Below are 55235 nucleotides of genomic sequence, written 5' to 3'. Positions count from 1 at the left end.
ATCATCTTTACTTTCTCGGCATTGATGTCTACACAGATAACCTGGTTACCCGTCTCGGCTAAACATGTTCCTGTTACCAAGCCTACATAGCCCGTGCCTACTACTGCTATTTTCATTGTATATTTTGTGTTGATGAGCTTAATGCAATTCGACAAACCGCCTAAAGCATCAAATATTTTTATAATCTGTATCTTCGACGACGAAGGTAATAATTTCCAACTTTATTATGTTATTATTCTATAACTGTTTTATCCGAATTTATCGCATTTTAATATTTATCGCCGCTTTTTTTAACGAAAAGGCAAAATTATGGCAAGATGGACGGAAAAATAGTAATATTACAAAGCTCGATCAATCCATCTGGTTTCATTTTGCATCGCTTGGCGAGTTTGAACAAGGTAGACCGGTGCTCGAAAAAATGCGGGAGTTGAAACCTTCCCAGCCTATAGTGATAACCTTTTTTTCACCATCGGGATATGAAGTTCGCAAGAATACTCCACTGGCCGACTATGTGTATTATTTGCCTCTTGATACAAACCGTAATGCCAGTAAGTTTATTGAGGCTATTAACCCCACTGTTGCCATTTTTACTAAATACGAATACTGGTACCACTATTTTAATCAGCTAAACCAAAGACAAATCCCACTTTACATGATCTCGGCGATATTCAGACCCAATCAAGCGTTTTTTAAGTGGTACGGACTTTTATACCGTAAAATGCTCACGTTTGTTACACGTTTGTTTGTTCAGGACGAGCAATCATCACAACTATTACAAAACGTTGGTATAAGTAATGTTACCATAAGCGGAGATACCCGTTTTGACAGGGTTTGGGCAAACGCTCAAGCACCAAAACAACTGCCAATTATTGAACAGTTTAAAAGTAATAGCCGCGTATTTATAGGAGGCAGCACCTGGCCCGAAGACGAACAGTTGATTGCCCGGATAGTTCCCTTATATCCCGATTGGAAATTTATCATCGCACCGCACGAAATTACAGAAGATAAAATAGCGAAGTTATTAAGCCTGTTACCGGCTGATCAAACTATCCGCTTGTCGCAAGTTAAAGATATTAGCAATCCCATTAGTGATTTCAGAGTTTTAATCATCGATAATATTGGCATGCTATCATCACTGTATCAATATGGCGAGGTGGCTTTTATTGGTGGCGGTTTTGGTGCGGGGATACATAATACTTTAGAAGCGGCAGCGTTTGGTTTGCCGGTTATTATTGGGCCAAAGTATCAAAAATTCCGTGAGGCAAGGGATATCATTAGCATGCAATTAGGCTTCTCTATTAATAATTTTGAAGAGCTAAAGCCGATAGTGCACAAACTGATAACCGACAATGCCTATCGCATAGAAACAGGCAAAAATATTAAGGCTTATGTAGAAAAGAATACCGGCGCTACTGATACAATTATAAAAGCGATAGCTTAAGCCACCACCATTTCTTTTAAAGCTTGTATCCATTTTGGCGAGTCGTTCAGGCTTTCTACCAATTGGACGTGCTCGCCGCCAAGGGCTTTAAACTCATCGCCATATTCTACGGTAACTTCATAAACAGTTTCTAAACAGTCAGAAACAAAGGCGGGGCAGAATACCAATAGTCGCTTTTTACCTTCAGCGGCCAGTTGTTTAATTACTTCGCTGGTGTAAGGTTGCACCCAAGGGTCGCTGCCTAAACGGGATTGGAAACAAATAGTGTATTTCTCTTTGGGGATGTTAAGCTTTGCAGCGATCAGCTTAGCCGTATCGTGCGATTGAGCCGAATAACAAAACTTATTGGTATCGTTCAAATTATCACAGCAGTTATCAACTTTCAAACAATATGAATCTGTATGGTCGCATTTAATTAACTGGCGTTGTGGTAAGCCGTGAAAGCTGAATAAAATATGATCGTAAGTTTCAGGATCGTGTTTCTTCGCGTTATCGGCAAAGGTTTCTATCATCAGGTCATTATCGTGAAATGAATTGACAAATGATATTGGCGGGATGGTTTGCCAGGTGCGCACAATATCCATCACCTTATCAAACACCGAACCGCTGCTTGCCGATGCATATTGTGGGAACAAAGCGATAACCTGAATACTCTCTACCAAATTCTCCTTCAATCGCGCTAAAGCGGATTCTATCGATGGGCTTTGGTAGCGCATAGCCAGCTCAACCTGGTAATCATCACCCAAAGCATCCTGCAAAAGCTGATGCTGCAATTTGCTGTAATGCAACAGGGGAGAGCCGGTTTTTGGATCCCAGATATGTTGGTATAATTTAGCCGATTTTGAACTACGGAAAGGTGTAATTACACCTCTAACCAAAAAAGTACGCAAAACAGGGTTTACATCAATTACACGCCCATCCATCAAAAACTCGTTCAGATATTTACGCACATCACTTGTAGACGGACTATCGGGCGTACCCAAATTAACAAGTAAAATTCCTTTTTTGCTCATAGTTTATTAAACGCTGCAAAGATAATATTGATTTTTAGCTATCTCAATTAAAAATGTCAGCCGGGTGTTATTTGTGATGAAGGTCATTTATTTAAGCCGCCAGAGCATCCACCAGGGTGTCCCAGGCGAATCATGATGTTCATAATGATAACCAAAAAAGTAGCAACTGATAAAGGCCAGTAAGTGGTTTTTAGGTAAGCTACGCGATTGATGCTTGTTGCTATGTTCGCCCTTATGGGGAAGATAAGTGCCAAAATAAAACAACTGTAAAGTACTTAGTAGTGACGGTACAACCCAAAATAGAATGAGATTAGTTTGCGGTATCCATATTTTGAGGATGTTGAACAAAACAGCCATCACTACAATTTGCCAAATGGATAAGTAATTACGAATGAATGTAAAATACCACTTCCAGAAGCTGCCATGGTGATAATCAGGGTCTTCATCGCTATGCACATGGGTATGATGTTTATGATGCTTAGTATACAATTGCGGATACCAAAATGCTGCGTAAAATAGGGTAGCGGTATAGCCTATAGCATTGTTAATGGTTCTGTTTGATGATACGGTACCGTGCATAGCATCATGAGCGGTGATGAATAGCCCGGTATATAAATGCATCTGGACCAACACAAATACATAGATAAGCGGATTAGCCCATCTAAACTGCCAGTGCATTAATAAAATAATGGATGTGAGCCAGCAGCCTAAAACCAATAAGGCAATCAATAATCCGGTATTAGGTGAGGGCTTATGCATGGTAATTTAACGCCCGGATGGTATCAATGTTTCTCCAACTCGTTTTTAAACTCTTGCATCAGCCACATTGGGGTTGATGTTGCTCCGGCTATACCTATTTTATCGCCCGGCGAAAAGATGGACATATCCAATTCTTCGGTTGATGATATGAAATATGTATTGGGATTAAACTTTTTACAAACCTCGAACAATACCTTTCCGTTTGATGATTTTTTGCCCGATACGAACAGGATCTTATCAAAGTTAACCGCGAATTTATGCAGGTCCTTATCCCGGTTTGAAACCTGCCGGCAAATGGTGTCGTTAGCTTTGATATCGTAACCACGGTTGATCAGTTCTTCCTTAATTTGGTAAAACTTAGCAGTACTTTTAGTGGTTTGGCTATATAAGGTGAACTTTTCCGGAAGTTCTGCATTATCCAATTCTGCAATATCCTGAAAAACTAAGGCTTCGCCATTGGTTTGGCCCTCTAAGCCCACAACCTCCGCATGACCATGCTTACCGAAAATTACGATCTTCTCGTTGGCATCATGAGATGTTTTGATCCGGTTTTGCAATTTTAAAACTACCGGGCACGACGCATCTATTAACGTAATGTCGTTTTCAAGCGCAGTACGGTAAGTTTCTGGAGCTTCACCATGCGCACGGATCAGTACTTTTTCGTTATGCAGGGTTTGCAGGTCTTCGTGCGAGATGATGCGCAAACCTTTAGCTTTCAGTCGCTCAACTTCTTCGTCGTTATGTACAATATCGCCAAGGCAATATAAATAACCATCTTCGGCTAAAATTTCTTCGGCCATGTCTATCGCGTAAACAACGCCAAAGCAAAAGCCCGAATCCTGGTCAATAGTTACCTGTAAATTAAGCGCTCCCATGCTGCAAATTTAATTAAAATGCTCGAATATAATGGTCAAAATTAAACCATGTTCAATATCCCAAAAAACAGGAACTGACTAATCAGTAACACTACTGCAACCATACTTTGCCTGGTAAATTTAAAGGCTTCAAATATTCCCAGCATTAAACCGCCTGCTAAAAACCAGCCAATATAGTTTTCTATCGGTGCAGTTAAAGAGCCCGGCATAGTTATCCAATGCCAATAGTCAAACTGTGTGGCAACCGGTTCAATCAATATATCCAGTAGTACTAAAACCGCAGCGCCTAAAATTACCCTGGTATTTAAATTTTTAAAACCCAAATGCTGCATCAATACACCTGTAGCATAAGTCAATAAAAACCAGTTTACACCTATCATTAAAGGAATATCAAATAACCTAACCCCAAGCGTTCTTCCGTATACATAGTTCCCGAAAATAAGATGGTGGTGTACACCTATCCACTCCAAAACAAAACCGAATACAAACAGACTAGCAAAAAAATAGGCAAACTTTAAATTAAACGATTGATGGCTATAAACTATCAGCACCAGCATTAATAGTAAATGGAAAGGCACAATTTTCAAAAACAAAGGTTGCAAAGCAGGAGTAAGGAAACCTATCAAACCAACTATGTGGAACAGAATGATGATTGTAATTAAAACGGCCTTCTTGCTCATACTTTTCTACCCTTCCAGGTGGTTGTTTTAGTCAGATGCTTTTGAATGGCCATATAAGATATCAAAACTAAACTCAGCATTTGAAACGGATGCAATATTATATTGTAAACCGCATTTTGGCCCGATGATAAAGAAATCATTACCCGGGTTAAAGCAATTAAACCAATCATAAAAAGAATCAACGGAAAGTTAAGCGTGATCATTATCAACATTGGCCCGCCAATAAGCAATACCAAAAATATCAGGAAAGCAAATATGTTATAATTAAACGCGGCTAAAAAATTTTTGCTGAAACCGTTAAGGCTTTCGGTATAATTGGTATACATGCGGCAATTGATCATTCCATTTGCCAACAGGGCTTCACCATTCAGCTTTTTGTTTTTTACCTGCCGCATTATTTCAACGTCTTCAACTACCTTATCTTTTACCAATTGGTGCCAGTTATTGTGGCGGTAATCATCAGCATCAAAAAACATAAACTGTCCACTTGCCGCCGCTACCGAAGTGTTTTTTACCAGTAACACCAATCGCAAAGGCAATAAGTTTAATAGCATAAAATGCATTAGTGGCACAATTAGTTTTTCACCAATACTCACCATGGTTTGATTGGTAAACAAACTCAATAAACTTAGTTGATTCACCTTCATGCGATGAATAGCGCTGTTGATCAATCCCATATTAACCTGCTCATCCGCATCAACAAACATTAGGTATTGACCTTTGGCTTGCTGGGCTAACTGATGACAGGCATAATTTTTACCCAGCCAACCAGCAGCAAGCGGTTCTCCTTTAATTACCTTGAAACGGCTATCACTTAAAGCAAAGTCCGAGCATGTTTTGAAAGTGCTGTCTGTTGATGCATCATCTAAAATGAGCACTTCGTAATGTTCATAGTCTTGTTTTTGAATAGATCGGAGCAGTTCAATAATATTATCCTCCTCGTTCCTTACGGGGATCAAAATTGAAACCAGTTCATTGTAATGCTTGCTTACGCGACGAAGTTTTGGGTCGGATACGAAGTTGAATACCGTTACCACAAACCGCAATATCAAAAACAGAAGCACAAAATAAATGGTAATGATCATTATACTATAATGCTGGTTTGTTGCTGTTTAGCAGTTTGATAGTGCCGCATGTACTGCTCTTTAATTTCATCCGGCTTTATCTCATCAACGTTCAATGCCTTTAAATAGATATGAGCCGTCGGCTTTTTATGTTCAAAGTTTTCTGTAAAATTAGCCGCGAAAATATATTGAAAATTGGCTTTAGCCTTAGCGGCGATATGCAATATTCCTTTTTCAAAACTCAACGTATCAACAAAGTTGGAATACAGTTTACCTTGTGGGAAGATAACTACTATGTTATTGGGGTCGCCCAATAATCCGGCAGCATAATCCAGCGATTCCAAAACCTGCCTCGAATTTTTAACTACCGAAAACGAACCCAGATACTTCAAAAAGCCCATCTTTCGCATGCTCTCTTCCAGCACCATAACGTGGAACCGTTTTTTAAAAACGAGCTTATTAACATAGTAAAGCAAAAAACCATCCCACCAGCTAAAATGGTTGGCAATAAGCAAAATTGATTGCTCTTTGTTAAACTTAGGCGTGTTATACTCAACCTTATAAAAATGGCGCTTGATTATCCAATCAATATAAAAGGCAAAGAAACCAGTGATCACGAAGTTTTTCTTAGGCTTTAACATCAATAGCAATATATGAGTTTTAGTTCTTAAAGTCTCCCTAAAGGGGAGATTTAGAGGGGCTTTTAATGGGCTACGTTAACCTGATCCTTCAACGCTTGTTTGTGGAAAGCCTCAACCCTGGCAACCAGTTCCTCAAATGGGACCTCGTTCGCCACACCGCAATCAAACAGATGCATATACGCCGAAGGTTTCAAACTCTCAAAATAATCAATGAGCGTAGCACAATAAACAATCTGGCAGGGGCCTTTAATGTGCTTTACCAAACGTTCAATGCCTTTTTCAACACTAACGTGGTCGGTATGGTTCGATATCAGTTCGCCTTGCGGGAAAACCACCACCAAATTCTCCGGGTCATTTAACAGATCAGCCGCATACCATAACGATTTCAGCATTTCGCGTGTGCCGCGTTCAATAGAAAACCCACCGAACAGGTTAAATAGCATCCGCTTTTCCAAATGATCATGCTGCATCATAATAAACAGCTTGCGCTTGAATGTCCAGTAGGCCAGATAATTGCCAAAAAAGCCATCCCACCAGCTAAAATGATTGGCCAGCAATAAAATGGAATGGCCTGGTTTGACTTCAAAAGGCATTACCTCAATGGTTTTAAAAGCCTTGCGCATGCGGTAACGCATATAAATTGCGAATATATTACTCAGGGTTTTATTGCGGCGGGCGGGTATCATACTGGCAAATTTACTAAATACATATCCAAAGCCGCGGTAACTAACCAATGCCCCATAGGCACCTCGTGAACCACAGCCTCATTCAATAATTCAATAGCTGGCATAGCTGGTTTTTTAGGGAATAGGAGATCATCTTTACCGAAAATGATCAAGCATTTAATGTGGTATTGATTGATCGCATCTGCAACCTTGTTAATATTCGGCTGCAAAAAGCGGATCAGATTGAGTGTGTAAAATACATCCTCCCGTTTTTTAGGCGTGTCAATTTCGTTATAGGCAATGGTATACAGGCTATCATCAATCACCTTCATGCGTTTCAAAGCTTTGAGCACAGTAGGCGCTATCCATTTGCTTTTGGTGATGCTTTTAAATAATGTCCGGCCCACGGCATGGTGTTGCAAAAATTGAAAGCCTTCATATCCTGCAAAACCATCGGGGGCCATTAGTATGATCTCATCAATAAGTTCAGCATAATCTTCAAGTAATACCAGCACAAAGTTAGCACCAATAGAATACGCCATTAAGGATATCCGCTGACGGCCATAAACCTTAAACCATTCCTCAAGGTACAAACGTACCATCGCTTTAGGCATTCCGGCCAGTATCTGTTTTTCAGTCCAGCCATCAAGTACGCTCTCACCATGAAAAAAATGATCGAAGCCGTAAACCTTATACTCACTCAATATGGACTGTTCCAGCACATTAAATTGCTTCCCCGTCATACCATAACCATGAAAAGCCAGCAGCGGTTTGGTGCCCTTGCCATATTCATGATAATGTACCGTTCCAAGTCCGGGTAAGCGTAAAAATCCCATAGCTGGCAATAATAAGCAATTATTAGCTGTTTTGTTTTGGATGATGGGCGGGAATATCCTAATAAAGCAAATCGAGGGTGCTATCCGGATTGTTATATTTAACAACATAAAACAAAATCAGACAAAAAATCAACAAAGATTTAAAATCGAATCTTTATGTTTGGAACATTCAATCATTATAATATGTCAATCCAAACCGGCCAACCAGCACCCGATTTTAAATTAGTAGCATCAGATAAATCAATAATTAGTTTATCCGATTTTAAAGGCAAAAAAGTAGTTCTGCATTTCTTCCCGTTCGCATTTACCGGAACATGTACAACCCAACTATGCACCATGCGCGATAGTTTTGGCTATTACGATGGCCTTGGCGCACAAATATTAGGTATCTCGGTTGATTCGCCGTTCACACTGGCTAAATTCAAAGAAGAAAACAACTATCAGTTCCCGTTATTGTCTGATTTTAACAAAGAAGCCTCAGCCGCCTATGGCGCACTGTATGAGGAATTTGTGTTAGGATTAAAAGGTGTTTCAAAGCGTGCGGCTTTTGTTATCGACGAAGAAGGCAAGGTTATCTATGCCGAAGTATTAGAAAAAGCAACGGATTTACCTGATTTTGAAGCTATTGCGGAAAAAGTAAAGTAATTTTGCATTTTTTTATCGAATTTTAAAAGAAAACTCTATTTTTGCAGTCCGTTAAAAAAGCAAACAATTGCCAAACCTAACGGAATGGATATGCACTCGTAGCTCAATTGGATAGAGCGTCTGACTACGGATCAGAAGGTTAGGGGTTCGACTCCCTTCGAGTGCACTGATTAAAGTCTTTTTGTGTTGTGCAGAAAGACTTTTTAAATTTTAAATCACCAGGATGCTGAATTTAGTACTATTTGGCCCGCCAGGAGCAGGTAAGGGAACTCAATCTCAAAAACTTATTGATCAGTACCAGTTGATTCACCTATCAACAGGCGATTTGCTCAGAGGCGAAATTTCACAAGGAACAGCATTAGGCATCGAAGCCAAAAAACTGATGGACGAAGGAATGTTAGTTCCGGATGCCGTAGTTATTGGGATGATAAGCAATAAGCTTGATGCTAATAAAGATGCGAAAGGTTTCATATTCGATGGTTTCCCACGCACAGTGGCACAAGCCGAAGCTTTAGACAGCCTGTTGGCTACCAAAGGCGAATCGATATCAAGCATGATAGCTTTAGAGGTTGACGACGAGGAACTGGAACACCGCCTGTTATTGCGCGGTAAAGATTCTGGCCGCCCTGATGATGCCAACCCCGAAGTTATCCGCAAGCGTATTCACGAGTATAACAACAAAACAGCGCCCGTAGCTCAATTTTATCAGGCACAAAACAAATACAAAAGCGTAGTAGGAACCGGCAGTATCGACGAGATATTCCATTCTATTTGCGTTGTGGTTGATTTGTGTAAGTAATACCACAATACTCAAAAGCGTCATTGTGAGCAATAGCGAAACAGTGACGCTTTTTTATTAAATATAAAAGTCCGAAATTCGAATTCGCCATTAACCAAATCCGAAATCGTAATTCGTAATTCCCAAATCAAAATGTCTCAAGGTTCAAATTTTGTTGATTACGTTAAAGTGTGTTGCCGCTCGGGACATGGCGGGGCAGGCTCATCGCATTTGCACCGGGATATTCTAACCTCAAAAGGTGGCCCTGATGGTGGCGATGGTGGTCGTGGTGGTCACGTTATCGTAAAAGGTAACGCTCAATTCTGGACTTTACTGCACCTTAAATATCGTAAACATATCATCGCGCCAGATGGCGAATCGGGCGGAAGTTCATTACGTACCGGAAAAAACGGAAAAGACGAAATTTTAGAAGTGCCTTTGGGTACCATAGCCAAAGATGCCGAAACAGGCGAAATTCTGTTTGAAATAACTAAAGACGGGGAAACTAAAATATTAACTCCCGGTGGCCGTGGTGGTTTGGGTAACTGGCACTTTAAATCGGCAACCCAACAAACCCCGCGCTTTGCCCAACCGGGCGGCGAAGGACAGGAAGTTTGGAATATATTAGAATTAAAAGTACTGGCCGATGTTGGTTTGGTAGGTTTCCCTAATGCTGGTAAATCAACCTTGCTCTCTGTAGTATCCGCCGCCAAGCCCGAAATTGCCGATTATGCCTTTACAACCATAGTGCCCAATTTAGGTATCGTAGCTTATCGCGATAACAAATCATTCGTTATGGCCGATATTCCAGGCATTATCGAAGGCGCATCAACAGGTAAAGGATTAGGTTTCCGTTTTCTGCGCCACATTGAACGTAACTCGGTATTGTTGTTTATGATTCCTGCGGATACTAGCCGGGATATCAGAGAAGAATACAACATTCTGCTCCACGAGCTCACCGAATACAATCCCGAGCTTACCCATAAACCCCGCGTACTGGCCATCACCAAAAGCGATATGCTCGACGAAGAACTGCAAGCGGAATTAGCGCAAACACTGCCACCCGGAATCAAAGCCGTATTCATCTCATCCGTAGCCCAAAAAGGTTTAGCCGAGTTGAAAGATATGCTTTGGAAAGAGATCAATAAGCCGTAATCTTTCTCCTTAGTGGCTTGTGCCTTTGCGAGTTATTCTCCACACAGCAAAACATACCCTTTGCTTATCGGCTTAATAGTGAAGTTTTTATACCCCTTAAAGCAAACTTTAAACGCCTCCACATTTTTATTCTTAACAAACGCTTGCGGTAATAAAATATAAAGTGGGCCAGAGTGCCCGTCATACTCATTATTGGCAATGTATGTAGCAGCCGCACCCTCTTCAAACGCGTCCATACTAATTATGCGGTGGTGCAAAATATCCAGACCCAAATCGTTACTAATAAAAGCGAATAGGGCATTTGGTGGAGCAGTTTTATCCAACTGTTGCAGATGATCTAAAGCTTGCTGATCAATAAACTGCTGCGAAAAGCCCGATGTACCGTGCGCGTTAATATGAGTATTCGCGTTATAAGAGTTTACAAAGTACTTAAAACTTGTAAAAGCCACGCATATCCATAATGCAATAAAAGCGTATTTAAAAAATGGTTTTAATTGGCTGAATAAATAAACCGTGCCTGGTATAAAAAGCAAACCCACAATCCGGAAGTGTCGCCCTTCATAAGATATATCCAATTGCCTTAAAAAAACAGAAAGAAAGAATAGAGTAGACACCCCATAAAACATGCTTATCGCGATCTTATATTGCGGTTTAGGTACAAACCGGATAATGGCCCAAAACAAACCCACGCTAAGCAAAGCCAGTAATGCCAATACAAAAAGTGTTTGAGTAGCATTAAAGTAAGGTTCATCCTGATGGCAGATCAATCCATGAGTCAACTCATCTACCGAAAACCCAGATAACAATGGGGATGCCAGCGGAAAGCACAAAGCCTCTAAACTCAGCTTAAACCCAGGTGATACCGATGCTGGATTTGTACCCCTCAATATGAATAATTTAAAAATGCTACCTAATGATATTAAAAACGGAATGCTCAGAATAATTCCATTTTTAACCCATGAGCTAATCTCTTTTTTATCAAACGACAGGTTAATCCATAAGCAAGCCATACCCGAAGCATACATCCACAAATAGGCCGATTTACAAATGAATCCAACCCATCCTGTTAGAATAACAAAAACGAACAGTTGCCAGTTGATTTTTTTAAAGCTAAAACAGCCATATAAAAACCAACCTAAAAAGCCAAACAACAAGGTTTCGCCGCCGTTATAAAAGGCAAACGGAATAAAATAAAATTGCTGGCTGGCAATTAGCAGTACGCTTAACGCGGATACCATCGGCGAAAAGCCAACCTTTTTAAAAAAGGAATAGAAGCCCAAAATGCCCAGCACATCGCAAAGCAAAATAGTTAGTGCTCCTGATTGCCCTGCATTAGTATGAAATAGGCTGCTAAACAGGTAAGGTATCAAATATTGCCCCGGCGACCACCATGTTAAGAAAGCGATGTTATCGTTATTCAGATTACTTTGGCTGGGCGTAATGAGTTGATTAAAGCCGCCACCCATCTGCATAGATCGCATAACCTGGAAACCCCAGCTTGGGTCGGGAAATAGGGCAGGGGGGCATATTACAATCATGATGCCCGCTACAAGCGTAAACAGCAAAATGAAAATCAGTATGTATTGATGTTGCTTATCTGCTTTTAAAAACATTGTACTTTAATATACACCAAATAGCCCTGAAACCATCTTTCCAGTTTATTTTTTTGCCTTCGGCATAGGTACGGCCGTAGTAAGATATGCCTACCTCATAAATTTTGATATTAGGTATGCGGGCTATTTTGGCTGTTATTTCTGGCTCAAAGCCAAAACGGTTTTCTTTTAATTCTATATTTTGCAGTATGGATGTGCGTATCAGTTTATAACAGGTTTCCATATCGGTCAGGTTCAGGTTAGTGAACATGTTTGATAAAAAAGTTAATACCGCGTTACCTATGCTATGCCAAAAGAACAAGATGCGGTGGGGTTTATCACCCATAAATCGTGAACCATATACTACATCGGCATTGGCCTTTAAAACCGGTTTGATCAGGTTTTGATATTCATCCGGGTCATACTCCAAATCAGCATCCTGTACAATACAGTAATCACCGGTAGCTTGGCTAAAACCACGGCGGATAGCGGCGCCCTTGCCCTGGTTAACGGTTTGTTGTATCAGTTTTATTTTAAAATTGTATTCGCTGGCAAAAGTCTGAACCAGTTGTATGGTATTATCTTTTGAGCAATCATCAACAACAATAATCTCTTTATTGATCCCCGCGGGCAATTCCGCATCTAAAATACGCTTCAGTATCAGCGTTATCGTTGCCGATTCGTTATAGGTCGGTATAATGATAGATAGTTTTTCCAAACGTATTAAGTAAGTCGTAAATTTAAGGTTAATTTATATAATGAGTTTTAAAGGCGCAAAAATCGGACTAATAAGTCGGCGGTTTGATCAAAACTTTTTAAAATGATAAGCGATATAACCTATCATTTCTTTAGTATATGTGTTCCATTCGGCCAGGGCGACGGCGTTAGGCATAATATCAGCTATTGAAAAGGCACCTTTGTCAGCAACGTAGTCACTTGTGTAAGGTATTACATCAAGGCCCGCTTTTTTAAAGGTGTAAACCGAGCGCCGCATATGGTAGGCCGATGTTACCAGTAAGTAAGGGCCGGGTATTTTGTGGTCTGCCAATACTTTTTTGCTAAACAAAGCATTTTCCATTGTATTTCGCGATTGGTTTTCGGTTAGCATAACACTATCCGGAATTTTTAAAATACGCATTTGTTCCGCGGTGAAATCAGCTTCTTTAAAATCATGGCCTTTTAACAATAATCCGCTGCCACCCGTGATCATTATTTTAGATACTTTACCAGTAGCCTGCAATTTTAGTGTTTCGATAAACCTTGTTGATGCGCTGTTAAAATATCCTTTACCATTATTATCAACTGATGTAAATCCTCCAAGCACTATGGCGCAACTATAAGTTTTATTACCAGTATTTTGCGATGGTATATCCCACCAGTTGGTTAGCTGTTTAATAACAAATGTGTTCGAAAAAAAGTAAAGTGTGCCAATGCTGATAAAAAGCAATCGCTTTTTGCGTTTAGCATTTTTAGCGAATACTGCCCAAACCAACATCAAAAATATCCAGAACAAGGGCTGAGTTAAAAAAAGCAAAATTTTTGACAGTATAAAAAACATGGTATGATAGGGTGTGCTATAAAAATATAGTTTTTTTACGAATAATTATACTTGTTGCCATTGTGCATCCATATGGGTTTCCATTATGGGAGTAAATGCCGCTCCTGGTTCAAGATTGAGGTATGGATAAGTAACCTTTGATAAATACAAGCCCTGTGGGTAGGCCGGTGTTATGGCCTGCGGTATTGCCGGATGTGTAAGATAATGTTCAAACTCAGCGATGCTTAATTTACCGGTACCAATATCCAGTAAACGACCCACAATTATCCTGATCATCTTACCTAAAAAGCGATTAGATGAGATATGGAAACGAATCCTTTTACCATCTGCGCTGGTATATAAATCGGCCTTGCTTACATTGCAAATGGTATGTTCGTTTTTATCAGGTGTGGTGCAAAACGCCCGGTAATCGTTATAAAGTGGTAACAAGGCTACAGCCTGCCGCATGGCATTAATATCAAAGTTTTTATCCTCGTACAACGAACTAAACTTACTCAGAAAAGGATCTTTATAAGTATGGATGTAATAATCATACGATCGTTGCACGGCATCGAAACGTGCATGCGGCTGGCCCTCCATCGGTATAATATCAAACACCGCAATATCATCTGGCAGTACCTTATTCAGCCGGAAAAGTAGATCAAATTTCCATGCCTTCTCCACATCCATATGGAAAAAGAACTGGCTGGCATGTACATGAGCATCTGTACGGCCACAGCCATTTATCTCAATAGGTGTTTTTAATACCTGACTTAAAGTAGTTTCTAATACCTGCTGGATAGTAATCGTTCCGGCATGTTTTTGCCAGCCGCTGTAATTAGTACCGTGATAACCGATGTGGACGAAGTAGCGCAAGTAGTGTAATTATTGAACAGCTAAGTTAATAAATGCTTATCAACTCCGCCTTAGGTGCTTTATAACTTGAATAGTTTACGCGAGTAACTATAAACGTAGCATCCCACGCAAATACCCAAAACCGATTCTAAAAAAGCGAACAGGCAGAGCGCCAGTACTAATATAATTACCGCGATATCAAAAGCTAAAAAATGGGAAACCAATATAACTGTGGTGAAAGCCAAGCCCATGCGCGCGGCAAAACGTTTGGGTGCCTGGTCGGTTGGGGTGTAGCCTGTCTTGAATAGCTTAACCAACACACTTGCCAAAATAGCCAGCGGGCTAAACTTATTCAATTTAAATGATCGGAGAAGAAAATCGATCACCAAAAAAACGATAATGCCCCACCAACCGCTGTACAAGTAAAATAAACCCATTCCTAAAACCAGTAAAGCTATTAACCTAACCTGGTTTTCATTTACAGATACAAGGTCAACGGGGCAATCAATATCGCTTTTCATACTAAATAACAAAGCCAGTTAAACCTCGTAGACGTCAAGGACGGATTCGAACCGTCGTAAAAGGTTTTGCAGACCCACACCTCGCCACTCGGCCACTTGACTATGACACAAATATATAAATAAAACTATAATGCCTATAGATTTTATAGAATATTTTAAATCTTTTTTCATTTCTTATAAAAGAGGCGATAGCAAACGCGTTATCCGCTCGGGTAATTGCTTATACAAAGGACGTTTTTCCCATGCATTAAGGCTTATCCTGCTCGCATGTTCTAAATCATCATTAAAGGCTTTACGTAGCTGTTTGGCCAGTTTACTATCGTAAACCATAGCGTTAACCTCAAAGTTTAACTCATAACTGCGGTGGTCCATATTGGCTGTGCCTATAATGGATAGGCTGCCATCAAGCACCATAGTTTTAGCGTGGATAAAGCCTTTTTTGTAAGTGTATACTTCTACGCCCGCTTCCATAATCTCACCATAATAAGATCGCGCAGCCGAATCAACAAACGCCGAATCGGATTTTAACGGTACCAATAGTTTCACTTTAACTCCACTCATGGCCGCTACGGTTAAAGCGTTCAGCAAACTTTCGCCGGGAATAAAGTAGGGGTTGGTTATCAATATTTCCTCTTCGGCCATACCTATGGCCTGTATCAATGAGAACATAATGGTAGGCGTTTCAGAATCGGGTCCGCTGGCTGCTATTTGCACAATGGCATCGCTTTTTTCATTTTTAGCGGCGCTAAAATAATTCTCAATAGGTTCAAGTTCACTGTCCGAGCAAAAGTTCCAGTCGCAAATAAATAGATATTGCAAATAGTAGACACCTGGCCCTTTGATCATCAGATGTGTATCGCGCCAGTAAAAATCATTCTTTAGTTTCGGGGCGTTAATATAACGGTCGCTCACATTAATACCGCCTGTAAAACCTACAGAACCGTCTATTACAATAATCTTACGGTGGTTACGGTAGTTGACCCGGTTAGCCAGCGCCATAAAATAGATCTGGAAAAACGGAAAGGCCTGTATCCCGGCTTCAATCAACTCCGGTACTAATTTTTTACGGATAGAGCGACTGCCAAAATCATCATAAATAAATCTAACCTCAACCCCCTCCCGGGCTTTGGCTATGAGTATATCTTTAATCTGATTACCTATCACATCATCCTCAAAAATGTAATACTCAATATGGATGTGGTGTTTAGCCAGTTTAAGTTGCTTAATAACCTCCGGAAATTTTTCTTCGCCATTTAGTAAAAGCTCAACCTCGTTACTGCCGCTTAACGGGCTCATACTATCATTTAAAAGCAGGCGGGCAAGCTTTTTATGCCGCTGTACTTCGGGCTCGCCGGTATCCCAGGTTTTTTCCGATTCAAGATATATCTCCTTCCGGATCTTGTTCAGCAACCTGCCGTTCTTTACTATTTTTTTGCTGTAGAGAATATTTTTACGATAGTTGGCACCTACTACAAAATAGATGATCATTCCCAAAAAGGGTACAAACAGAGCCAATAAAATATAGGCAGATGTTTTACTGGTTGAGCGGGTATCATAAACAATGCGCAGGCAAACCAACCCAACAATAATGGCATAAACAATTTCGCCTAATAAAACCCAATCCAGTTGCATGTGTTGCATAACATTGTAATACAGGTATTGTTCGGTTATTTGGTGATAATAAACCGGTGCATAAATATAGGCCATTTATTAATGGATTGTAAAACAAGCAAAGCAATGTATAACCACATAAACTAATAGTTTAACTTTGACTATGCTTTACCAATCAACCTACCAGGCAGCCATAAAAGTTGCCGAAACAGTACGGAATCATTTTGCACATCACATAGCTAAAGCCGCTGCCCAAGGCGAATTAAAATTGGCAACCGCCCCGCATAGCGGCGTAATTGAGCAGATAATTGATGTTGCATTTTGGGCAAGCCTGCGTAAAGAAGAAGGGCATTCACCGCGTATATCTATCGCGTTTTTATCACCACAGCAAGCCGAAAAGGCTTTGATATTTGATCATGAATTACCTTACGACCCTAACACATTAACCAAAATTGCCCCGGGTGTTGAGCGTGCCGGCGTACACCTGGGTGTTTGGATAAAAGATGGCGAATTAGTGATATGGGGTACCACCATAACCATCCCCAATTTTTGTTTTGTTTTGGATGTATCCGAACCGGCCTTGTTGGTGATCAAGCATCGCCGCATATTTGGTTTAGGCAAATATACCAACGTTGCCGTTTTAAAAGGCGACGATGTGAGAGTGATTGACGAAAAAAGCGCCACCCTAACCGATTGCCCGGCTATAGTAACCGCACTGTTAGGTTATACCACACCATCATCATGGAACGATTCGGTCAACGTACTCATCCAACTGGCAGTATCTATGCGCGCCCATGGGCATGGTGGTTCGCTGTTGGTTGTTCCCGATGATTCGGATAACTGGAGGCAATCCATCATCCACCCTATGAAGTACGAGATAAAACCAGCTTTCAGCAGCCTGTCTGATTTGATAGCCACTGATGGCAGCGAACAAAGCGATATGTTTTGGAAAAGCGCCCTAAGCCGTGAAGTAGATAATATTGGTGGCCTAACCGCTGTTGACGGTGCAACTGTAATAACAGCCAAACATAAGCTGCTCACTTTTGGCAGCAAGATTGTGATGCGCGAAGGCAGTACCCGTATTAAACAAGTTTGCCTGATAGAACCCATTGTAGGCGGCGAAGCGATATTCACACACCCCGCGCAAAATGGCGGAACAAGGCATTTGTCGGCATCGCAATTTGTTCATGATCAGCATGATGCTATAGCATTGGTAGCATCGCAGGATGGGCAGTTCACGGTATTCACCTGGTCGCCGCATCACAACATGGTTCAGGGGTATAGGATTGATACGCTGTTATTGTAAATAGTCTAAGAGTAGTGGTAAGACCATACTCTATAAATGCAATGAACAGTAAATCCGAAATCGAACATCCGAAATTCAAAATCTAACTGTACTTTTACAACAAAATCGGGCCATTGTTGTTCCGCTTTACATACGCGTTCTAACATTAACACTGCTGCATGAAATATATTTACCCGGTCGAAAAAAAGAGGATCTTTTATCTCAGCCTTTTACTTTTGCTGTTCACATCCGGTTCCGGCTTTGCACAACTGGTTTACCAACCTTACAGCTACCAGTTTTATCAAAAACTAAATAAAACCGTTTATTCGCCGGCAACAACATTGCATACCGCGTTAAAGCCTTATTTTATTTCCGATTCAAGCGCCATCCGTCATCCTTTTGACTCGCTGATGCAGAACAATATCGATAACTCCAATAAAAGTTGGCTCAATCACGTACTGTTCAGCGGGCACGTTGTCGAAGTTAAAAACAAAGAATACACCTTCTACATGGATTATCTTAGCGATTTTGGTTTTGGCCGCGAGTTTAACGATAGCCGCAGCACCAATATCAATACCCGCGGTTACCAGATAGGCGGTACCATCGGCACCAAGTTCTTTTTCTATACCAGCGGCTACGAAAATCAGGGCAAGTTTGCAAACTACATTGAAGATTATATTACCCGTACGGGCATGGTTCCGTCGCAATCTTATGATAGAACGAGTAATGGTAATAGCCAGCTCAAAAACACTCGTGATTGGTCGTACGTAACGGCCATGATAGGTTTCGCGCCCACGAACAAGATCAGCATCGCTTTAGGCCAGGATAAAACTTTTATTGGCGATGGTTACCGCTCGGTACTTTTATCCGATTATGCCTCAACCTATCCTTTACTCCGTTTCAGTATTGATTTAGGCAAACATGTACAATACATGGCACAATGGGCCTATATGGATAACCAACTGGCGCCACGCTTTGATGTTAACCCAAGCGGCTCAAATTACCGCCGCACCTGGGCTGTCTTCCATTATATTGATTGGAACATCAACAACCGTGCATCTATCGGCTTCTTCAACGCATTAATTGCCGCCGAGGCCGACGATCAGGGCAACCGCCATGGTTTTGATGTAAACTATATCAATCCGGTTTTCTTCTCAAGGTCTTTAGGGCCGGGTGGCATTCCCGATCATACCTTATTCGGGTTCAACGGTAAATACAAGGTACTTGATAAAACTACGGTGTACGGACAAGCGATGTTTGATCAGTCCGCGTCAAGCAATACCGGTCCCCGTAACGCATTTCAGTTAGGCTTCCGTGGTTCTGATCTGTTCAAAGTGAACAGCCTCAATTACCTGGTCGAGTTTAATACTGCTTCGCCATACACTTATTCTAACCAATATCCCATCGTAAACTATGCCCAATTGAACGAGCCATTGGCACATCCGTTCGGTGCAAATTTTAAAGAGGTATTGGGTATCGTAAACTATTCTATCGGTAAATTTGACTTACAAGGCCAGCTCAACTATGCCAAATACGGTTTGAATACTACAACGGTAAATTATGGTAAAGATATCACTCTTGCCGATAACACGTTGTTACCAACATCGAACACAGGCACGGGCCAGGGTATATCAACAACCCTAAAATATGCCGAAGGCACAGTAGCTTACATGCTAAACCCCAAATACAATTTACGGGTAGAGGTAGGCGCAGTTTTAAGGCAAGAAACCAATGCTCTTACAGATACCAAAACCGCATGGCTTACTCTGGGTTTAAAAACCACGTTCAGAAACTTATATCATGATTTTTAACCATGCTTAACTATCAAAACATGAAATTAATTTCTACTAAAAAATATAATTTATTGCTAATTGGACTGCTATTGCTTATTGCGGCAACAACAAAAGCACAGTCAACTTACCAGCCGTATTCGTACCAATTTTACCAAAAGTTTAATGCAGAGTTGTACTCCATTAACACGCGGTTTCATACTTCTATCAAACCAACCATAATTGATAGCCTGCTCAAGCCTACCTACGATTCATTGATGAATTTAGGCATCAACACCCAAAACAAAAGCTGGCTATACCGCAAAATTTATGCTGAACATCTCATCGATATTCAGAAACCAAATTATACCCTTTACGGCGATATATTGCCGGACGATATGATAGGCCGCGATTTTGCCAGTAGCAAAAAAACATGGTTAACAACGCTGGGGTATCAAATAGGCGGTACCATCGGCACTAAATTCTCTTTCTATGGAGCGGGTTACAACAGCAACGCCGTATTTGCCGATTACTTAACTAATTATACCAATAGTACAGGCGTAGTATCGGGCCAAACCCGGATAACGGACCGAGGCAATAGCATTACCGATTGGTCGTATTATACCTTCAACCTGTCGTACACGCCTATCAAATACGTCAACTTTACCATCGGTCAGGATAAAACTTTTATTGGAGATGGTTACAGATCAATGCTCTTGTCTGATTACGCCTCTCCATACCCATTCGCTAAATTAACCTTTACATTAGGGCAGGTAAAATACACGGCTATGTATGCCAGATTGGAAGATCCGGCCGTACCCAAAGTACCGGGCAGCAGCGATAACCGTGCTAAATGGGGCTATTTTCATTATGTAGACTGGAACGTGAGCAACCGGGTATCGCTGGGTTTCTTTGATGCCATCATATCGGCCGATGCGGATGATCAGGGCCACAAACGTGGTTTTGATGCTACTTACATTAATCCATTCATATTCCTCAGGCCGCTTGAAGCCTCCAATGGCTCTCCCGATAAGGCCACCATTGGTTTTACAGGTAAATACAAAGTGCTTGATAAAACCTTACTATATGGTCAATTCGCCTTAGGTGAGTTCCAGGCTAAAGATTTCTTCTCAAGCACCGGTAGCGCACGTAACAAATATGGCTGGCAAATAGGTTTGCGTGGCGCCGATCTGTTTAAGATCAAAACTTTCAATTACCTGTTTGAGTACAACACCGCCAAACCATATACTTATAGCGAAACCCGTGCCATAGGCAATTATTCGCAATATGATGAACCACTTGCACACCCCATGGGAGCCAACTTTCGCGAGTGGTTAGGTATCTTGAATTACTCTATCGGCAGATTTGATTTGCAGGGCCAGTTAAACTATGCTTATTATGGTTTAGATATCAATAGCTTAAACTATGGCAAAAACATATTCCTATCCTACCAAACCGCGCCAAACGCTATAGGTAACTTTACCGGACAAGGCTTGCGTACCGATTTTTATTATGCAGAAGGTCGTATATCATACCTCCTTAATCCAAAATATAATTTACGCATAGAGTTGGGCGGCATCTTCCGCGACGAAAAAAATACTGTATTCAATAACAAAACCGGCATGATAACTTTCGGGCTCCGTAGTTCGTTCCGTAATATTTACACCGATTTTTAATCCGTTTTTTAGCTCGTTTTTTGTATTCTTGCCTTCAATATGATTAATAAATTTACCTGCCTTATTTTTGCCGCGCTATTATTTAGTACACGTCTGTTCGCCCAAACAGAGCAGGATACTTTACAAGGGAGCCTTGATGTGCATTTCAACGCACTTGCTTTTTTAGATAACCGCGAATATTCGGCCTTTGTACCACGCTCACGCACCTATTCGGGCACACGTACCACGCTCGATTTTGGCATTCATCTGGATAGCCTGAACCGTTTTGTTTTTGGTGCCAACGCCATCCATGAGTTTGGCGCTATGCCGCACTTTTTAAAGGTAGACCCCGTAGCTTATTATCAATACGAAAGCAATAAATGGACGTTTAAAATAGGGGAGTTTCCACGCGAAGGTGTACTAACTCAATACCCCCGCGCCTTGCTGAATGATACTTTACGTTATTACCGCCCTAATATAGAAGGTATAGCCACCAGCCTGCACACCAAATACGGTTACGAAACCCTTTGGATAGATTGGGTAAGCCGCCAAACCGAAGTAGAGCGCGAGCAATTTTTGTTCGGTATTTGCGGTACATACATCCCAAAACCAGGTAGCCCATTCTACTTATCACATTATTTTTTACTGCTGCACGATGCAGGCAACGCCGGTACAGCCCCACAACCAGGTATTTCTGATAACGGCGGCGCGCAAATACGAGTTGGTTTAGATTACAGTCACCGCACTGTGTTTGATTCATTAAAGGTTGACGTAGGTGGAATGCTCTCGCTCGAGCGCACACGAGGCATCGACGGCTTTAAAATACCCAAAGGCTTTGTAGCCAGCGCATTTATCAGCTACCACAAATTCGCTTTGTTCGAAGAATTATACTTAGGTGGTGGCAGCCATATCAACTACGGCGATTCTTTTTACGAAAAAACATTCTATAACCGCTTAGATGTAATTTACTCACCCTTTATGTTCAAACATATCAAAGGGCAGTTCATTATCACTTTCCACTCCTCTCCCGGTTTCCTCGGCGATAGCCAGCAAGCTTTCCGTTTAACTTATGATCTGGGCAGGAAAGTTTTGAAACGATTTAAATCGGATAATTTGTTGTAGAAGATGGATTAGGAATAATCTCCACCGCGTCATTGCTGAGGTACGAAGCAATCTCTTTAGGACAAGTGATTTGAAAACGGTGACTCTATAAGTAGCAGATTGCTTCGTACCCTGCCTGCCGACAGGCAGGCTCGAAATGACGTATAGTACGAAGCAACTTATTATTTTTTCAACGGAGCCTTAGCCATCGCTACTTGGGTAGCTTTACCATCTTTAATACCAATTTTATAGATATCAATTAACAAGTGCGATGCAAAAACAGATATCGCTATAATCAATGTGGTTACAATGTTCTTTTGCTTTTTCATGATTTAATCAATAAGTGCGGGGACAATTATAAATTATTCTTTTTGTTTATCCAAAGGATATTTCTCTGTTTTTGCTACTTCGGGTGCATCCTTCTTTATTTCCGGTTTAACCGTTGTAGTATCTGTTTTAGGTTTTGATACAGGTATTGTTACTACGGGAGCAGTTACAACCGCAGCAGGTGCCTGGTTTGTTGTAGCTAGAGCCTCGGCCGCCGCCTCTTTTTTCATCACAGCTAAAAAAACATCGTTGGCTCGTTTAACCAGGCTGCTATCACTACCGCAGTTTTTATATAACGCTATCAGGCAGTTTTTATTGGGATTAGCCAGGCATTTTTCGCAATCAATTTTATCCCTGTTCTGGTCAACCATGGCCATTAGGGCGGCGTTAACACGCATGGCAATGGCATTATCGCTACCGCAATTTTTCATTACCAGGCTCAGGCATTCTTTGGTAGGTGCGGCAAGGCAACGCTCGCATTCCATTCGGTCCAGTTTATCGCGCACAACGGCTACCTGGGGGCAGCCGGAATAATCTCTTACGAAACCTGCATATCCACTCTCTTTATTAGCCGTAGTTACTGAATCGTAAGCTATTAAACAAATATGTGATAAGGCCGCGTTTTTAAATTTACTATCCGGATAAGTTGCCAAATAAGCTTTGAACGCGCCCGTAGTAGTGGCATGTGCTATAGCACGGTAATCAATGGCACTCAAGGTATCCGCTGCCTCCGCCATTTTTTTATTGGTGGGGAAGTTTTTAATAAAGGCCACGTAGCCATCGCGGGTATTGGTAGTTAGCGCGTTTTTCCAGCGTAAGCGGTCTATCAAAACTAATGCGCTATCAACTTGAGTGGCCGTTTTATACTCAGCTACAAAGCTCTCTAATCCAGCAAGGTCATTCTTCTTAGCGTAATCGTCAAACGCTTTTTGATGCAGGGCCTTTTCTGCATTTTTTAATAGGGCGGTATTATTGCTTTTGGTATAAAAATCAATGTACTGTTTCCATGCCGCAACAGTATTGACTGTAGTTGCTTTGGTGTAAGCCCGTAGTTCCATACGCGCTTTAAGCGTGTCTATTTGTGCTTTGCTCATTTTAGCGCCTTCATAAGGTTTGTACTTAACCTTAAAATCTTCTTTAAAATTGGCGCTGGTACTATCCAGGTAAAGCCATGCCTTATCGGGATTATTCTCGGGGTTGGCTTCGGTGCTGTAATAGCTAAACAAGCCAAAGTAAGCTTCAACAATATCTTTACTGGCCGGTTTGCTGCCATTGCGGTTTTTTAGCAGGTTGGCTTTGGCTTCGGTAAACTCACCTTTTTCTAACCGACCATACCCCCTGTTCAGTTGTGCCAACAGGCTTAGGGGCATAATCAAACAGATTAAACCGAGTAGGGTTCTCTTCATTTTTTAATGGTAAATAATGGTTAATCAAACTTATACAAAAAAAATCAGGAAATAAGATAAACGGATTTTTGCTAAAGAAATGATGTTAATTTAATTTTTATGATAGATAATTTCAAATGGTTGCGATCCGCCAATCTCGTGATAGAGTGTTGGAGTTGAAATACCTACTATTGGGTATTTTTACATATTTAATTTGATAAGTTTAAACTAAAAATAAGCATACATTTTATCTTCTTCATGCAAAATATTTTATCTACTTTAACGGCTGTTAACCTATCCTTATGATCAAAAAGTACAGTTTGTTTGTAGCGTTGATGTTGTTTACTATCATTAGTAATGCACAAAACATTATCCCTAAAAATGTATTTCTAAAAAAACTGCCTAATGGTTTAGATGTTATGGTTGTTGAAGATCATAGCGTGCCGCTGGTTACGCTTTTAATGAACTTTAAAGCCGGTGCATTTACCGAATCGGAAACCAATAACGGCTTAACAGCAATGTATCAATTAATGCTGTTCAAGGGCAATAAAGATTACGAAAGCGAACAGAGTCTTAATTATCATTCCGGAGATTTTGGTATCGGGCTCAGAAATACGGGTACTACACTCGAATATTCCAACTGTTATTTTACCCTGCCAAAGGCCAATTTTGTAAAGGGGTTAAACTTTATGAACTCGGCTGTTAGATATGCCAAGCTTGACCCCGAAGAGTTGGAAAAGCTAAAAGAAGTAATAAAAGTGGAAACTAAAAGAAAACAATCTGTAGCTACGTACGCGCTGTTTGAAACCATGGACAGGCACCTATGGGGAAGCTTTTACAGTCGTAAAAATGGGAGGGGTAATACCGATGTAATGAACGCGGCAACCCAGCAGCAGTTATTGGCTGTTAAAAATAAATACTACTATCCCAATAATGCCATCCTGATTATCGGAGGCGATATTGAACATGATTTTGCTTTTAGCGAGGCCGAAAAAATGTATGGCGATTGGGTTCCGGCCGAGCTTGACCCTATTGTAGAATATCCTGTTCCGCAGATTAAGCCCTTAGACAAAACGGACTATTTTATTGTTGAATCAAACTTAACCACCGAGCCAACACTCGGCTTTGTTTGGCATGGTCCGGCTACACGTAACGATATCGCATCAACCTATGCGGCCGATGTATTTACCTATCTGATCAACCTCAATTCATCTAAACTTAATAAGGCGCTTGTACAATCGGGACTGGCTTCGTCAATACGTATCAGTTATCCTACCCTAAAATATACCGGGCCAATAACCTTAATGGTGATACCCAATCCGTTAAAAATTAAGGAGTGCGTGGCGGAAATTAAAAAACAGATTAACCTGATGGATGGTGATGATTATTTGAGTGCGAACCAGATAGAAACAGCAAAACTTACCCTTGATATCAAACAAACCAGAACCGAAGATATTACTACCGATTATGTGCATTCACTCTCGTTCTGGTGGTCGTCGGTATCGTTTGATTATTTCTGGGGATATAGTAATAATCTTAAAAAAGTATCACAGGCTGATATGAAAGCGTTTGTACAAAAGTACATCAAAAGCAAACCCTATTGTGCAGGGTTATTGATCAGTCCCGAATTATCAGCAGAAATTAATGCGCCTTCTTTTTTTAAATCAAACTAAAAGCAAATGAAAAAGATCTTATTAACAACGATAGTTTTATTTGCAGTATTAACAAGCATACAGGCCCAAAGCGAAACCACGTCTTTTGATGTTGGCGGCATTAAAGTAATATTTAAACCAACGCAAAAAAATGTGATCAATATCCGCGTGTATTTTAGGGGCGGGGTAACCAATTACAGCAGCGATAAGGCTGGAATAGAAGATTTGGCCCTTGAGGCTACTACTCAATGCGGCACGCAAAAATATAGCGCCAATGCGTTTAGGGATACCTGCGAAAAATATGGTGTGTTAATGTACGGGAATTCAAGCTATGATTATGGCTACATCCAGGTTAACTGTATCTCAAAATATTTTAATAAAAGTTGGGATTTGTTTACACAGGCGCTATTTAGTCCAACTTTTAATGCCGCTGATGTTAGCTTGTTAAAAACCAAAGCGATAGCAACTATTCGTAGATACGATACTAACCCCGAAAATAGGCTTACCAAGCTCGAGATGCGGAATGCCTTTGCAACAACCCCTTATAAAACCGACCCTGGTGGCACCGAAGAAACAGTTAATGCTTTTACTGCCGACGATTTAAAAAACTATTATCAGGGTTTACTCAATAAGCAACGCATGTTTATTGTAGTGGTTGGCAACCTAACCAAACAAGAATTGTATGAGCGTATTTTGAAATCGTTTGATCATATTAAATCGGAGCCTTATACTACCCCCGAGTTAATTACGCCCGATTTTAATGATAACAAGTTAATGGTGGATAGGCGCGATCTTAAAATAAACTATGTAGGCGCTATTATGAATGCTCCCGACTTTAGTAGTCATGATTTTATGCCTTACAGACTGGCGATCGCGGGGCTGAGTGGTAATTTATATTCCCATATACGCTCATCGCAAGGGCTTTCATCTGATCCCAGCGCTATGACCTATTTAAACAAGATGCCATACACGGTGATGGATGCCAGCACCAACGACCCTCAACGGGTTATGATGATCATGATGAATACACTAAAAAGTATCCAGCGTACGGGTTACCAGGAAGAGTGGCTGCAACATATTAAAAATAGTTACATCATTGGTAATTACATTAACGGTCAAAGCGCATCGCAAATAACCAACAGCCTTGGCCTTGCCGAAATTTTAGGCAACTGGCATTATGCTGATGATTTACCGCAATTGGTAAATATGGTTACCGTTGAGCAAATGAACTATGTAATTAATCGTTACATCATTGGCATGCGATGGAACTACGTTGGCAATGTAAGCGCTATTGAAGGTTTTGTAGTGCCGAAGTTTTAATAAACATCATTAATTAAATTAGCTATCAGCGCGCTCCAGCCGGTTTGGTGGCTTGCACCGAGACCGTTGCTGTCATCCCCGTGGAAATATTCGTAGTATAATATCAGATCGGCATTCTCTGGCTTTTGATAAAATGCCTGGTGCTGTTTACTGTGCAAAGGGCGTGCACCAGTTTTATCTGCCTCAAAGGTTGATATCAGGCGGCGGCTTAGCGCGTTAGCTATTTCGCCAAGCGTGAGTTTTTTAATACCTTTTTCTGTTGGGAAATTGAATTTCTTTTCATCGCCATAAAACTCATGATATTTTTTAATGGAATTGATCAGGATAAAATTCATTGGCATCCATATCGGTCCGCGCCAGTTGGAGTTACCACCAAATAAGTCGGTAGTTGAGTCACCGGGCTCATAGTGTATCGAGTGGTCATGCCCATCAATGTTAGCCGAGTAAGGATTGTTCTCATGGAATTTTGATAAAGCCCGGATGCCGCCTTTAGCCAAAAATTCATCCTCATCACAAATCCTTTCCAATAAGTTAACCAAACGTTCAAATGGAACCAGAGATAATAGTATTTTTTCTTTACCATCATCGTGTATAGGCAAAAATAGTTTATTTGTAGTCCGGTATTTATTTAGCCAGGCTGCACGTTTGCTAAAATCAGGTAATTTGGCCAGTTTATCATAGTCAACTACAGATACTGCGAACATAGAAGTGAGACCCACCAATGAGCGTACTTTTAAATGGTAAGGCGTACCCTGATCCATGCGCAGGGTATCATAAAAAAACTTATCCTCATCGTTCCAAAGGCCAAGCTCATTAAGGGCTTCGGCTATGAGTACAAAGTGCTCGTAAAATTTGAGCGCCATATCTTCAAAAGCATCATCATGTACAGCTATCTCCAAAGCTATATCCATCATGTTGAGGGCAAAGGTTCCCATCCAACTTGTGCCATCAACCTGTTCTAAAACGGCATCTTTAATAGGGCTGCTTCGGTCAAAAACACCAATATTATCCAAGCCTAAAAAGCCCCCGGCAAATATGTTATTGCCGTTAACATCTTTACGATTGGCCCACCAAGTAAAATTGATGATCAGTTTCTGAAAAACACGCTTTAAAAAGCGGACATCGCCCACGCCTTTTTTCTCTTTCTCGATGCGATATACCTGTAATGCGGCCCAAGCCTGTATGGGCGGGTTAACATCACTAAAGTTCCATTCGTAGGCGGGTACCTGCCCTTCGGGGTTCATATACCACTCACGCATAATTAATATAAGCTGGTTTTTGGCAAACACCGGGTCTATCATCGCCAACGGCACACAATGAAAAGCCAAATCCCAGGCGGCATACCAGGGATATTCCCACTTATCAGGCATTGATATTACATCCTGGTTGTTCAGATATTTCCAGTTACCATTACGGCCATTGGGTCTTGTTTGTAACGATGGATCGGAGTTTTTGCTGGTGCGGTGCCACTCGCGGGTATCATAATGATAATATTGCTTGTTCCATAGCAAACCCGCAAATGCCTGGCGCTGTATATTGGCAAACTCGGACGTGGCGTTTTTAGGGAGCAGGTTATTATAAAAATCGTCAGCCTCTTGTTTACGCAATGCGAACAGATCTTCAAACTGAGCGTCTATTGCATTTTTTAGTGGCTCTTTGCTAAGCCGCATAAATATTTTTTTGCTCTGTTTTGGCCGTATGGTGTATTTGTAAACAGGAGCAAACTTGGTGCCTTCGTTTTTGGCTTCCAACTCGTCAATATTGTCACCATCAATTATGGCTTCGTGAAACGCATCTTTAATAAACACACTTTCATTAGGCTGCCTATAAATGCGTGATTTATTGGTTTCATTCTCAGTAAATAACGATCGGTTACTGTCCTGATAATAAAAATAATAGTCGCCTATAATGTAGTGGCTGGCCTTAACGCTGTTATCATCAAGCCGTGTTATGCTTGGTTTAGGTTTGGTCTTATCGGTTTGCCAATAATTAAAAAACCAAAGCGTTGGCAATACGGTAATATCCGCGGTAAGGGCGCCGCGGTTAATTATCTCAATACATATCTGTATATCTTCGCTATTGTGCTTGGCGTAAGTGATGTAAACATCAAAATATCGGTCATTATCAAAAACATTAGTATCAAGTATCTCGTACTCGGGCTCCTGTTTTGAGCGGTTCATGTTTACGCTCACCAGTTCATCATAAGGGTATCCGGCCTGCGGGTACTTGTACAGGTACTTCATGTAATAATGCGATGGCACATTATCCAGATAGTAATATAACTCTTTTACGTCTTCGCCATGATTGCCTTGTCCGTTGGGTAAACCAAACAGGCGTTCTTTTAAGATAGGGTCCTTACCGTTCCACAAAGCCACGGCAAAGCATAGACGTTGGAAATAGTCTGATATCCCGGCAAGGCCATCCTCTCCCCAGCGATAGGCTCGGCTACGAGCCTGATCGTGCGTAAAATGTCCCCATGCATCGCCATTATGGCTGTAATCTTCACGAACGGTGGCCCATTGGCGTTCACTCACATAAGGGCCCCAATGTTCTAAGGGTACGGGTTTTAATGCGTTTTCGTCTAATCTTGCCTGTTCAGCGTTTTTACTACCTGTCATAAATTAATGCGCAATAAAAATTATTCCATTTACCGGATTCTTTTAAAATCATAAAGTAAGTGAATTATTAATTATCAAATTGTTAAAAGTTAGTCTCATTTAGCCGCAATAAATGTTAACTAAGTAATTGTATATAAAACGATTTAGTAGATTTATATAGGTCTTGTTATTTAATACTTAAGTAATAGATTATTAATTAACTTATTACAATTAAAATAAAAGCACTTTTTTAGTGTAAGTATTGAAATTTAATATTAAACTTGTCATAGATTTTAGATCTGGATTATTGATTAAAAATTTACTTTAAACACTATTTTAACTGACAATATATTAATGCTCCGAAGAGCGTACATGTTTATATGTGCGCTTAATATGTTATGCGTTTTTGCGGCTTTGGCACAAAATAAAAACGCCGACATGCAAGGCTATGTAAAAAATATAGGTAACCAGCCTATTGCCTATGCTTCGGTAGTTTTATTAAAAGCTACCGACTCAACTGTAATAAAACTTGCCATTACCAACCAAACTGGTCTTTTTAAATTTGTTGGCATAGCTCCTGGCAAGTATTTAGTTAAAGTTTCTTGCACTGGCTATAACTCCAAACTAACATTGGTTAACTTTTTAAGTAGTAGCATTTTTAATATTGTTACCATTCAATTAAAAAAGAGTAATGTTGATTTAGCTGAAATTGCTGTTGTTGAAAATAAAAACTTTGTAGATGTTAAACCAGGGAAAACTACACTTAATATTCATAACAGCGTTTTTGCATCTGGCAGTACTGCTTTAGATATATTAAGAATGTCGCCGGGAGTACAAATTAGTAATAGCGATGATATTTCGTTGAATGGCAAGGCAGATGTATTGATATTGTTGGATAACAAACCTACCTATTTATCAGGAACAGCTTTAGCCGATTTGTTGCGCGGCACTCAAAGCAGCATGATCGATAAGATCGAGATCATTAATAATCCTAACTCAACTTATGATGCTTCAGGTGCCGGTGGAGTGATCAATATAAAATTGATGCGTGATAAAAACCTGGGTTTTAACGCGCAGATTAATGCGGGTGGGGGGATAATCATGTCGGGCATAAGCAATTATAATGATGGCGAAAAAGGCAATGCAGGCATAAACTTTAATTATCGTACCAAAAAGCTTAATGTTTTTGGGAATTACTCATACAGTAACTCAGCATATTTCAAGTCATCAGCGTTAAGCCGGGTAAATAACTATAACGGTGTTGTTGACGTAATAAGCGATGATTGGGTTATTAATCAGCGAAGAGTTAATAATAATTTCAGGGTTGGCGCTGATTATAATATTAACCCTCAACACGTTATTGGCTTTTTGTTAAGTGGGATGTTTATGGATTTGAACGGGCCAAAAAATACAATTTCTACTATAAATAGCCTTAATAGTACCGATTCAACTATACTAACCAATTCTGTTTTAAAACGCTGGCAAACTAATATTACCTATAATTTAAACTATCGGGGTGATTTAGGTAAATGTGGTGATATAACCGTGGATGCGGATTATATTAATTATAACCGCAGTTATGCCGAAGAATTTCAAAGCAGCTATTTCTACAGTAATAATATTACACCTTATCGTAACCTCATCTTAGAAAACAATTCGCCTTTAAATTATGATGTGTATGTTTTTAATGCAAGCTATCATGTTAATTTAAACCCAACCAATAATTTAGTAGTAGGGTTTAAAGATAGCTACGCTAAAGCCGATAACTTCTCTGATTTTGGCTTGGTGACCAATGGAGTTTACAATTCGTTGCCATTATTTACCGGCAGGTTTAAATATACCGAAATGCTGTACGCTGGTTACATCGATTATAACCATATATTCAGTAAAAAATCAAATCTTGAATTAGGTTTAAGAGTTGAGCAAACCATATCCGATGGTTTAACCCCATCGCAGGTTGAAAACGTGCACAATAACTATATTGATTTTTTTCCAAATGTGCAATACAACTATATTGTAAATAATGATAACCAGTTAAAAATGAGTTATCGCCGGAGCATAAACAGGCCTAAATATGAAGAGTTAAACCCGTTTTTACTTTATAACGATCAATATACCTACCAGATTGGCAATCGTTATTTGAAACCGAATTACTCCAATACTATCGCAATAGATCATGTTTATAAGGATAGGTTCAGTACATCGGCCAGTTTTACCGTAATTAATGGTTTTACGCAAACCGTGTACATGCAGAACGATCAAACCCAGATCACCACTTTAAAGAAAATTAACCTGGGCAACAGGTATAATTACGATTTGGTATTTATTGCACCCATAACCTTTACAAAATGGTATGCGGCCGATTTTAATCTTGATATGTTATACCAGCGTTTTACCGCAACGAATGGTACATTAGATAATGGTAGTACCGATATTACTTTAAAGGTGGCTCAACATTTTAAATTGCCCTTGAGCATGAAGGCTGATATTACAGCACAATACGAAACGCCAACTACTTATGGGATTTTTAGATATAAATCAAACTTTTTTGCTTTTGGTGCCATCAGTAAAAGCGTGCTCAAAAACAAAGGAGCTATTCAGTTACAGGTAGATAATATATTCCAATCAGATAAAAATGTTTATACTTCGCATTATCAAAACCTCAATATCAGCGGTACACAAGTAAATATTTTCAGATCAGTACAGTTAAGCTTTACATACATATTTGGCAGTCAAACTATTAAAGCCGCCCGTAAAAGCACAGGTGCTGATGAAGAGCAGGGGCGTGTAGGTAATAGCACAAATTAAAAACAGGATATACACTTTCGCATATATCCTGTTTCATAAATATTGACCTGCTTGTTAGTTCAGTTTAGCCAGAGCGGCAGCAATACGTTTTATGGCTTCTATCAGTTTCTCTTCAGATGCGGCGTATGATATACGAATAGATTTTGGATCGCCAAATGAATCGCCACCAACGGTAGCAACGTGAGCTTCTTCTAAAAGAAAGATACTCAACTCATCAGCATCATTAATTACTTTGCCATTATAGCTTTTGCCAAAAAACGATGTTACGTTAGGGAAAAAGTAAAAGGCGCCATCAGGTAAGTTAGTTTGTACGCCCGGAATCTTAGATAACAGATCGTAAACAATACCACGGCGTTTGCGGAAAGCTTCGCGCATTTCGTGTACACTGGCTAAACCACCTTCGTAAGCGGCAACACCGGCACGTTGCGTAATAGAGCAGGTACCAGAGGTAATTTGACCTTGCAACTTATCAAATGCAGCAGCAGTTTCTTTGCTTGATGCTGAATAGCCTATGCGCCAGCCCGTCATAGCGTATGATTTTGAGAAACCGTTGATGATCACAACACGGTCTTTAACCGATTCAAACTGCGCTATCGATTCATGAGCCTCAACAAAATTGATGTGCTCATAGATCTCGTCAGATAAAATGTAAATCTGCGGGTAACGCTCAAATACCTCAACCAAACCAGCCAGTTCTTCTTTGCTGTAAACACTACCTGTAGGGTTACAAGGCGATGAAAACATGAATAATTTGGTTTTAGGGGTGATAGCAGCTTCTAATTGCGCGGGTGTAATTTTAAAGTTTTGCTCAACGGTGCTGTCTATAAAAACGCTTACACCTTCGGTTAATTTAACAACTTCGCTGTATGATACCCAGTATGGTGTAGGGATAATTACCTCTTCGCCAGGGTTAACCAAACACATTAAAGCGTTGGCAATAGCCTGTTTTGCTCCTGTAGAAACAACTATCTGGCTAAAATCATAATCTAATCCATTCTCGTTCTTCAACTTGGCAGCAATGGCTTTACGCAATTCAGGGTAACCTGCTACTGGTGTGTAGTAAGTAAAGTTTTGGTCCATAGCTTGCTTCGCAGCATCCTTAATGTATTCCGGGGTATGAAAATCCGGCTCACCAAAACTCAGGCTGATCACATCAACCCCTTTAGCTGAAAGTTCGCGGCCCAGCTTTGCCATTTTAATTGTTGCAGATTCGGATAGATTTTTGATCCTGTCGCTTAATACGTTCATCGTTGATTTTGTTGTTGTTGCGGGCAAATATAGAAAATTAGTTTGCCGATGGCTACGCAATTTATTGTTAATTTTAATTAAAAAAGCCGATTTTTGCAGCCTTGATAACCAATAGCAAACTGTTATTATGCACTTTTATGAAATTTATAGAAGGGATTTTAATATAGATTGCGATAAAATAAAACAACTTGCACGAGCAGCGAAAGATTATTCTGATTTCATTGATCACCGGCGCAGTGCTGATGGTGGCTAAGTTTGCCGCGTACTTTTTAACGCAATCCAACTTTATTTTAACCGATGCTGCCGAAAGTATAGTTAATGTAATTGCCAGCGGTTTCGCGTTTTTTAGTATCTATCTTTCGGAGCAACCTAAAGATATTAACCACCCTTACGGGCATGGCAAGGTGGAATTCTTTTCTGTTTTTGTTGAGGGGATTTTGATATTGATAGCGGGAATAGCCATCATCATTAAATCAGCCTACGGTTTTTTTCATCCGAACGAGATCCATGCTATTTTGCTGGGAGCAACCATCATCGGGATAACCGGGGTTGTAAATGGCTTGCTGGGTTGGTTTATGATTAAAAAGGGAGAAAGCCTACGCTCCATGACCTTAGATGCCGACGGGCGCCATCTACTAACCGATATGGTTACCAGCGCGGGTTTGGTAATAGGCTTAACGCTTATCTATTTTACCAAAATAGTGATGCTGGATAATATCCTATCCATTGTAGTAGCAGGTTACATTATTTACACTGGCTATAAACTTACCCGCAAAGCCATTGGCGGTTTAATGGATGAGGCCGACTTTAAAATTGTTGAGCATGTAATAGCCGTATTAAACGCCAAACGCAAAGAGGATTGGATAGATGTACATAACCTGCGCGCCCAAAAATATGGTAACGAACTGCACATTGATTGCCACATGACGCTGCCAAACTATTTCGATCTTAATAAAGTTCACCTCGAAGTTTCATCGGTTGATAAGCTGATAAACCAGCAAGTAAGTATAAAAACGGAACTGTTTATCCATACCGACCCTTGTTTACCCGAGTGCTGTAATTATTGTAGAATGCCCAATTGCCCCATCCGCTCCGAACCTAAAAACAGGGATATTGAATGGACCATGGATAACGTAACCCGTAACAAAAAACACTTTGAATAATGAGCTCTTTTAACGTACGTGTTTATGGTTTGCTGATCAACGATCGGGATGAAGTACTTATCAGCGATGAAAAGGAATACAGCACAATGTTCTCAAAATTTCCCGGTGGTGGCTTGGAGTATGGCGAGGGTTTAATAGATGGCCTTAAACGCGAGTTTATGGAAGAGTGCGATATGGAGATAGAAGTGATCAAACATTATTACACCACCGACTATTTCGTTAAAGCTCTTTTTTTTGACGGCCAATTGATCAGCATTTATTATATCGTTAAAAATATATCGCCAATCAATCTCATCATCAAGCAAAAACAATTTGATTTTGATGGCGATGTTGAACCTCTACAAGCCTTTAGATGGGTTAAATTAAACGAGCTTAAGCCTGATGATGTTACCTTCCCGATAGATAAGCATGTGGTTGAATTATTAAATAAAGGATATGAATTTAGTTGAGCGCGACCTTAAAGTAATATGGCACCCCTACACTCAAATGCAAACTGCCGCGCCGCCCATCCCAATAGTAAAAGGAGAGGGTGTTGTACTGTTTGATGAAAATGGCGAAGCTTATATTGATGCTGTATCATCATGGTGGGTAAACATCCACGGGCATTCACATCCCTACATCGCACAAAAAGTTGCCGAACAACTGCTCAAACTAGAGCACGTGATATTCGCGGGCTTTACGCACGAAGGGGCAGTTGAACTGGCCGAAAGGTTATTAGCGATTTTACCGAATAATCAAAGCAAAGTATTCTACTCCGATAACGGCTCAACTGCTATCGAAGTTGCCATAAAAATGTGCCTGCAATATTGGCATAATCAGGGTATGCCACGCACAAAAGTATTGGCTTTAAAGAACGCCTATCATGGCGATACCTTTGGTGCTATGGCCGTAAGCGGGCGCAGTGCATTCACCAATGTTTTTGAATCACTATTGTTCGAGGTTGAGTTTATCGACTTACCGGATGCTAATAATATAGAAAGTATCAAGTCGCAAGTATCGAGTATCAAGACTGATCTGGCTTGCTTTATATTTGAACCTCTTTTACAAGGTTCGGGTGGTATGCTGATGTACGAAGCGGAGTACCTTGATCAACTAATGGCACACTGCCGCGCAGAAAATGTGTTAACCATTGCCGATGAAGTATTAACCGGCTTTGGCCGTACAGGCAAACGCTTTGCTTGCGATCATTTGCAGCAGCAGCCCGATATCATGTGCTTCTCTAAAGGTTTAACCGGCGGAACAATGGCTTTGGGGGTTACCACCTGCACACAAGCCATATACGATGCCTTTTTATCGGATGATAAACTTAAGACCTTGTTTCATGGCCATTCATTTACAGCTAATCCTATCGCTTGCGCGGCAGCTTTGGCCAGTATGGATCTGTTTCTTTCGCCCGAAACTATGGAGAATATCCAGCGAATTGAAGAACGCCACGCACGCTTTGCTTTGAAAATTGGTCATCATCCTAAATTAAAGGAAGTAAGGCAAATAGGCACCATCATTGCCATGGAATGGGAAACCGGCGGACAAACATCCTACTTCAGTAACCTTCGCGATAAGCTATATCAACACTTTTTAAAAGCAGGCATTATACTAAGGCCACTTGGTAATGTGTTGTACATTTTACCCCCATATTGCATTAGCAACGAGCAACTGGACTATATTTACACCGAGATTGAAGCCGCGCTGGAAATCTTTTAATTGAATTGATATCTATGGATAATTTACTGAATAAGATAGTTGCAAACCCTGACTTGCATGCACGCTGGTTAAACACGCTTTCGCTGATGGAAAACACCGGCGCACGTAAAATATCAGCAAGCGAGGATACGGTTAACGTAACATATATCATATTAAAACATGCCGCCGAAGAGCATCGCCACGCGTTTTATCTAAAAAAACAGATAGATAAAATAGGAGAGGGTGTTTGCCCAACATATGCCCGTCAGTTTTTGTTGGCTCCTGCTCAAAGTAAATATTACCTCAATCAATTAGATGTTGAAGTTTGCCGTTATCTAAAAAAAGAATTGAACCTGTCGGGAATCGAACTGCGTTTTGCAGCCTACCTGTTGGTTACCTATGCCATTGAAGTACGGGCAGATGAGCTTTACCCTGTTTACCAGGAAGCCTTAGACAACGCGGGCAGTAAAGTGAACGTTAAATCCATCATCTTAGAAGAAGAAGGCCACCTGGAAGAAATGATCAACCAACTCAAAAACTTCTCGCCCGATTGGCAACTGCATGCCGACAGAGCTGTTGTGATAGAAACTGCTTTGTTTAATAACTGGCTAACGGGTTTGCAAAAAGAGATAGGTGTAGCTACTGCTTAACGCTTACCCATATACTCCGTAAAAACCTGCTGTAAATAAGCCTTACCATACGTAAGGTTTTTATCGTTAACTGCTTTGCTGGCATGTGGATATTTGGTGAATATCACTTCCCTGCCAATATTATCAAACGATATAGATTGCTCTGGCGTAATAAACCCAAAGCCATTATCCCAATCAAAAAATGCGAAGGATTTGCTGCCGGGGTTTAATAGATCTTTAGACCATTTGAACTGATCATAAGGTAAATTAAGTTGTCCCAATATGGTAGCCGCTATGTCCGTTTGGCCGCCAATTTTATGGATGCGTGTACCGCGATATTCCTTTTTTATGGCACCACCCATAAATAGCAAAGGGATGTGGTATTTAGATGGCATAAAGGCTTCGTTAACATTGCGCGGCAGGCGATGCCCATGATCAGCAACTAAAATAAACAGCGTATTTTTATACCATGTCTGTTTTTCGGCTTGCTTAAAATAGCTGTTCAAAACGGAATCCGTATAATAAGCTGTGCTTCTGAATTGGTTGCTCACGCTATCACCCGGAAAATGGTGCTTACCCGGCAGATCGAACGGCTCGTGGTTGGTCAATGTTTCTACCAGTGAGAAAAACGGCTTATCTTCATTATTCAAATACGGAATATGTGCATCCAATAAAGGTCCATCATTCACGCCCCATTTTGATTCTATCTGACGGCGTTCAAAATTAGCTTCACTTGTAATGTGCTCAATATCGTGCGTTAACATATACGATTTGAAATTCATGTATTCAACCTCGCCACCATAAAAGTATGAGGTGTGATAGCCCGCGTTTTTAAGCGCTGTAGGCAAGCCCGGAAGCTTTTCTTGCTTGGTATTATCGGTTATGATGGTGCGTATGGCTTGTGCCGGAAAAGCACTTAAAATGGCTACGATTCCTTTATCTGTACGGTCGCCGGTTGAGTAAATGCTATCGCACAAAACACCGCCCTTAATAAAATTCTCAAAGTTGGGGCACACGCCCTTATCGCCACCTAATGATTCTATCACATCCGCGGTAAAGCTTTCCAACTGAATGATAACGATGTTAGGGCGTTTTGTATTCAGAATGTGTAACGTAGTGTCGGATTTTTCGGCATATAATGATCGCGATATGCTATCGGCAATCTTTGGAGCAAAATAAATATAAGGGTTATGTACCGCCTTCAGGTTCTCAAAAATATTATCAAATAAGTTCCACTCCGTGTTTAATGCAGATTGATTCAGGATATGCTTATTAGAGAAATAAGACATACTCTGATTGATAGGCGATGGCTGCAAACCGCCACGCATAAAAAACAGGTTAAGTAACAACAAGAAAGCCGACATAACCAGTTTAATAGAAACCGGTGCTTTTGGTGGCACATATTTGTATTGAATAACCTTTTCGCCTATGAATATACCCAGAGCCAGCATAACAACACCAATAGTAACACAAAGTGCTATTGGCGATGATCCGCTCGAGGCCAGCGATTCCGAGAATTGGGTAAAAATGGTATCAATTACCCGGTAATTTACCTTGGTGCCCCACTCGGTAAAAATATTAAGATCGAGTATGGTCAAAAAAGAAACCAGTAACAGGCATGTCCAGGTATATATTCTTAACCAAATAGCTTTTAATCTCCCGCCTGGGATAAACCAAACCACTAACGAAACAAGCAATGGGATAACAGCGATGTAAGCCGCGGTTGAGAGGTCAAGCCTGATGGCATATAAAAAAGATTCAATGATCTCTTTTACGCTGGCTATTTTGAGCTTTTTGTAAAAGTAGAGTTCGAAAGTAACTCGGGCGATAAAGAAGAAGATCAGCCAGAAGAGGTAGAACCGGATCAGGCTAAAAAGGTTTTTTAACATCGGGCGCAAAAATATCAAATTAAGCCGATGTTAAAAAACCTTTAATAACATGTTAAAATACTTACACGTGTTTAACAACGCTGAAATGGTAAATACTTATTTTTTTCCACCCATCATGGCCATTAATTGCGACCATGGAATATTGGTAGCATCAGCAGGAGCCTTAAACGCGCCGGCAGGTACTTTCGCATCGCTAATTGATTTTAAGGTAACCAATTGTTCGCCACGGCCCGGTTGCAGATAAGTGAACTGAACAGGTGTTCCGGCTACTGTTTTATAAGTTTTGGTAAATGAGTTTGCAGCAAGGTTAACATCTTTGGTTATCCAAAGGTCGTAAGTTTTGCTTGTTTTGGTATCCTTGGCAATGTATTTGGTGCAATTGTAATCACCAATCTTTTTAGTTTCTGTGGTTGCTGTAAAAGCATAAACTGGTATCATGTCGGCCATTTCTTCAAGATCGGCAGGGCTTGCAACCGCAATTAATTTTTTGCCGGCAACCGGTATATCCACCAATACCGAAACATAATCATCTTTTAAAGTAGATGTAATAGTTACAGTAGCAGGGCCGCCCTGAAAACTAAGGGCCGATGTATCGCCTTTAAATAATACTTTACTATCAGCAGCGCCGGCAGTGGTAACTACGCCATAAGTAGCGGTACCTTCGGTATAGGTTTTTTGCGCCTTTGCACCAATAACTGTTGCAGATAAGGCCAGGCCCAAAGCAACTTTTTTAATCGAGATCATATTCATTTTGCAGTTAATTTTTTACGTTTTTAATTAGATACCCAAATTGCAGCTTTGTTACGTTTTAGGTTAATAAAAGTAAAATTACCCAATTTAGTTTCCTGTTCAAGTTGGTTTAATAACCGGGTGGAATTGCTACCATCGGCTATCAGTTGCTTAAAATTAAAGTTTTGTTTTAAGTATTGCAAGCTGATGCGCGGGTTTCCGATAATATAAAGATAGTCGATATTTAGTTTATCCGGAAATGTTTTTCCGTCAAATGATCCATCCAACAACAATATAGTTTGACTGTTGAAATGGATAAGATGCCCGCGCTTTGATATATAAACCGCATCAGTATCCTTACTCAAACTTTTCAGCTTTGTTACCCTGCAGCTATCCAAATAAGGTTGAATAGAATATTGATAAGCTTTATCCTTCGCATTTAAATCCGTTAATAGTAATCCTGAGTTACCATTTCTAAATAGTATTCCGGTATTCTTTCGCAAGCTAAAAAAGGTGATCGCATTAGTATTTGATGAATTATAAGCCTTTAAGCTAAAGCTGATAGAAACCAACAAGCCCAGCACTAAACTAAATTTAAGCCATTGCCTGTTTTTTTGGATCAAAAAGCAAAGTGTGCCGATAATGATCGCGTAAGCCAAAATAAACTCTAATGGACTGAGCCATATTTTGCTGATACTGCCGAACGGCGCATGCTCCATTAATGATAATGTTTTAGTCATGATAGTGATGGTTCTTTCCAATAGCCAACCTAACGATGCTGATACGATCGGGATATGCGGCAGTGCCAAAAAGAATATCCCGGCATACATTACTATCATTGATGGTAAAATGATAAACACATTGCTCAATAAAAAGTAAACCGGGAAATCGTGAAAATACAATGCCCCTAACGGGAACAGGATAATTTGAGCAGCCAAACTCACCGAAGCCACCAGCCATATTTCGCGCGCTATCCAATTCTTAAAATGAGCCCATTTATAAACATAAGGCTGGATAATAATGATGCCGAACACGGCCATATACGATAATTGAAAGCCAGCATCGCAAATGTAAAACGGGTTATACAGTAACAGGATGAACGCCGAAACCGCCAACACATTCAAGCGGTTAATATGCCGGTTAAAACTAAAGCCGATGATAACCATGGTCAGCATCACCACTGCCCGGCAAACGGGCGCCGAAAAGCCGGTGATCAAAGCATAAAACCAAATGAGCAAAATGGAGACTACGATCTTGATCAATTTGGTACGCTTGCCATGCGGCAAAAAGCTCAATAAAAAAGTGATCATCAAATAAATCAACCCAACATGCATTCCGGCAACGGATAGTAAATGCATGGTGCCTGTTTTGGCGTAAGCTTCCTGAACTTCTTTGCGCAGATCGGCCCGGTAACCTAAAATAATGGTTGATGCTACAGCCACCACATCAGTATCGCGGATAGCACTCTTTAATTTATTAACCAAATTTAACCGCAGTTTTAAAGCATAGGCGATCATAGGGTTACCCGCATCGTGCTGTAAAAGAGTAACCTGGTATTGTATCAAAAACGCTTGCTGATAAATATTTTGATGGACTAAAAATACCTTATAATTAAACTCAGCGGGGTTTAAAGGAGCTTCAACGTTAGTAAAGTTGGTTGGGATAATCAGTCTGTCACCGTATACTAAACTAATCGCCTTGGCGGTATCTATCTTCACAGATACCATCAGATTACCCTTCATTAATTGTAATTTGCCGGTATCGCCGCCTTGTTCAATCCGGGTAGTGAACCTCAAAATGCCGTTATTTAGTTTGGGTTCGCTGGTAATCTGGCCGATCAGATAAGTTGATTTCTGCTTAGAAAAATGCGCTGCCGAATTGCTCTCCCGGTTAGCCTCCAAAGCTATTATCCCAGCAAGGAACAACATTACGCCAGCCAATACCCCGCCAATCCATCTCACTTTAAAAAGATTAAATTTTTGATAGCCGACGTTCAAAACAATGAAAGCCAAAAGCAGAATACCCACCGCAATTTCAAGGCCCAAAATGTACCCGGCACATGGGTACATCACGCTCATGCTCAACCTGCCAAAAAGGGCAATAGCAATAAGGTAAAGGGTATTTCTCCTTTGTGAAAGGCAATCATTGCTTATAATTGTGAGCTGCAGGCCATGGGTAAATATGGGTATTTTTAAAACCTGCTGTCATTGCGAGGTACGAAGCAATCGCACGGAGGCAGAGTGGCCTTGTATAGTTCGCGATTGTTTCGTACCTCGCAATGACAAGCGGAAAACATGGGTGCTTTTTCGTATTGATTCCTGCATCTTAATTCTTGATTCTTCTTTACCCCCTAATATACAAAAAATACCTCAAAATATCAAAGTACAGTACTTGTACTACTCCCATGTCGCTATAATAAATTATCCATCCTTATTATTTTATGTATTTTTGTACGTTCATTTTTAACTGGCCATGCCCAAAAAAAGTTTCAGGTTCTTATACATCCCGCTCATTGTATTGCTGTTATTTACTTTAAGTTGTAAGCAACAACCTATAATTGCCACTAAATTTTACGAACACTATCAAAACAAAGTTTATAAAGATTTTGATACCACCGCCTACTACGCCGAATTTAAGCACCAGCTCACCTTGCTCAAACCCGATCTGCATTATGTTCCGGCTTTAACTATATACTACAATAACCAAAGTTTTGAGCCTTACTTTGTTAATCGCTTTTTGTTTAACAAACAATTACGCGCACTCATCCAATATCTCAAAAGCTCAAAAGAGCACGGCTTAAACCCCGACCTGTTCAAAGCCGAAAAAATTGAGCGTGACCTGGATACCATAGAAGCTAATCACTTTAAAAACATAGCCGATGTTTACCCCATACTGGCCCGTTTGGAAATAGAAACCGCCAACTCGTTATTGGTATATTCAAGTGCCCTGCAATACGGCGTAGTAAACCCGCGTAACCTATATAGGCGATATGATATGCCCATCAAAAGGTCGGATACTACCATGTTCCAAAAAGCTTTTCAGGTTCAGGATCTGAAGCAATATCTGGATCAGGTCCAACCCAAAAACGAAGCTTACCTTGCCTTGAAAAAGGAATTGGCAAGCATCAATACCAATGTATTGGATAGCGCAAAAATGGGCCGGATCAATATCCTTAAGATCAACATGGAACGCCTGCGCTGGCAAATTCCCGCTAAAGAAACCCGTTATCTTTGGGTGAACATTCCGGCATTTAACCTGCAATGGGTTGAAGATAAAAAGGTTATATTTAACATGAAGGTATGCGTTGGCCAACCCAAACCCGCCGGTTACGATACTTTGCTGCTGCGATGGCTAAAAACCAAAAACATAGACGACAAACCGCAAAACCACGAAACAACTATTCTAAGCAGTCGTATCAATACCATACAACTCAACCCAACCTGGAATATACCCACCAGTATTGCCCAAAATGAGATCTATTATTCGGTTATCAGAAACCCGAATTACCTGGCTGATAATAACATCCGTGTTTACTATAAAGACAGATTAGTTACCGACCCGGATACCATTAACTGGCGGCACATTCAACGCCAAAAAATGCCCTACAAATTTAAACAGGATGCCAGCGAGCTAAACGCCCTGGGTAAATTCAAATTTATATTTGATAATGAAAGCAGCATTTACCTGCACGATACGCCCAACAAAAAGGCTTTCTTTAGTTCATGGCGCGCCGTAAGCCATGGCTGTGTACGTGTAGACGACCCTTTGAAACTAACCGAAGCTTTAGTTAATGATACCAGCACGGTAGATAACATCCGCATGGAAGTTGGCCTAAAGCCCATAAACCCCAAAGATACCACACGTTACAAAGCTATCCAGGCCAGAAGATCGGCCCCTGGTTTTGAACTCAAATCAAAATATATTAGCTTAAAGCCCGATATGCAACTCTTCATCGATTACTACACCTGCCTGCCCGATGAAGCCGGTAAACTAATTTATTACAACGATGTGTACCATATGGATGATAAACTGCTAAAAGCGATGGGGAAGTTTTTGAGCAAGTAAGAATAAGCCATAAAAATCGTGTCATTGCGGTTGGCACGCTATCGCTCGCAATGACACAGTTTTTATTCCATTTTCTCCAATTAGCTCACTACCTTTACCACATGCTCCGCGTAAGCCAGTTATTTATCTATCCCATCAAATCCCTCGGCGGTATTGAGCTGACTTCAGCACGCGTAACCGACCGTGGTTTTAAGTACGACCGTCGCTGGATGCTGGTAGATAGCAACAACCGTTTCTTATCCCAACGCGAACTGGCCCAAATGGCTCTATTAAAAGTAAGCATCCAAACCGAGGGTTTACTGGTAATACATACCCTATCGCGCAAGCAAATAACCATACCATTTGAACCGCAAACCAATCAAACCGGAGCGTTTACTATTTGGGATGATACCTGCATGGGCCAATATGTTGGCACTTTCGCGGATGAATGGTTTAGCGATATATTGGATATGGATTGCCGCCTAGTTTACATGCCCGATGCATCTGAACGGGGGGTAGATCCTGAAGCAAAATACGTTCAGGAATATAAGATAACTTCGTTTAGCGATGCATACCCGTTTCTGCTGATCGGGCAATCGTCGCTGGATGAATTGAATAGCCGCTTAGATATTGCCATCCCGATGAATCGCTTTCGCCCCAATATTGTTTTCACCGGCGGCGAGCCCTATACCGAAGATACTATGGCCGGGTTTACCATAGGCGATATTGAATTTAAAGGCACCAAACTTTGTGCACGCTGCAATATCCCAACAATAGATCAGGATACAGCCATTGCCGCTAAAGAGCCTACCCGCACTTTAGCCAAATACCGCCGCGGTAAAAATAATGTGTACTTTGGTCAAAACCTGATCCATACGAGTGAAGGTATCATCAGCGTAGGCGATGAAATTGAAGTTACCCGGATAAACCAAATGTTGAACTCACTAACCCTCGTTGTATAAATGCGCGATATAACCCATAAACAAATAACCCTGCGCACGGCTAAAGCCATAGGCGTCATATTTTGCACGCCCGAAACTATTGAGCTCATTAAAACCGATGCCCTACCAAAAGGTAACCTGTTTGATGTAGCTAAGGCAGCAGGGTTTATAGGCGCCAAGCTAACGCCACAGCTATTGCCACATTGCCACCCTGTACAAATTGATGGTATGGATATGAGCTTTGAGTTTTTGGATAAGGAAACACATAGCGAGTATTTTGATGATTCGATTTTTACCCGGTCGGGGATTGTGGTGTTGGGTAACGCAAAATCAATTGGCCGTACGGGGATTGAAATGGAAATGCTTACTGCGGTATCTGTAGCCTGTTTGGAGATCTATGATATGCTGAAACCGGTTGATAAACAACTGGAGATAGGCCACATTAAATTACTGCAAAAACGTGGAGGCAAAAGCGATAGGGATCGTTTTATTGAAACACAGCCATTGTGCGCCGTGCTGGTATGCTCGGATAGTACAGCAAACGGCTCCCGCGAAGACAAAAGCGGAAAGCTATTGATGGAAATGCTGAAAGAGGTAAATGCTAACGTGGTTGACTACATTATTGTTCCGGATGAACCGGAGCAAATACAGGCGCAAATAAAAACATGGGTTGATGATGATATCCATTTCATATTTACCACAGGTGGCACAGGTTTAGGTCCGCGCGATAATACGGTGAGCGCCGTTAAAGCCATACTGGAGCGCGAAGCCGAAGGCATTGCCGAAGCGATGCGTGGTTTCGGCCAGCAACGCACACCACTGGCTATGATGAGCCGTGGCATAGCCGGAACCATAGCCCAAACGTTAGTTGTTACCTTACCGGGAGGTGTTGGAGGGGTAAGGGAGTCGTTAGAGGCAATTTTACCCGGAGTTTTCCATGCCCGGAAGATGTTACTGGGTGAGGGACATTAATTTATTGTGGATTTATGTTTTTAGAATCCACTAACATATTCCTTTAAATAGTTACCGTTGCCTGAGTTTTTTTAGTCGTAGGCTTAAAAACCAATTTATTAGTGATGTTGAGTAATGGTTTTTCCAGGTATTGGTAGACTGGTAAGCTTACTGCAATGCTAAAAAGGGTAGCTATAATAACAAAAATATCGCCATTATTTAAACCGAATTTGGGATACAGCTTGCCAACTGTTAGTATAACTAACATATGGATAAGGTATCCCGAAAAGGAAGCATCACCAATTTTGATCCAGATAACCGGTATCGTTAGTTCAAAAGCTTGCTCCATAAACATTAGCCCAAACACAAATATGGAACAAGGCAATCCCCATATTAACGATCGTGCCAAAGCCATACCATTGTCGGTTAATATGATGGCCGGGCTTGATATGCCATCGCTATCGTAAAGTAAACTGGCCAGCATTAAAGCCAACCCAATTATAGTAGCCGTAACGCTTAATATTTTAACGGTGCTTAATTTTTTCTGATCATAACGTGCCATAAAATATTGGTATCCAATACCAACGGCTACACCAAAAGCAAATTCAAATAAAATAGGTGTACATAAAAATTTGATCAGAACGCTTTTAGGATCAATAAAACAGCCCACAACGCCCAATATGATCAATGTAACGATCAGCGGCCTGAAAAGTTGCTTTGGTTTAAAAACCAAGGCGATTACAATGATCAGGTAAAAATAGATCTCGAGCGATAACGACCAGCCCTGCCCAATGATAGGGAGCAAGGCATCGCGGGCGGCAAAAACCGGAAAAAAGAGTATCGTTTTAGCTATTTCGCCATGAGTTACAGGATGATGTATAGCATATCTTTCAAAATAAACTACAATTGATAAAAGCCAGTAAAGGGGTAGTATCCGTACCATCCGTTTCAACAAAAATTCAAACCAACCATCAGGCTTTTTCAGGTACGATTTGGTAACTATCGTCATGATAACACCGCTTACTACAAAAAACAGATCGAGGCCTATAGAAGTCCAGTGTCTCACATTTAGAAAGTGTGATTGCAATGAATCGGAAAAATTATTACCACGCGATATGATAAAACTGTGATTGTAAATCACCAATATTACAGCTATGGCCCGTAATAGCTGAATAGAGTTTATTTTTTTATTCATCAGTTAAATTAACATGGGATTAAATAGGACTTAAAAATACATAAATTTATGGGCGATGCCTTGTTTTTTTACTTTTTTCAGCTTATTTACGCATATTTAGATAAGGTATAATTGTTTTTTAATGTATTTCAATATGTTTAATTATAAAACCGCTCAACAAATTATCACCGGGCTATTCCGCCCATCCGGAACGGAAAGCATTGCACTGGATGATGCCGATGGCCGTGTGTTGGCCGAAGATATTTATACCGACAGGGACTACCCACCCTTCAACCGTGCCACTATGGATGGTTATGCCATTAATACCAATGATTGGGAAAAGGGTACACGTGGGTTTAAAGTTCAGCAGGTGATTTATGCTGGGCAAACCGGACAGGCCGAATTACAAGCCGGAACATGCTATAAAATAATGACAGGTGCGCCGGTACCCTCATCCGCCAACGCGGTTATTCGCCGCGAAGATGCAGTACAAGTGGATGATACAGTTAGCTTCAACATCGATACTATAAAACCCTTCCAAAATATAGCCCGCCAGGGCGAAGATATTAAAGCAGGAGAAGGCATACTCAAATCACAAAGCATTTGCTCACCTGCTGTAATAAGCCTGTTGGCAACATTGGGGAAAAGCCATATTACGGTTAAAAGCCTGCCCAAAGTGGCTTTGTTTACTACCGGTGATGAGGTTGTTGGTATTTCGGAAGAAATTAAACCTAACCAGATCCGCAATAGCAATCAATACCTCTTAAAAAGTTTACTCAAAAAATGGTTGATCAAACCGCAGGTCTGCAGCCATATTATTGATGATAAAGAACAGCTAAAAACGGTATTAAGCGAAGTGTTAAACTTCGACATCATCATTACCTGCGGTGGTGTATCTGCCGGGGATGCCGATTATTTGCCCGAGGTTTTAGAAGCATTGGGTGTAAAAAAGTTGTTCCATAAATTAAGTATCAGGCCGGGAAAACCCCTTTGGTGCGGCCAATTGCCCAGCGGCGGTTTGGTTTTTGCCTTGCCGGGTAACCCAATTTCGTGCATGGTGACGTTTAAATTGTTTATTGAGGCATACATTTCGATGTGCTTTGGTTTGGGGGTACCTAAATTATTGCAGTTGCCATTTAAAGGTTCGCGCAAGCGTGTTAGTAGTTTTGATGAGTTTTTCCCGGTAAGCATTTCAGGAGAACCATCAATGCTGCACCCCATACATACCAATACTTCGGGCGATATCCGCTTAGGTTTAGGTGCCGATGCCCTGGCATTCCATCCTGTCGAAGCAGATGTTTTGAATGATGGGGATATGGTAAACTGCTTGCTATTTTAATTTATCCGAGTTCCGCGTTAGATAGGAGCGCCCGCCTTCCGGCTGGCAGGGATAGCCCGGGCCGCAGGCAACGCCCAAATTTAGTTCATTAATCTTACCACTCAATTATCACCATCCTATTAATAAACCAACAACAAATGAATTAATGAACAAGTGAAAACATTGTCAAATTTTGCACGTTTATTTTAACCATCACTACACATCGGCAAAATTTAATTAAATTTGATAAATGATTGAGTTGAACGATAAATATGGCAGAGGGTTTAAAACCTTGCGGGTGAGCTTATTGAGCACCTGTAACCTGGGCTGTATTTATTGCACCATGGGTACAGAGGATGAGGTATCGTATGATCATCGGCCTCAAAGCCCGGCAACTGATCTGGTGAAAAGAATAGCTGCATTACACAGCCAGTTAGGCTTAAAAACCATCCGTTTAACGGGCGGAGAACCATTGCTTTATCGCGAACTTGAGGCTGTTATAAGGGGTATTAAGGCGCTTGGGATAGAAGATATCCGCATGACGTCTAACGCTTTTTTATTGGAGCGCCATGCCCTTAAATTAAAGCAGGCGGGCTTACGATCCGTTAATGTATCGCTTGACGCGATAGATGGTGATAGCTTTTTCAGGATGACACGCCGCAAGCAATTACAACGTACCCTGAAAGGTATCGAAGCCGCTATAGATGCTGGATTGGAAGTCAAGATCAATTCGGTAATTATGCGCGGCCAAAACCACGATCAGATACTGCCTTTGCTGGATTATGCTATCGCACATAACATCCCTGTAAGGTTTCTGGAAGTAATGGCCATGGGCCATTTATATGGCAACGCGGAGCAGCACCTGTTTACGCAACAAGATATTTTGAATACCATTGCCACCAAATATAACTTTATCCGCCTGCCGCGAAAACCATCGGCAACAGCCAATTACTGGCAAACAGAGCAGGGTGGGGTATTCGGCATCATCGGTAACGAAAGTGAACCCTTTTGCCAGGATTGCAATCGCCTGCGCTTAGATGCCGAAGGTAATATTTACGGTTGTTTAAGTAATAATAAGCCCATCGCGTTAAGCGGAAACGAAAGCGGGGAGGAATTGAATAACAAATTACAACAAGCCATGCAACAAAAGCAAAGCCTGCATTTTGTGGGGAGTGAGTTGAGTATGATGCATATTGGAGGCTAAAACACTATGTCATTGCGAGGTACGAAGCAATCGCACGTACGCAGAGCGGCCTTGCAAAGTTCGCGATTGCTTTGTACCTCGCAATGACACATGATAATAACATAATGAAAATACAGGTATTTGCCGTTTTAAAAGATTACTTTGATAAAGAGTTTGAGCTGAGTGACACAGTTACCAGCGTAGCCGCTTTACAACAACACCTAACCCAGCTCAATACCGAGGCTACCGGCATTTTAAAACTTTGCCGCTTTGCCGTTCACAACGAATTTGTTGATCAAAACTATACACTAACAAATAATGATACTATCTGCATATTCCCACCCAGTAGCGGAGGCTGAGGTTCCCGAATTATCGGCCATGCCTTTGGATGTTGTGGCTTTGCTGGCACAGGCCCATCACCCGCGCGCGGGTGCCGTGGTGCTTTTTAGCGGCGAGGTACGTAACCATAACAACGGGATGGATGTTGATTATTTAGAGTACGAGGCCCACAAAGCCATGGCCGCAAAAATGATCAAACAAATTATTGCCGATGCTCATGATAAGTTCCCACTAAACATTGCCGTAGCCCAACACCGTACCGGTAAGGTTATTGTTGGCGAAACCGCCGTTGTGGTAATAACCGCCTCGGCGCATCGTTCAGAAGCTTACGCTGCCAATCAATATATTATAGATCGTATTAAACACGAAGCCACTATCTGGAAATGTGAGTACTTTAGCGATGGTACTAAGCAGTGGGGCGGTAATTGTAGTTGCCACTAAGGCAACTCGAAAATAATCGTCATTTCGAAGGAGCCTGCCTGCTGGCAGGCAGGGTACGACTGAGAAATCTTCTGCACGCGATAAGTATGCTGTAGGCTTGCCGCGTTTAGACCTGTCGCTCGCAGAAGATTTCTCTCGTCAGTGAACAGAGCGTTTGCTCTATTCTACCTCGTTCGAAATGACAAAGGTTCTAAACCCGAATCCGATAACTATCGGATCGAAAATCCCAATTCCGAAATCCTAACAATCCCCATCCGGCCCGCAAACCGGCCCATCAATACTTGCAGGTACCACCTCATTCCATGTCTGCTTCAAAGCACCCAAAAACGTATCCGTATGTTGCGCGCCAGATACCGCGTACTTATCGCCCAATACAAAAAACGGAACACCACGTACGCCAACCTGCCCGGCTTCGTAAATATCATGTTGTACTTCTTCGGCGTATTGGTTGCTGTTCAGCGTTTGTTTAACGGCTTCGGCATCAAGGCCTATGCTTGTGGCTAATTCAGTTAATGTTTCCTTATCGGCGATGTTTTTGCCTTCGGTAAAATAGGCTTTAAATAAGGCTTCTTCCAATTGATCCTGCACACCTGCTGCTTTAGCCAGGTGCGATAAGCGGTGCGCATCAAACGAATTAGCTATAACCGCTTTATCAAAGTTATATTCTAAACCCAATTCGGCAGCCGTATCCGTCATTTGAGCGTGCATTTGTTCTGATCGTTCAATGCTGATGCCTTTACGTTCGGCCAGGTATTCATTCAAACTTTGGCCGGTGTTGTTTTGCATTGTTGGGTCAAGCTGGTAGCTTTTCCAAACAATCTCAACCGCGTCTTTATGTTCAAATTGCTCAAGCGCGTTTTCAAACCTGCGTTTGCCAATATAGCAGAAGGGGCACATCACATCGCTCCATATTTCTACTTTTAATTTTCCGTTTTTTTCCATTGTGTGGTGTTAACAAATGCAAATTTAAGGCTTAATTTAATTTGTTTGCCAAGCGAAACACATGGGAATGTAAATACGTAAAAGCTTACAATAGTATGTGTTTTAGCAGATTTGATTGCGGAAATATTGCTTTTTGCAGATGCTGGACCCCAAAGATTTATATGTTGGTAAAATAATTTATTTACTTATTTGAAAATTAATTTATCGTACCTATATTTGTAACATAAATGTTGCTAATAAGCCTAAATATTACAACAACTAATTGATTAACACTTAACAAGGCTACAAAATGATAATTGCTTTCATAATTACCCGTGTTGTTATTTATATCAGAGCTGCCCGCGCTAAAAAATTAGCCACGCTGGTAGTCGCTTCTTAACAAGTCCCAAACCGTTTCCTGTTACAATAGCTTAGTGCCACTGCTGTGGCATGCGCGTGGTTTTGATAAACAGATATGTAATGAATATCGAATATTGAAATTACTTCTTTATTCGACATTCAAAATTCAGTGTTCGATATTCACTCTTCTGTTAATCCCCATCCTGAACCGTATAAGTATAGGTTTCTAAATTACCCACGGGTAAATTAGCCATATCGCCACGGTTCATCTGCCACCAAAAACGGATGCGGGGTTTATCATGGTTGCCAATCTCGTTCATGGAATCCACATCATATAAACGGCCATTAACCATTACGTATTTGATCTTTTCGCTGTTGCGGATATCGTCCAACGGGTTCTCGTTCATCACCACTAAATCGGCCAGTTTACCAACTTCCAGCGATCCTATTTCTTTATCCATACCCAAATACCCGGCGCCATTAATAGTAGCGCAACGGATGGCCTGTAAAGGTGTCATGCCACCCTGTGCCAGCATCCAAAGTTCCCAATGCGCACCAATGCCTTGTATTTGTCCGTGCGCGCCTAAATTAATCTTAGTGCCTCCATCGGCAATTTGTTTAACCGCTTTTGATACCTCAATATGGCCATAGTCACCATATTCGGATGTTGTCCTCCGGCGTGAGCGTGCATCAATAAGGGCCCGTGGTGTAAAGTTGAGCAAGTGCTCATTCTTCCAAACCTCGGTGCGGTCGTACCAATAATTCTCGCCGAACTGTGTACCATAGCTAACTATCAAGGTAGGCGTATAGCCGGTTTTACTGGCGTTCCATAAGCTCTTAACGTCTTTATAAACAGGTACAACCGGTATGTTGTGCTCAATACCAGTATGACCGTCCAAAATCATGTTCATGTTGGTAAAGTAGGTTGAACCACCTTCGGGAACCACCTCCATTTGCAACTCGCGGGCGGCGGCAATAATTTGCTGGCGCTGCTCACGGCGCGGCTGATTATAGCTCTTTACCGAGAAAGCGCCTACAGCTTTCAATCTGCGCAAGTTAGCACGGGCATCGTCCATGCTGTTTATCACGGCTTTAAAATCACCTTCGGCACCATACAATATCGTACCTGTTGAATATACCCTCGGGCCAACCATCGCGCCCGATCTCAGCATCTCGTTCTGGCTAAATACCATCTCCGTATTGCTCGATGGATCGTGCGAGGTAGTAACCCCAAAAGCCAGGTTAGCATAATAACCCCAATCCTGCTGTGGCGAAACACCATCGGGGCTGGTACGCAAATGCGCGTGTACATCTACAATGCCGGGCATTATGGTTTTACCGGCAACATCGTAAACTTTAGCATCGGCAGGTATGTTTACATCGGCGTTTTTACCAATGGAAACTATCTTATTCTGGTCAATTACAATGGTGGCGTTCTCAATTACCTCATCACCCTTCATGGTAATAATACGGGCGTTTTTAAAAGCTATTTTGCCTTCCGGGATATCACTTTTAAGTTTGAGGTTCAGGTCCGTTCCAACGGTATCAATAACCGGTGTCTTATCTGCCGCGCCCTCAATAAACGGAAAGTCGCTGCGGATATCCCTCGTAAAATACTTTGGTCCTAATGTCCACATCAAAGTCTGGCTGTTTTTTGCCCAATGCAGGTAAGTACCGGCATCACGCGTAAGCTTGTTTAACGGGATAGCCTTATTAGTAGCGGATAGATCTTGTACCGTTCCGGTATTTACCATTGGGGTAATGTAGCAATTAAACAGCTCGGTAAAAGCCATCCACTTACCATCAGGGCTTGGCGCGAATTGCGTGGCATAGGTGGATGTATATAGCGTTTGCTGATTAGCACCATTAATATCCATCACTTTAAAGGCCTTTTTATCACCCTCACTACTCTGGTAATATATTTTAGAATCATCTGCCGAAAATTGAGGGCGGATACCATTATTCAGCACCATTTGTGGCTTACCGCCAGTTACCGGCATAATATAAATGCCTGGGGCATTGCCAAAGTAATAGCCCAAAACTTCGTTGCCTTCACCCTTACGGTAGATAATTTTATCACCCTTATTAGCATACTTTGGCGAGTAATAAAAGCCCTTATCAACAGTAAGCTTGGTAACAACATGGGTGGTTAGGTCAATACTGTTGATAGATCCCTTCACTTCATCCGCCCAATCAACATACACCAGCGATTTCCCATCCGGACTAAAATCGGGTTCAAACTCAAAATCGGTACCGGTAGTAATGCGTTGCGCTGGTCCGTTGGGCAATACTTTGGTATAAATAAAGCCCGCGGCATTAAAGGCCACCATTTTGCCATCTGGCGAAGTTGTTAACTGCCTTACCATTTTAACGGTAAAATCATCAGTAAATACCTTTTGCGTAAAGTGCAAAGCATCACTAATGGTTTGGGTTGATGTTACTTCGAATGGGATATTCACCGCGTTCAAACTGGTAATATCCAGGTTCCATATTTTGCCTTTGGCATAAAATATCAGGTTCTTGCTATCCGGGGTCCAGGCAAAATTTGGGTACACACCAAATACGGCCCAGGTTTCCTGCTGATCGTGTGATAGATTATCATATACCGGCCATTCTTCCTGCGTATCTAAGTTCTTCAAATACAATACGCTTTTCAACCTGTCGCGCCTCACAAAAGCCATCAGCTTATTATCCGGCGAAAGCTGTGGCCTGCAAGCGCCGCCCGCGCCACCGGCTACTGTTTCAATCCGGCCATTATCACGGTTTAACCGTTTAATAGCATATATGCCGCTGTTTGGGTCTTTATTATATTGAAAGTATGGGCCTGCGGTAACATCTTCGCTCCAGTAAATATATTTACCGTCTGGCGATGCTATGGGTTCACCCGCGTCCTGCTGGTCGTTTTTGCGTTTGGTTAACTGGATCCCATCGCCACCATTTTTGTGGTACAGCCACATTTCGCCGGCACCTAATGATCGTGTTCCGGTGAAGTGTTTGCGGGCAACTACGTACTGTCCGTCGGGTGTCCAGCTTGCGTTGTTTAGCAGTCTGAAAGTTTCCTTTGTCAAGGGACGTTTGTTGCCACCATCCGCATTCATCAGCCAGATGTTATCGGCACCGTCGCGGTCGCTGGTATACGATATCGTTTTACCATCCGGACTATATCTTGGCTGTACATCCCAGGCCTTACCGCCACTCAGCAGCACCGCTTTACCACCCGTAACCGACATGGTGTAAATATCACCCAGCATATCAAAAACCAAATTCTTACCATCCGGACTAATATCCAGATCCATCCACGTACCGTCCTCAGTAGTAAAGGTTACCTTTTTGGATTGCCCCGGCGGAGCCTCAATGTTCCATTTTTGGCCATAAGATAAACCCGTGATCAGCAAAAGCAAGGTAGCAGTATACAGTAATTTCATGAAGGACAGTTTGAAGCCGCTAATTTAGCAAAATGCCCCATAGCCCGAAGTTGAACTTGTTGATTTGGTGTAATTTGTTTGAGATGATAATATATTACTCACCACCTGTCATTGCTGTAAAGGTTTATTAATTCGGTAACAGAATTAGCTTTATACTATGTAAGCTAAAAGTTATGCGGAATATTAATAATGACCTAACGCTAAAGCGGAACTATCTGAGCAAGTATCGTTTC

General features: G+C 41.2%; 47 protein-coding genes and 2 tRNA genes. 23 read left to right on the top strand and 26 right to left on the bottom strand.

Annotation, left to right across the window (positions count from 1 at the left end; translation table 11 throughout):
- Window positions 1-116, bottom strand: a 116-nt coding sequence (locus tag ABIN91_RS04610; protein ID WP_348047236.1) for a hypothetical protein, incomplete at its 3' end; no start/stop codon positions are given.
- A gap of 110 nt (window positions 117-226) precedes the next feature.
- On the opposite strand from ABIN91_RS04610, the gene ABIN91_RS04605 reads away from it, so the two are divergent.
- Window positions 227-1441: a glycosyltransferase N-terminal domain-containing protein gene (locus ABIN91_RS04605; RefSeq protein WP_348048955.1), complete on the top strand. Its 1215-nt coding sequence runs from the start codon at window positions 227-229 to the stop codon at window positions 1439-1441.
- On the opposite strand, the gene hemH is transcribed toward ABIN91_RS04605, so the two are convergent.
- From hemH to ABIN91_RS04565, 8 genes are all read right to left on the bottom strand, one after another.
- Window positions 1438-2454, bottom strand: a complete 1017-nt coding sequence (hemH, locus tag ABIN91_RS04600) for a ferrochelatase (protein ID WP_348048953.1) — start codon at window positions 2452-2454, stop codon at window positions 1438-1440. The genes ABIN91_RS04605 and hemH overlap by 4 nt on opposite strands.
- 87 nt (window positions 2455-2541) lie before the next feature.
- Window positions 2542-3213, bottom strand: a complete 672-nt coding sequence (locus ABIN91_RS04595; protein WP_348048951.1) for a fatty acid desaturase — start codon at window positions 3211-3213, stop codon at window positions 2542-2544.
- 23 nt (window positions 3214-3236) lie between these two features.
- Entirely contained in the window at window positions 3237-4088 is an 852-nt protein-coding gene (locus tag ABIN91_RS04590) for a 4-hydroxy-3-methylbut-2-enyl diphosphate reductase (RefSeq protein WP_348048949.1), read from the bottom strand.
- Between the two features lie 41 nt (window positions 4089-4129).
- Window positions 4130-4768: a carotenoid biosynthesis protein gene (locus ABIN91_RS04585; RefSeq protein ID WP_348048947.1), complete on the bottom strand. Its 639-nt coding sequence runs from the start codon at window positions 4766-4768 to the stop codon at window positions 4130-4132.
- On the bottom strand, window positions 4765-5853 hold the full coding sequence (locus ABIN91_RS04580; protein ID WP_348048944.1) for a glycosyltransferase family 2 protein: 1089 nt from the start codon (window positions 5851-5853) through the stop codon (window positions 4765-4767). Before ABIN91_RS04580 ends, ABIN91_RS04585 begins: the two co-directional genes overlap by 4 nt.
- Entirely contained in the window at window positions 5853-6473 is a 621-nt protein-coding gene (locus ABIN91_RS04575; protein ID WP_348048942.1) for a lysophospholipid acyltransferase family protein, read from the bottom strand. The genes ABIN91_RS04580 and ABIN91_RS04575 overlap by 1 nt, the downstream gene beginning before the upstream one ends.
- 62 nt (window positions 6474-6535) lie before the next feature.
- On the bottom strand, window positions 6536-7159 hold the full coding sequence (locus ABIN91_RS04570; RefSeq protein WP_348048940.1) for a 1-acyl-sn-glycerol-3-phosphate acyltransferase: 624 nt from the start codon (window positions 7157-7159) through the stop codon (window positions 6536-6538).
- On the bottom strand, window positions 7156-7974 hold the full coding sequence (locus ABIN91_RS04565) for an alpha/beta hydrolase (protein ID WP_348048938.1): 819 nt from the start codon (window positions 7972-7974) through the stop codon (window positions 7156-7158). Before ABIN91_RS04565 ends, ABIN91_RS04570 begins: the two co-directional genes overlap by 4 nt.
- 183 nt (window positions 7975-8157) lie before the next feature.
- On the opposite strand from ABIN91_RS04565, the gene ABIN91_RS04560 reads away from it, so the two are divergent.
- From ABIN91_RS04560 to obgE, 4 genes are all read left to right on the top strand, one after another.
- Window positions 8158-8619 carry a redoxin domain-containing protein gene (locus ABIN91_RS04560; RefSeq protein ID WP_348048936.1) on the top strand — a complete coding sequence of 154 codons (462 nt, stop codon included), beginning with the start codon at window positions 8158-8160 and terminating at the stop codon, window positions 8617-8619.
- 92 nt (window positions 8620-8711) lie between these two features.
- Window positions 8712-8785: transfer RNA gene (locus ABIN91_RS04555), tRNA-Arg, on the top strand.
- A 57-nt stretch (window positions 8786-8842) separates the two neighbouring features.
- Window positions 8843-9418 (top strand): adenylate kinase, encoded by a 576-nt coding sequence (locus ABIN91_RS04550; RefSeq protein WP_348048934.1) that lies wholly within the window; start codon window positions 8843-8845, stop codon window positions 9416-9418.
- Window positions 9419-9550: 132 nt separating this feature from the next.
- Complete coding sequence (gene obgE, locus ABIN91_RS04545) at window positions 9551-10552, top strand: GTPase ObgE (RefSeq protein ID WP_348048932.1); 1002 nt, start codon at window positions 9551-9553, stop codon at window positions 10550-10552.
- A gap of 32 nt (window positions 10553-10584) precedes the next feature.
- On the opposite strand, the gene ABIN91_RS04540 is transcribed toward obgE, so the two are convergent.
- The 7 genes from ABIN91_RS04540 to cls all read right to left on the bottom strand — a co-directional run bounded on the left by ABIN91_RS04540 (window position 10585) and on the right by cls (window position 16764).
- On the bottom strand, window positions 10585-12165 hold the full coding sequence (locus ABIN91_RS04540; protein ID WP_348048930.1) for a hypothetical protein: 1581 nt from the start codon (window positions 12163-12165) through the stop codon (window positions 10585-10587).
- Complete coding sequence (locus ABIN91_RS04535) at window positions 12146-12862, bottom strand: glycosyltransferase family 2 protein (RefSeq protein WP_348048928.1); 717 nt, start codon at window positions 12860-12862, stop codon at window positions 12146-12148. Before ABIN91_RS04535 ends, ABIN91_RS04540 begins: the two co-directional genes overlap by 20 nt.
- Before the next feature lie 87 nt (window positions 12863-12949).
- Window positions 12950-13657 (bottom strand): YdcF family protein, encoded by a 708-nt coding sequence (locus ABIN91_RS04530; RefSeq protein WP_348048926.1) that lies wholly within the window; start codon window positions 13655-13657, stop codon window positions 12950-12952.
- 90 nt (window positions 13658-13747) lie between these two features.
- Complete coding sequence (gene truA / locus ABIN91_RS04525) at window positions 13748-14557, bottom strand: tRNA pseudouridine(38-40) synthase TruA (protein WP_348048924.1); 810 nt, start codon at window positions 14555-14557, stop codon at window positions 13748-13750.
- 59 nt (window positions 14558-14616) lie between these two features.
- The gene (locus ABIN91_RS04520) at window positions 14617-15057 is read right to left on the bottom strand and encodes a DUF4395 domain-containing protein (RefSeq protein ID WP_348048922.1); all 441 of its coding nucleotides are present in this window, start codon (window positions 15055-15057) and stop codon (window positions 14617-14619) included.
- Between the two features lie 31 nt (window positions 15058-15088).
- Window positions 15089-15159: transfer RNA gene (locus tag ABIN91_RS04515), tRNA-Cys, on the bottom strand.
- A 72-nt stretch (window positions 15160-15231) separates the two neighbouring features.
- A complete protein-coding gene (gene cls / locus ABIN91_RS04510; RefSeq protein WP_348048920.1) occupies window positions 15232-16764 on the bottom strand; it encodes a cardiolipin synthase in 1533 nt (510 codons plus the stop codon).
- Window positions 16765-16831: 67 nt separating this feature from the next.
- On the opposite strand from cls, the gene ABIN91_RS04505 reads away from it, so the two are divergent.
- The 4 genes from ABIN91_RS04505 to ABIN91_RS04490 all read left to right on the top strand — a co-directional run bounded on the left by ABIN91_RS04505 (window position 16832) and on the right by ABIN91_RS04490 (window position 22499).
- Complete coding sequence (locus tag ABIN91_RS04505) at window positions 16832-17974, top strand: putative sensor domain DACNV-containing protein (RefSeq protein WP_348048918.1); 1143 nt, start codon at window positions 16832-16834, stop codon at window positions 17972-17974.
- 158 nt (window positions 17975-18132) lie between these two features.
- Window positions 18133-19764, top strand: coding sequence for a gliding motility protein RemB (locus ABIN91_RS04500; RefSeq protein WP_348048916.1), 1632 nt, complete (start codon window positions 18133-18135; stop codon window positions 19762-19764).
- A gap of 20 nt (window positions 19765-19784) precedes the next feature.
- The gene (locus ABIN91_RS04495; protein ID WP_348048914.1) at window positions 19785-21398 is read left to right on the top strand and encodes a gliding motility protein RemB; all 1614 of its coding nucleotides are present in this window, start codon (window positions 19785-19787) and stop codon (window positions 21396-21398) included.
- A gap of 39 nt (window positions 21399-21437) precedes the next feature.
- Window positions 21438-22499: a hypothetical protein gene (locus tag ABIN91_RS04490; protein WP_348048912.1), complete on the top strand. Its 1062-nt coding sequence runs from the start codon at window positions 21438-21440 to the stop codon at window positions 22497-22499.
- Window positions 22500-22660: 161 nt separating this feature from the next.
- Here ABIN91_RS04490 and ABIN91_RS04485 read toward each other — a convergent pair whose 3' ends face one another.
- A complete protein-coding gene (locus ABIN91_RS04485) occupies window positions 22661-22807 on the bottom strand; it encodes a hypothetical protein (protein WP_348048910.1) in 147 nt (48 codons plus the stop codon).
- A 33-nt stretch (window positions 22808-22840) separates the two neighbouring features.
- Window positions 22841-24211 carry a hypothetical protein gene (locus tag ABIN91_RS04480; RefSeq protein WP_348048908.1) on the bottom strand — a complete coding sequence of 457 codons (1371 nt, stop codon included), beginning with the start codon at window positions 24209-24211 and terminating at the stop codon, window positions 22841-22843.
- A gap of 281 nt (window positions 24212-24492) precedes the next feature.
- Here ABIN91_RS04480 and ABIN91_RS04475 point away from each other — a divergent pair, with 281 nt between their 5' ends.
- Both ABIN91_RS04475 and ABIN91_RS04470 read left to right on the top strand, forming a co-directional pair.
- Window positions 24493-25863, top strand: coding sequence for a pitrilysin family protein (locus ABIN91_RS04475; protein WP_348048906.1), 1371 nt, complete (start codon window positions 24493-24495; stop codon window positions 25861-25863).
- Window positions 25864-25869: 6 nt separating this feature from the next.
- Window positions 25870-27162 carry a pitrilysin family protein gene (locus tag ABIN91_RS04470; protein ID WP_348048904.1) on the top strand — a complete coding sequence of 431 codons (1293 nt, stop codon included), beginning with the start codon at window positions 25870-25872 and terminating at the stop codon, window positions 27160-27162.
- Here ABIN91_RS04470 and ABIN91_RS04465 read toward each other — a convergent pair.
- Window positions 27159-29780, bottom strand: coding sequence for a glucosidase (locus tag ABIN91_RS04465; protein WP_348048902.1), 2622 nt, complete (start codon window positions 29778-29780; stop codon window positions 27159-27161). The genes ABIN91_RS04470 and ABIN91_RS04465 overlap by 4 nt on opposite strands.
- 372 nt (window positions 29781-30152) lie before the next feature.
- Here ABIN91_RS04465 and ABIN91_RS04460 point away from each other — a divergent pair, with 372 nt between their 5' ends.
- Window positions 30153-32567 (top strand): TonB dependent receptor, encoded by a 2415-nt coding sequence (locus tag ABIN91_RS04460; RefSeq protein WP_348048900.1) that lies wholly within the window; start codon window positions 30153-30155, stop codon window positions 32565-32567.
- A 54-nt stretch (window positions 32568-32621) separates the two neighbouring features.
- On the opposite strand, the gene ABIN91_RS04455 is transcribed toward ABIN91_RS04460, so the two are convergent.
- On the bottom strand, window positions 32622-33815 hold the full coding sequence (locus tag ABIN91_RS04455; RefSeq protein WP_348048898.1) for a pyridoxal phosphate-dependent aminotransferase: 1194 nt from the start codon (window positions 33813-33815) through the stop codon (window positions 32622-32624).
- A 188-nt stretch (window positions 33816-34003) separates the two neighbouring features.
- Here ABIN91_RS04455 and ABIN91_RS04450 point away from each other — a divergent pair, with 188 nt between their 5' ends.
- Genes ABIN91_RS04450 through ABIN91_RS04435 form a run of 4 tightly spaced genes read left to right on the top strand, consistent with a single transcriptional unit; the run spans window position 34004 to window position 37308 of the window.
- Window positions 34004-34978 (top strand): cation diffusion facilitator family transporter, encoded by a 975-nt coding sequence (locus ABIN91_RS04450; RefSeq protein WP_348048896.1) that lies wholly within the window; start codon window positions 34004-34006, stop codon window positions 34976-34978.
- The gene (locus tag ABIN91_RS04445; RefSeq protein ID WP_348048894.1) at window positions 34978-35427 is read left to right on the top strand and encodes an NUDIX domain-containing protein; all 450 of its coding nucleotides are present in this window, start codon (window positions 34978-34980) and stop codon (window positions 35425-35427) included. Before ABIN91_RS04450 ends, ABIN91_RS04445 begins: the two co-directional genes overlap by 1 nt.
- On the top strand, window positions 35414-36679 hold the full coding sequence (gene bioA, locus ABIN91_RS04440; protein ID WP_348048892.1) for an adenosylmethionine--8-amino-7-oxononanoate transaminase: 1266 nt from the start codon (window positions 35414-35416) through the stop codon (window positions 36677-36679). Before ABIN91_RS04445 ends, bioA begins: the two co-directional genes overlap by 14 nt.
- A gap of 14 nt (window positions 36680-36693) precedes the next feature.
- Window positions 36694-37308, top strand: a complete 615-nt coding sequence (locus ABIN91_RS04435) for a hypothetical protein (protein ID WP_348048890.1) — start codon at window positions 36694-36696, stop codon at window positions 37306-37308.
- On the opposite strand, the gene ABIN91_RS04430 is transcribed toward ABIN91_RS04435, so the two are convergent.
- The 3 genes from ABIN91_RS04430 to ABIN91_RS04420 all read right to left on the bottom strand — a co-directional run bounded on the left by ABIN91_RS04430 (window position 37305) and on the right by ABIN91_RS04420 (window position 41974).
- On the bottom strand, window positions 37305-39176 hold the full coding sequence (locus ABIN91_RS04430) for a sulfatase-like hydrolase/transferase (RefSeq protein WP_348048888.1): 1872 nt from the start codon (window positions 39174-39176) through the stop codon (window positions 37305-37307). The genes ABIN91_RS04435 and ABIN91_RS04430 overlap by 4 nt on opposite strands.
- A gap of 96 nt (window positions 39177-39272) precedes the next feature.
- The gene (locus ABIN91_RS04425) at window positions 39273-39920 is read right to left on the bottom strand and encodes a hypothetical protein (protein WP_348048886.1); all 648 of its coding nucleotides are present in this window, start codon (window positions 39918-39920) and stop codon (window positions 39273-39275) included.
- Window positions 39921-39949: 29 nt separating this feature from the next.
- A complete protein-coding gene (locus ABIN91_RS04420; RefSeq protein WP_348048957.1) occupies window positions 39950-41974 on the bottom strand; it encodes a ComEC/Rec2 family competence protein in 2025 nt (674 codons plus the stop codon).
- A 403-nt stretch (window positions 41975-42377) separates the two neighbouring features.
- Between ABIN91_RS04420 and ABIN91_RS04415 the strand changes: the two genes are divergently transcribed.
- From ABIN91_RS04415 to moaCB, 3 genes are read left to right on the top strand one after another with little or no spacing between them, the layout of a single operon-like run.
- The gene (locus ABIN91_RS04415; RefSeq protein ID WP_348048884.1) at window positions 42378-43970 is read left to right on the top strand and encodes a L,D-transpeptidase family protein; all 1593 of its coding nucleotides are present in this window, start codon (window positions 42378-42380) and stop codon (window positions 43968-43970) included.
- A 50-nt stretch (window positions 43971-44020) separates the two neighbouring features.
- Window positions 44021-44911: an MOSC N-terminal beta barrel domain-containing protein gene (locus tag ABIN91_RS04410; protein WP_348048882.1), complete on the top strand. Its 891-nt coding sequence runs from the start codon at window positions 44021-44023 to the stop codon at window positions 44909-44911.
- Window positions 44912-45862, top strand: coding sequence for a bifunctional molybdenum cofactor biosynthesis protein MoaC/MoaB (moaCB, locus tag ABIN91_RS04405; protein WP_348048880.1), 951 nt, complete (start codon window positions 44912-44914; stop codon window positions 45860-45862).
- A 43-nt stretch (window positions 45863-45905) separates the two neighbouring features.
- Here the strand turns inward: moaCB and ABIN91_RS04400 are convergent, their stop codons facing one another.
- The gene (locus ABIN91_RS04400) at window positions 45906-47036 is read right to left on the bottom strand and encodes an acyltransferase (RefSeq protein ID WP_348048878.1); all 1131 of its coding nucleotides are present in this window, start codon (window positions 47034-47036) and stop codon (window positions 45906-45908) included.
- Window positions 47037-47169: 133 nt separating this feature from the next.
- On the opposite strand from ABIN91_RS04400, the gene ABIN91_RS04395 reads away from it, so the two are divergent.
- From ABIN91_RS04395 to ABIN91_RS04380, 4 genes are all read left to right on the top strand, one after another.
- Entirely contained in the window at window positions 47170-48354 is a 1185-nt protein-coding gene (locus ABIN91_RS04395; RefSeq protein WP_348048876.1) for a molybdopterin molybdotransferase MoeA, read from the top strand.
- A 229-nt stretch (window positions 48355-48583) separates the two neighbouring features.
- On the top strand, window positions 48584-49537 hold the full coding sequence (locus ABIN91_RS04390; RefSeq protein WP_348048874.1) for a GTP 3',8-cyclase MoaA: 954 nt from the start codon (window positions 48584-48586) through the stop codon (window positions 49535-49537).
- Between the two features lie 104 nt (window positions 49538-49641).
- On the top strand, window positions 49642-49875 hold the full coding sequence (locus tag ABIN91_RS04385) for a MoaD/ThiS family protein (RefSeq protein WP_348048872.1): 234 nt from the start codon (window positions 49642-49644) through the stop codon (window positions 49873-49875).
- Window positions 49835-50296, top strand: a complete 462-nt coding sequence (locus ABIN91_RS04380) for a molybdenum cofactor biosynthesis protein MoaE (protein ID WP_348048870.1) — start codon at window positions 49835-49837, stop codon at window positions 50294-50296. Before ABIN91_RS04385 ends, ABIN91_RS04380 begins: the two co-directional genes overlap by 41 nt.
- 240 nt (window positions 50297-50536) lie before the next feature.
- Here the strand turns inward: ABIN91_RS04380 and ABIN91_RS04375 are convergent, their stop codons facing one another.
- Both ABIN91_RS04375 and ABIN91_RS04370 read right to left on the bottom strand, forming a co-directional pair.
- Complete coding sequence (locus ABIN91_RS04375) at window positions 50537-51238, bottom strand: DsbA family oxidoreductase (protein WP_348048868.1); 702 nt, start codon at window positions 51236-51238, stop codon at window positions 50537-50539.
- A gap of 530 nt (window positions 51239-51768) precedes the next feature.
- The gene (locus tag ABIN91_RS04370) at window positions 51769-55002 is read right to left on the bottom strand and encodes an amidohydrolase family protein (protein ID WP_348048866.1); all 3234 of its coding nucleotides are present in this window, start codon (window positions 55000-55002) and stop codon (window positions 51769-51771) included.
- Between the last annotated feature and the right edge of the window lie 233 nt (window positions 55003-55235).

This window comes from Mucilaginibacter sp. (assembly GCF_039921305.1).
GTDB lineage: Bacteria > Bacteroidota > Bacteroidia > Sphingobacteriales > Sphingobacteriaceae > Mucilaginibacter.
Note: the sequence above shows the minus strand (reverse complement) of the source record. Positions and strands in the feature narration are given on the sequence as shown.

Excerpts from the sequence above, each read along its gene's own strand:
- ABIN91_RS04605 (WP_348048955.1), top strand. The coding sequence starts at position 227 with ATGTTATTATTCTATAACTGTTTTATCCGAATTTATCGCATTTTAATA.
- hemH (WP_348048953.1), bottom strand. The coding sequence starts at position 2,454 with ATGAGCAAAAAAGGAATTTTACTTGTTAATTTGGGTACGCCCGATAGT.
- ABIN91_RS04595 (WP_348048951.1), bottom strand. The coding sequence starts at position 3,213 with ATGCATAAGCCCTCACCTAATACCGGATTATTGATTGCCTTATTGGTT.
- ABIN91_RS04590 (WP_348048949.1), bottom strand. The coding sequence starts at position 4,088 with ATGGGAGCGCTTAATTTACAGGTAACTATTGACCAGGATTCGGGCTTT.
- ABIN91_RS04585 (WP_348048947.1), bottom strand. The coding sequence starts at position 4,768 with ATGAGCAAGAAGGCCGTTTTAATTACAATCATCATTCTGTTCCACATA.
- ABIN91_RS04580 (WP_348048944.1), bottom strand. The coding sequence starts at position 5,853 with ATGATCATTACCATTTATTTTGTGCTTCTGTTTTTGATATTGCGGTTT.
- ABIN91_RS04575 (WP_348048942.1), bottom strand. The coding sequence starts at position 6,473 with ATGTTAAAGCCTAAGAAAAACTTCGTGATCACTGGTTTCTTTGCCTTT.
- ABIN91_RS04570 (WP_348048940.1), bottom strand. The coding sequence starts at position 7,159 with ATGATACCCGCCCGCCGCAATAAAACCCTGAGTAATATATTCGCAATT.
- ABIN91_RS04565 (WP_348048938.1), bottom strand. The coding sequence starts at position 7,974 with ATGGGATTTTTACGCTTACCCGGACTTGGAACGGTACATTATCATGAA.
- ABIN91_RS04560 (WP_348048936.1), top strand. The coding sequence starts at position 8,158 with ATGTCAATCCAAACCGGCCAACCAGCACCCGATTTTAAATTAGTAGCA.
- ABIN91_RS04550 (WP_348048934.1), top strand. The coding sequence starts at position 8,843 with ATGCTGAATTTAGTACTATTTGGCCCGCCAGGAGCAGGTAAGGGAACT.
- obgE (WP_348048932.1), top strand. The coding sequence starts at position 9,551 with ATGTCTCAAGGTTCAAATTTTGTTGATTACGTTAAAGTGTGTTGCCGC.
- ABIN91_RS04540 (WP_348048930.1), bottom strand. The coding sequence starts at position 12,165 with ATGTTTTTAAAAGCAGATAAGCAACATCAATACATACTGATTTTCATT.
- ABIN91_RS04520 (WP_348048922.1), bottom strand. The coding sequence starts at position 15,057 with ATGAAAAGCGATATTGATTGCCCCGTTGACCTTGTATCTGTAAATGAA.
- cls (WP_348048920.1), bottom strand. The coding sequence starts at position 16,764 with ATGGCCTATATTTATGCACCGGTTTATTATCACCAAATAACCGAACAA.
- ABIN91_RS04505 (WP_348048918.1), top strand. The coding sequence starts at position 16,832 with ATGCTTTACCAATCAACCTACCAGGCAGCCATAAAAGTTGCCGAAACA.
- ABIN91_RS04500 (WP_348048916.1), top strand. The coding sequence starts at position 18,133 with ATGAAATATATTTACCCGGTCGAAAAAAAGAGGATCTTTTATCTCAGC.
- ABIN91_RS04495 (WP_348048914.1), top strand. The coding sequence starts at position 19,785 with ATGAAATTAATTTCTACTAAAAAATATAATTTATTGCTAATTGGACTG.
- ABIN91_RS04490 (WP_348048912.1), top strand. The coding sequence starts at position 21,438 with ATGATTAATAAATTTACCTGCCTTATTTTTGCCGCGCTATTATTTAGT.
- ABIN91_RS04485 (WP_348048910.1), bottom strand. The coding sequence starts at position 22,807 with ATGAAAAAGCAAAAGAACATTGTAACCACATTGATTATAGCGATATCT.
- ABIN91_RS04480 (WP_348048908.1), bottom strand. The coding sequence starts at position 24,211 with ATGAAGAGAACCCTACTCGGTTTAATCTGTTTGATTATGCCCCTAAGC.
- ABIN91_RS04475 (WP_348048906.1), top strand. The coding sequence starts at position 24,493 with ATGATCAAAAAGTACAGTTTGTTTGTAGCGTTGATGTTGTTTACTATC.
- ABIN91_RS04470 (WP_348048904.1), top strand. The coding sequence starts at position 25,870 with ATGAAAAAGATCTTATTAACAACGATAGTTTTATTTGCAGTATTAACA.
- ABIN91_RS04465 (WP_348048902.1), bottom strand. The coding sequence starts at position 29,780 with ATGACAGGTAGTAAAAACGCTGAACAGGCAAGATTAGACGAAAACGCA.
- ABIN91_RS04460 (WP_348048900.1), top strand. The coding sequence starts at position 30,153 with ATGTTATGCGTTTTTGCGGCTTTGGCACAAAATAAAAACGCCGACATG.
- ABIN91_RS04455 (WP_348048898.1), bottom strand. The coding sequence starts at position 33,815 with ATGAACGTATTAAGCGACAGGATCAAAAATCTATCCGAATCTGCAACA.
- ABIN91_RS04445 (WP_348048894.1), top strand. The coding sequence starts at position 34,978 with ATGAGCTCTTTTAACGTACGTGTTTATGGTTTGCTGATCAACGATCGG.
- bioA (WP_348048892.1), top strand. The coding sequence starts at position 35,414 with ATGAATTTAGTTGAGCGCGACCTTAAAGTAATATGGCACCCCTACACT.
- ABIN91_RS04435 (WP_348048890.1), top strand. The coding sequence starts at position 36,694 with ATGGATAATTTACTGAATAAGATAGTTGCAAACCCTGACTTGCATGCA.
- ABIN91_RS04430 (WP_348048888.1), bottom strand. The coding sequence starts at position 39,176 with ATGTTAAAAAACCTTTTTAGCCTGATCCGGTTCTACCTCTTCTGGCTG.
- ABIN91_RS04425 (WP_348048886.1), bottom strand. The coding sequence starts at position 39,920 with ATGATCTCGATTAAAAAAGTTGCTTTGGGCCTGGCCTTATCTGCAACA.
- ABIN91_RS04420 (WP_348048957.1), bottom strand. The coding sequence starts at position 41,974 with ATGTACCCATGTGCCGGGTACATTTTGGGCCTTGAAATTGCGGTGGGT.
- ABIN91_RS04415 (WP_348048884.1), top strand. The coding sequence starts at position 42,378 with ATGCCCAAAAAAAGTTTCAGGTTCTTATACATCCCGCTCATTGTATTG.
- ABIN91_RS04410 (WP_348048882.1), top strand. The coding sequence starts at position 44,021 with ATGACACAGTTTTTATTCCATTTTCTCCAATTAGCTCACTACCTTTAC.
- moaCB (WP_348048880.1), top strand. The coding sequence starts at position 44,912 with ATGCGCGATATAACCCATAAACAAATAACCCTGCGCACGGCTAAAGCC.
- ABIN91_RS04400 (WP_348048878.1), bottom strand. The coding sequence starts at position 47,036 with ATGAATAAAAAAATAAACTCTATTCAGCTATTACGGGCCATAGCTGTA.
- ABIN91_RS04395 (WP_348048876.1), top strand. The coding sequence starts at position 47,170 with ATGTTTAATTATAAAACCGCTCAACAAATTATCACCGGGCTATTCCGC.
- ABIN91_RS04390 (WP_348048874.1), top strand. The coding sequence starts at position 48,584 with ATGATTGAGTTGAACGATAAATATGGCAGAGGGTTTAAAACCTTGCGG.
- ABIN91_RS04385 (WP_348048872.1), top strand. The coding sequence starts at position 49,642 with ATGAAAATACAGGTATTTGCCGTTTTAAAAGATTACTTTGATAAAGAG.
- ABIN91_RS04380 (WP_348048870.1), top strand. The coding sequence starts at position 49,835 with ATGATACTATCTGCATATTCCCACCCAGTAGCGGAGGCTGAGGTTCCC.
- ABIN91_RS04375 (WP_348048868.1), bottom strand. The coding sequence starts at position 51,238 with ATGGAAAAAAACGGAAAATTAAAAGTAGAAATATGGAGCGATGTGATG.
- ABIN91_RS04370 (WP_348048866.1), bottom strand. The coding sequence starts at position 55,002 with ATGAAATTACTGTATACTGCTACCTTGCTTTTGCTGATCACGGGTTTA.